52 protein-coding genes and 2 riboswitches (1 of these 54 running past the window's edge) are annotated in these 57671 nt (G+C 60.9%); of the genes, 32 read left to right on the forward strand and 20 right to left on the reverse strand.

From position 1 onward, the window contains the following. The first annotated feature begins 224 nt into the window (after positions 1 to 224). The 3 genes from ABVN20_RS25835 (at position 225) to ABVN20_RS25845 (ending at position 3040) form a co-directional block, all read left to right on the forward strand. Complete coding sequence (locus tag ABVN20_RS25835; protein WP_368558609.1) at positions 225 to 473, forward strand: hypothetical protein; 249 nt, start codon at positions 225 to 227, stop codon at positions 471 to 473. Positions 474 to 831: 358 nt separating this feature from the next. Beyond that, a complete protein-coding gene (locus ABVN20_RS25840) occupies positions 832 to 1200 on the forward strand; it encodes a hypothetical protein (protein WP_368558610.1) in 369 nt (122 codons plus the stop codon). Between the two features lie 934 nt (positions 1201 to 2134). Next, positions 2135 to 3040 carry a DUF5677 domain-containing protein gene (locus ABVN20_RS25845; protein ID WP_368558611.1) on the forward strand — a complete coding sequence of 302 codons (906 nt, stop codon included), beginning with the start codon at positions 2135 to 2137 and terminating at the stop codon, positions 3038 to 3040. Positions 3041 to 3407: 367 nt separating this feature from the next. Here the strand turns inward: ABVN20_RS25845 and ABVN20_RS25850 are convergent, their stop codons facing one another. From ABVN20_RS25850 to ABVN20_RS25860, 3 genes are all read right to left on the reverse strand, one after another. Then, positions 3408 to 4472 (reverse strand): hypothetical protein, encoded by a 1065-nt coding sequence (locus ABVN20_RS25850; protein WP_368558612.1) that lies wholly within the window; start codon positions 4470 to 4472, stop codon positions 3408 to 3410. An 816-nt stretch (positions 4473 to 5288) separates the two neighbouring features. Continuing rightward, positions 5289 to 5741, reverse strand: coding sequence for a ribonuclease HI (gene rnhA / locus ABVN20_RS25855; protein WP_192302985.1), 453 nt, complete (start codon positions 5739 to 5741; stop codon positions 5289 to 5291). A gap of 90 nt (positions 5742 to 5831) precedes the next feature. Further along, the gene (locus ABVN20_RS25860) at positions 5832 to 6590 is read right to left on the reverse strand and encodes a class I SAM-dependent methyltransferase (RefSeq protein ID WP_368558613.1); all 759 of its coding nucleotides are present in this window, start codon (positions 6588 to 6590) and stop codon (positions 5832 to 5834) included. A 65-nt stretch (positions 6591 to 6655) separates the two neighbouring features. Between ABVN20_RS25860 and gloB the strand changes: the two genes are divergently transcribed. The 8 genes from gloB to fabI all read left to right on the forward strand — a co-directional run bounded on the left by gloB (position 6656) and on the right by fabI (position 17436). Next, complete coding sequence (gloB, locus tag ABVN20_RS25865) at positions 6656 to 7423, forward strand: hydroxyacylglutathione hydrolase (RefSeq protein WP_368558614.1); 768 nt, start codon at positions 6656 to 6658, stop codon at positions 7421 to 7423. Positions 7424 to 7522: 99 nt separating this feature from the next. Then, the gene (locus tag ABVN20_RS25870; RefSeq protein WP_368558615.1) at positions 7523 to 8977 is read left to right on the forward strand and encodes a transglycosylase SLT domain-containing protein; all 1455 of its coding nucleotides are present in this window, start codon (positions 7523 to 7525) and stop codon (positions 8975 to 8977) included. Between the two features lie 264 nt (positions 8978 to 9241). Further along, positions 9242 to 11074: an extracellular solute-binding protein gene (locus ABVN20_RS25875; protein WP_368558616.1), complete on the forward strand. Its 1833-nt coding sequence runs from the start codon at positions 9242 to 9244 to the stop codon at positions 11072 to 11074. Then, positions 11071 to 12912: an extracellular solute-binding protein gene (locus ABVN20_RS25880; RefSeq protein WP_368558617.1), complete on the forward strand. Its 1842-nt coding sequence runs from the start codon at positions 11071 to 11073 to the stop codon at positions 12910 to 12912. Before ABVN20_RS25875 ends, ABVN20_RS25880 begins: the two co-directional genes overlap by 4 nt. A gap of 3 nt (positions 12913 to 12915) precedes the next feature. After that, positions 12916 to 13989, forward strand: coding sequence for a microcin C ABC transporter permease YejB (locus ABVN20_RS25885; protein ID WP_368558618.1), 1074 nt, complete (start codon positions 12916 to 12918; stop codon positions 13987 to 13989). Position 13990: 1 nt separating this feature from the next. Then, positions 13991 to 15010, forward strand: coding sequence for an ABC transporter permease (locus ABVN20_RS25890; protein WP_368558619.1), 1020 nt, complete (start codon positions 13991 to 13993; stop codon positions 15008 to 15010). Position 15011: 1 nt separating this feature from the next. Next, positions 15012 to 16622 (forward strand): ABC transporter ATP-binding protein, encoded by a 1611-nt coding sequence (locus tag ABVN20_RS25895; RefSeq protein ID WP_368558620.1) that lies wholly within the window; start codon positions 15012 to 15014, stop codon positions 16620 to 16622. A gap of 19 nt (positions 16623 to 16641) precedes the next feature. Then, the gene (gene fabI, locus ABVN20_RS25900) at positions 16642 to 17436 is read left to right on the forward strand and encodes an enoyl-ACP reductase FabI (protein ID WP_368558621.1); all 795 of its coding nucleotides are present in this window, start codon (positions 16642 to 16644) and stop codon (positions 17434 to 17436) included. A 156-nt stretch (positions 17437 to 17592) separates the two neighbouring features. Here the strand turns inward: fabI and ABVN20_RS25905 are convergent, their stop codons facing one another. Then, positions 17593 to 18459, reverse strand: coding sequence for a LysR family transcriptional regulator (locus ABVN20_RS25905; protein ID WP_368558622.1), 867 nt, complete (start codon positions 18457 to 18459; stop codon positions 17593 to 17595). A gap of 114 nt (positions 18460 to 18573) precedes the next feature. Here ABVN20_RS25905 and ABVN20_RS25910 point away from each other — a divergent pair, with 114 nt between their 5' ends. Then, positions 18574 to 18999 (forward strand): VOC family protein, encoded by a 426-nt coding sequence (locus ABVN20_RS25910; protein WP_368558623.1) that lies wholly within the window; start codon positions 18574 to 18576, stop codon positions 18997 to 18999. A 108-nt stretch (positions 19000 to 19107) separates the two neighbouring features. Here the strand turns inward: ABVN20_RS25910 and ABVN20_RS25915 are convergent, their stop codons facing one another. Together ABVN20_RS25915 and ABVN20_RS25920 are read right to left on the reverse strand one after the other, a co-directional pair. After that, a complete protein-coding gene (locus ABVN20_RS25915; RefSeq protein WP_368558624.1) occupies positions 19108 to 19698 on the reverse strand; it encodes a GGDEF domain-containing protein in 591 nt (196 codons plus the stop codon). Between the two features lie 143 nt (positions 19699 to 19841). Next, complete coding sequence (locus tag ABVN20_RS25920; protein WP_368558625.1) at positions 19842 to 20687, reverse strand: oxidoreductase; 846 nt, start codon at positions 20685 to 20687, stop codon at positions 19842 to 19844. Between the two features lie 115 nt (positions 20688 to 20802). Between ABVN20_RS25920 and ABVN20_RS25925 the strand changes: the two genes are divergently transcribed. Next, positions 20803 to 21723 carry a LysR substrate-binding domain-containing protein gene (locus ABVN20_RS25925; RefSeq protein WP_368558626.1) on the forward strand — a complete coding sequence of 307 codons (921 nt, stop codon included), beginning with the start codon at positions 20803 to 20805 and terminating at the stop codon, positions 21721 to 21723. A 297-nt stretch (positions 21724 to 22020) separates the two neighbouring features. On the opposite strand, the gene ABVN20_RS25930 is transcribed toward ABVN20_RS25925, so the two are convergent. After that, the gene (locus ABVN20_RS25930; protein WP_368558627.1) at positions 22021 to 22272 is read right to left on the reverse strand and encodes a transmembrane sensor/regulator PpyR; all 252 of its coding nucleotides are present in this window, start codon (positions 22270 to 22272) and stop codon (positions 22021 to 22023) included. A gap of 281 nt (positions 22273 to 22553) precedes the next feature. Here ABVN20_RS25930 and ABVN20_RS25935 point away from each other — a divergent pair, with 281 nt between their 5' ends. The 4 genes from ABVN20_RS25935 to ABVN20_RS25950 all read left to right on the forward strand — a co-directional run bounded on the left by ABVN20_RS25935 (position 22554) and on the right by ABVN20_RS25950 (position 27521). Continuing rightward, positions 22554 to 23078, forward strand: coding sequence for a sigma-70 family RNA polymerase sigma factor (locus ABVN20_RS25935; RefSeq protein ID WP_368558628.1), 525 nt, complete (start codon positions 22554 to 22556; stop codon positions 23076 to 23078). 3 nt (positions 23079 to 23081) lie between these two features. Next, positions 23082 to 24065, forward strand: coding sequence for a FecR domain-containing protein (locus tag ABVN20_RS25940; RefSeq protein ID WP_368558629.1), 984 nt, complete (start codon positions 23082 to 23084; stop codon positions 24063 to 24065). A 115-nt stretch (positions 24066 to 24180) separates the two neighbouring features. Next, positions 24181 to 26640, forward strand: a complete 2460-nt coding sequence (locus ABVN20_RS25945) for a TonB-dependent siderophore receptor (RefSeq protein WP_368558630.1) — start codon at positions 24181 to 24183, stop codon at positions 26638 to 26640. A gap of 47 nt (positions 26641 to 26687) precedes the next feature. Continuing rightward, on the forward strand, positions 26688 to 27521 hold the full coding sequence (locus ABVN20_RS25950) for an AraC family transcriptional regulator (protein WP_368558631.1): 834 nt from the start codon (positions 26688 to 26690) through the stop codon (positions 27519 to 27521). Here ABVN20_RS25950 and ABVN20_RS25955 read toward each other — a convergent pair. Both ABVN20_RS25955 and ABVN20_RS25960 read right to left on the reverse strand, forming a co-directional pair. Beyond that, the gene (locus ABVN20_RS25955) at positions 27518 to 28105 is read right to left on the reverse strand and encodes a LysE family translocator (protein ID WP_368558632.1); all 588 of its coding nucleotides are present in this window, start codon (positions 28103 to 28105) and stop codon (positions 27518 to 27520) included. The two genes, ABVN20_RS25950 and ABVN20_RS25955, sit on opposite strands and share 4 nt — an antisense overlap. A gap of 631 nt (positions 28106 to 28736) precedes the next feature. Continuing rightward, positions 28737 to 30068, reverse strand: a complete 1332-nt coding sequence (locus ABVN20_RS25960) for a PLP-dependent aminotransferase family protein (RefSeq protein WP_368558633.1) — start codon at positions 30066 to 30068, stop codon at positions 28737 to 28739. 100 nt (positions 30069 to 30168) lie between these two features. On the opposite strand from ABVN20_RS25960, the gene ABVN20_RS25965 reads away from it, so the two are divergent. After that, the gene (locus ABVN20_RS25965) at positions 30169 to 31065 is read left to right on the forward strand and encodes a DMT family transporter (protein WP_368558634.1); all 897 of its coding nucleotides are present in this window, start codon (positions 30169 to 30171) and stop codon (positions 31063 to 31065) included. Between the two features lie 267 nt (positions 31066 to 31332). Next, positions 31333 to 31662 (forward strand): hypothetical protein, encoded by a 330-nt coding sequence (locus tag ABVN20_RS25970; protein ID WP_368558635.1) that lies wholly within the window; start codon positions 31333 to 31335, stop codon positions 31660 to 31662. Between the two features lie 37 nt (positions 31663 to 31699). Here ABVN20_RS25970 and ABVN20_RS25975 read toward each other — a convergent pair whose 3' ends face one another. Then, positions 31700 to 32194, reverse strand: coding sequence for a cupin domain-containing protein (locus tag ABVN20_RS25975; protein ID WP_368558636.1), 495 nt, complete (start codon positions 32192 to 32194; stop codon positions 31700 to 31702). 121 nt (positions 32195 to 32315) lie between these two features. After that, on the reverse strand, positions 32316 to 32765 hold the full coding sequence (locus ABVN20_RS25980) for a TspO/MBR family protein (RefSeq protein WP_368558637.1): 450 nt from the start codon (positions 32763 to 32765) through the stop codon (positions 32316 to 32318). Between the two features lie 106 nt (positions 32766 to 32871). Next, positions 32872 to 33067, forward strand: a riboswitch (cobalamin riboswitch). Between the two features lie 127 nt (positions 33068 to 33194). Between ABVN20_RS25980 and ABVN20_RS25985 the strand changes: the two genes are divergently transcribed. The 3 genes from ABVN20_RS25985 to ABVN20_RS25995 are packed head-to-tail and all read left to right on the forward strand — an operon-like array spanning position 33195 to position 35982. Beyond that, the gene (locus ABVN20_RS25985) at positions 33195 to 34208 is read left to right on the forward strand and encodes an ABC transporter substrate-binding protein (RefSeq protein WP_368558638.1); all 1014 of its coding nucleotides are present in this window, start codon (positions 33195 to 33197) and stop codon (positions 34206 to 34208) included. Positions 34209 to 34216: 8 nt separating this feature from the next. Beyond that, a complete protein-coding gene (locus ABVN20_RS25990; protein WP_368558720.1) occupies positions 34217 to 35221 on the forward strand; it encodes a FecCD family ABC transporter permease in 1005 nt (334 codons plus the stop codon). Continuing rightward, complete coding sequence (locus tag ABVN20_RS25995; protein ID WP_368558639.1) at positions 35218 to 35982, forward strand: ABC transporter ATP-binding protein; 765 nt, start codon at positions 35218 to 35220, stop codon at positions 35980 to 35982. The genes ABVN20_RS25990 and ABVN20_RS25995 overlap by 4 nt, the downstream gene beginning before the upstream one ends. Here the strand turns inward: ABVN20_RS25995 and ABVN20_RS26000 are convergent. From ABVN20_RS26000 to ABVN20_RS26015, 4 genes are all read right to left on the reverse strand, one after another. Continuing rightward, positions 35975 to 36478 (reverse strand): GNAT family N-acetyltransferase, encoded by a 504-nt coding sequence (locus ABVN20_RS26000; protein WP_368558640.1) that lies wholly within the window; start codon positions 36476 to 36478, stop codon positions 35975 to 35977. The two genes, ABVN20_RS25995 and ABVN20_RS26000, sit on opposite strands and share 8 nt — an antisense overlap. 401 nt (positions 36479 to 36879) lie before the next feature. Then, positions 36880 to 37548: a DUF3313 domain-containing protein gene (locus tag ABVN20_RS26005; protein WP_368558641.1), complete on the reverse strand. Its 669-nt coding sequence runs from the start codon at positions 37546 to 37548 to the stop codon at positions 36880 to 36882. Between the two features lie 73 nt (positions 37549 to 37621). Continuing rightward, the gene (locus tag ABVN20_RS26010) at positions 37622 to 38071 is read right to left on the reverse strand and encodes a hypothetical protein (RefSeq protein ID WP_368558642.1); all 450 of its coding nucleotides are present in this window, start codon (positions 38069 to 38071) and stop codon (positions 37622 to 37624) included. A 30-nt stretch (positions 38072 to 38101) separates the two neighbouring features. Further along, positions 38102 to 38671 (reverse strand): DUF1254 domain-containing protein, encoded by a 570-nt coding sequence (locus ABVN20_RS26015; RefSeq protein ID WP_368558643.1) that lies wholly within the window; start codon positions 38669 to 38671, stop codon positions 38102 to 38104. 328 nt (positions 38672 to 38999) lie between these two features. On the opposite strand from ABVN20_RS26015, the gene ABVN20_RS26020 reads away from it, so the two are divergent. The 3 genes from ABVN20_RS26020 to ABVN20_RS26030 all read left to right on the forward strand — a co-directional run bounded on the left by ABVN20_RS26020 (position 39000) and on the right by ABVN20_RS26030 (position 43442). Then, a complete protein-coding gene (locus ABVN20_RS26020; RefSeq protein WP_368558644.1) occupies positions 39000 to 40259 on the forward strand; it encodes a hypothetical protein in 1260 nt (419 codons plus the stop codon). Between the two features lie 123 nt (positions 40260 to 40382). Then, positions 40383 to 42074: an Hsp70 family protein gene (locus ABVN20_RS26025; RefSeq protein ID WP_368558721.1), complete on the forward strand. Its 1692-nt coding sequence runs from the start codon at positions 40383 to 40385 to the stop codon at positions 42072 to 42074. 6 nt (positions 42075 to 42080) lie between these two features. Then, positions 42081 to 43442, forward strand: a complete 1362-nt coding sequence (locus tag ABVN20_RS26030; protein WP_368558645.1) for a J domain-containing protein — start codon at positions 42081 to 42083, stop codon at positions 43440 to 43442. 12 nt (positions 43443 to 43454) lie between these two features. On the opposite strand, the gene yfcF is transcribed toward ABVN20_RS26030, so the two are convergent. Further along, positions 43455 to 44087 carry a glutathione transferase gene (yfcF, locus tag ABVN20_RS26035; RefSeq protein WP_368558646.1) on the reverse strand — a complete coding sequence of 211 codons (633 nt, stop codon included), beginning with the start codon at positions 44085 to 44087 and terminating at the stop codon, positions 43455 to 43457. A 180-nt stretch (positions 44088 to 44267) separates the two neighbouring features. Here yfcF and ABVN20_RS26040 point away from each other — a divergent pair, with 180 nt between their 5' ends. Both ABVN20_RS26040 and ABVN20_RS26045 read left to right on the forward strand, forming a co-directional pair. Continuing rightward, on the forward strand, positions 44268 to 45350 hold the full coding sequence (locus ABVN20_RS26040; RefSeq protein ID WP_368558647.1) for a bifunctional transcriptional activator/DNA repair enzyme AdaA: 1083 nt from the start codon (positions 44268 to 44270) through the stop codon (positions 45348 to 45350). A gap of 22 nt (positions 45351 to 45372) precedes the next feature. Further along, positions 45373 to 45999 carry a DNA-3-methyladenine glycosylase gene (locus ABVN20_RS26045; protein WP_368558722.1) on the forward strand — a complete coding sequence of 209 codons (627 nt, stop codon included), beginning with the start codon at positions 45373 to 45375 and terminating at the stop codon, positions 45997 to 45999. 164 nt (positions 46000 to 46163) lie between these two features. Here the strand turns inward: ABVN20_RS26045 and mntP are convergent, their stop codons facing one another. Next, positions 46164 to 46733, reverse strand: a complete 570-nt coding sequence (gene mntP / locus ABVN20_RS26050; RefSeq protein WP_368558648.1) for a manganese efflux pump MntP — start codon at positions 46731 to 46733, stop codon at positions 46164 to 46166. Beyond that, positions 46734 to 46907, reverse strand: a riboswitch (yybP-ykoY riboswitch). It lies immediately after the preceding gene. Between the two features lie 181 nt (positions 46908 to 47088). Between mntP and ABVN20_RS26055 the strand changes: the two genes are divergently transcribed. The 3 genes from ABVN20_RS26055 (at position 47089) to ABVN20_RS26065 (ending at position 51425) form a co-directional block, all read left to right on the forward strand. Next, positions 47089 to 47577, forward strand: a complete 489-nt coding sequence (locus ABVN20_RS26055) for a GFA family protein (RefSeq protein WP_368558649.1) — start codon at positions 47089 to 47091, stop codon at positions 47575 to 47577. 96 nt (positions 47578 to 47673) lie between these two features. After that, complete coding sequence (locus tag ABVN20_RS26060) at positions 47674 to 49923, forward strand: TonB-dependent siderophore receptor (protein WP_368558650.1); 2250 nt, start codon at positions 47674 to 47676, stop codon at positions 49921 to 49923. A 266-nt stretch (positions 49924 to 50189) separates the two neighbouring features. Beyond that, a complete protein-coding gene (locus ABVN20_RS26065) occupies positions 50190 to 51425 on the forward strand; it encodes a serine protease (RefSeq protein WP_368558651.1) in 1236 nt (411 codons plus the stop codon). Between the two features lie 26 nt (positions 51426 to 51451). Here ABVN20_RS26065 and ABVN20_RS26070 read toward each other — a convergent pair whose 3' ends face one another. Beyond that, the gene (locus tag ABVN20_RS26070) at positions 51452 to 52060 is read right to left on the reverse strand and encodes a tRNA-(ms[2]io[6]A)-hydroxylase (RefSeq protein WP_368558652.1); all 609 of its coding nucleotides are present in this window, start codon (positions 52058 to 52060) and stop codon (positions 51452 to 51454) included. Between the two features lie 160 nt (positions 52061 to 52220). On the opposite strand from ABVN20_RS26070, the gene ABVN20_RS26075 reads away from it, so the two are divergent. Continuing rightward, positions 52221 to 53084, forward strand: coding sequence for a universal stress protein (locus tag ABVN20_RS26075; RefSeq protein WP_368558653.1), 864 nt, complete (start codon positions 52221 to 52223; stop codon positions 53082 to 53084). Positions 53085 to 53222: 138 nt separating this feature from the next. Here the strand turns inward: ABVN20_RS26075 and ABVN20_RS26080 are convergent, their stop codons facing one another. Further along, on the reverse strand, positions 53223 to 53693 hold the full coding sequence (locus ABVN20_RS26080; RefSeq protein ID WP_368558654.1) for a DUF1289 domain-containing protein: 471 nt from the start codon (positions 53691 to 53693) through the stop codon (positions 53223 to 53225). Positions 53694 to 54100: 407 nt separating this feature from the next. Here ABVN20_RS26080 and acnB point away from each other — a divergent pair, with 407 nt between their 5' ends. After that, positions 54101 to 56710, forward strand: coding sequence for a bifunctional aconitate hydratase 2/2-methylisocitrate dehydratase (acnB, locus tag ABVN20_RS26085; protein WP_368558723.1), 2610 nt, complete (start codon positions 54101 to 54103; stop codon positions 56708 to 56710). A gap of 215 nt (positions 56711 to 56925) precedes the next feature. On the opposite strand, the gene ABVN20_RS26090 is transcribed toward acnB, so the two are convergent. Continuing rightward, a protein-coding gene (locus ABVN20_RS26090; protein ID WP_368558655.1) for a SulP family inorganic anion transporter crosses the window boundary here: on the reverse strand, positions 56926 to 57671 show its 3' end. Its footprint extends 889 nt past the window's final position; the window shows 746 of its 1635 coding nt (coding positions 890–1635); the start codon falls outside the window, past its right edge — the gene reads right to left on this strand; its stop codon occupies positions 56926 to 56928.

Genomic DNA, 57671 nt, shown 5'->3' on the forward strand with positions numbered 1-57671 from the left:
CACTTTCGCCACCGTATGATTAGACACCTTAACACTCAGCCTAAGGCCATAAAACTTCGTACCATCCGCCGCTGATCACACTCACTTGCTAGGAAGACCAGTGGCAACCTGCCCTAAGTACTCACGTTTTTTGAAAAAAAACCTCAAACCGCGACTCTACGCCGGCGCCTCAGTCATCCCCTAAAGCCACATGGTTAGCAAAAGCCATCACTTATTCAGGGCTGATGGCCAACGCCTCTCAGGTCTTGATGCTAGCTGTAGCCGTAGTTGGCTATTTCTACACAGTGCGGCCAGTCTTCCAGAAAGAGGTGGTCTCCGAGGATCTCGCTCGCCTGCAGCTTGAACAACAAAAGCTTCAGCATCAAATGGAGGGGCAAGCGGAATCCCTGCAAGCTGGGGAAGCGAAAAATAAGGATCTGGCTGATCAGCGAGCTTCAATCGAGAAGCAAATTGTGACCCTCACCAGAAAGTAGGGGAAGCTGAGAGAGAAATCTGCCCGCGATGCAATGCTTCGGGCACAACGGGCAACAGCTGAAGCCAAAACGGCTGAATCGACCCTTGCCGGCCTTCAAGCGCAACACTACGGGCTGAAAGTGCAAAGCTTCTTAGGCCAGACAGCGCTGCCAAGCAGCATGATTCATGTCCTGAACAGAACAGCAAGCACACTACCTTTTGTGGTCTTCAAGGATGTGAAAACAGGCTCCATCGCAAAAAAATTACAATCGTTGGAGCTTCAGCCCCCTCGATCTAGCGAAGTCGACACTCTCTCAACTGCAAGAGCAAGCCAGCAAGCAATCCCGAGCGCCCAGTGCGGCCATCGATGCATTGTTGGTGCGCAATTATGAAAAGGGCATGATTGAGCATACTCAAGACCTGACATGCCCCACGCCTGCATATGCGGACTGGCAGTCTGCATTTCAGTCGGCAGTGCAGGCAAGCGAAGGGAACATTCGGGACTGCGTGCGCGGATCTTGGGCCGATCAAGTAGCACGGGAAGGCTGGTCACCTTCCGATATTCGCAACCACCAAAAAACTGACTCTTGGAAACAGCTCGAAAGCAGCTTCAACGCCTCATGCAAATTGTCCTACAGCTATCTGATGCGCACAGCGTTCGAAGACGCCTGGAAGAAGGCTGATGAGGCCTGCGACGAGCGTCGGATGTACGTTAATCAGCTCGTGATGGGCACGCCCTTCAAGTGACGCCTGACAGAGTTTACGGTGGTCACATCGCCCTCAACCGAAGAAATCGCCAAGCTGTTCCGAAATCGCAATGCCAAGGATTAATGACTGGTTTGTATCGCTCGTATGCCAACGCATGAGCTTTCTGAACTGGACGATGCTGGATCAGTCGCGTACTGGGCGCTCAGCCAGCGGTATGGGAGCCGGCAAGATTGATGGTTGGGTAATGGATAGCAGGGGCAAACCGAATTTCCTATTCGAAAGCTTTAGACTTGGGAGTTCCATTGACACAAAAAAGTTGATGAACATCTAAACAAGATAGGCAGATATAACTCAATGGGCATGAGCCCGACATTCGTAGTAGTCTATGCTGCCACGCACAACCTCCCACAACTATGCGACTCCTACTTCAAGCACATCGAATAAATTGAATACACAGACTTTGACGACGACTACAAAAGCGTTTTAGAGCTGATAACAAGCCAGGGAAATAGCTTTAAAGCCAAGCATTACGAGGGAACACGTAGAACAAATAGACCCGACGCAACCATTTACCACCATTTATTAAACCTTAAGCATCCTACTGATAATACCGGGACATGATTTGAAAACCCCAGAAGCAAACTCGCATCACAACATAATTATTCGAGAAATTTTGGCTCTGTGCCCATATCATGGCGCAATAGTCGGAGAAAAATTTTGCCTAACTGAGCGCCAAACAACTTTGGAGCGATACCTATCCTTCTGCTCGCTCCCAGCGTCTCATGACAGTAAGCAGTGTGGCGACTGCTAGATCATTGCAACGGGCTTTGACTAACCCGGTGCATCATACCGCAAGATAAAACCCGCTTCAGAAATGGTCATAGTGACCGACAAATTGCTAGCCTTGCTAGCCACTGTGACTCACCGTAAAATCGGGAGGCCAGGGATTTGATATGTTGACCGGAGAGAAAACATGGACTTTGTTGAAAGCCCAGATCACTACACAAAAGATTTTCTAGCTCACCAACGGCATCTCCTAGAACTTGGAGAGCTCCAGCAGAAAATCTCTGAGACGCTTTATGAAGTCAGTCTCGATGACAAAGGCGATTTCAAGCTAAGCACAAAAGTCTGCTGCTACAAGGTGGCAAATGTAGTGACAGACTTAAATAACGGAATTCTACAGAGCTTGAAAATAAAAAGTTATAGCGCTGCCGAAGCGCTATCAAGGACATCCTTAGAAAACTCAATCAACTTAATGCTATTTAGTGATGACAAGTCATCGGCGCGACCTAAGAGCTTTTTGCTGGGATACCTCAACAAGACATTAGATAACGCACGAAAATGGCATAAATACGGAGTTAAAAACGATCACCCAGAGTCAGCTAAACGAGGATTAGAGCTGGAGAAATCATTCTTAGATTTAAAATCCATGTTCGGCGACCTAGAACAAGGCACCAAGGGCTGGCCCGACGCTTACAGCCGTTTCGAACAAGCCGGCCACGCCCTCTTTTATCATGTCTTATTCTCAAGTGCCTCCGACTCTACTCACGGCTTTGGCAGCGATGTATTCAATCAACTTCTAGGCGAACTCATACCTTACCAAGATAACGAAAAGCTAGCCTACTTCAAAAGAACAGAAGCTGAAAAAATCTCTTTCGCTTATTACTTGGCCACTAACGCGGTACTTTTTTATTGCGCAGCTGCATCGCGTATAGCTGCACGCGCAGAGGATCTCGCTGCCGTTGATAAATTTGTGATTATAGCAAGTGCATTGGAAAGCATGCTTTCAGAGCATGAGCATCTTGCTATCACTTGCTTGGACAGCCTTGCGCAAGCTAGGAAGCGGCTAGAAGAGATCAAGAGCAGCGAAGATGCATAAGCAATTTGGGGCCGGGCCAAGTAAGCCCTTCGAATGCAAACGAAGGACTCCCTCGGGGCATTTTATATAATTGAGACTGCGGGGAGTTGGAAGGCTGAAAATGACATAGAGAACGCATCAGATTCAGTAAGGCCGAGGAGCAACTGGCACAGTCGATCACCTACAACACAATCAATATCGAGAGGATGGAGAATTCTCAGCTTCAGCAGTTGACCCAAAAGTCAGGGCAGTATAAAAATAAAGGTTAGTCGCGCAAGGCACACTAATTACGCTATTGAGCTACAAGCAAATTAATAACCATGTATTTCTGGACTACTTCGTGCAGCCCTCTATTGCGACAAAAGCAGCAAGATACTGAAGCCTAACTTCACGAAGATATTTTCACACCATCGATTTCTGCAGACGCTGAAAAAACTTGACGAGCTGCAGCCTTAACACAAATCTTATTATACCCAGCAAGTATGTCAATATCATTAACGTGAAGTACACCATGAATTTTTCCACCGAGAGCAGCCATGCACTCACCTCTAGCAGACTCAGGAATATTGAGCTGCTTCATTGTCAAGTCCAAAAAACGCCCCCCAACAAAAGTATGCTGAATAGAAAGAACACAATTACTAGAAACATTCATGTAAGCAACCAGACCATCAGAACTCGAATCCTTGACCACACCCGTATCCGTAAGCAGCGCGCAGCGAACATCAAAAACATGTATGTGAACCATATTGACGAACTCTTTCGCGAAAAAGAATTCTTCAACATACCCCTCCAAACTTGATTTAATCTTGTCGTCCGAATAAAGAAACAACAATAACAACCTAATCCACTGCCTATACTCGCCCGGCAAAACACCATACACCTTGCATATATATTTTTCCTCCTCGCAACTCTTGCTCGCCAGCGCCAAATAAAGCTGAAGAGCCTCAGGACTATCAATACAATGATCAACATATGGAGCGAAGTTTCTAATGACCTCCCTGATTTTATATGGATTCCTTAACCAATTCATCACCTTATAAGTATAGATATATTTAACATACCCCAAGAGATCAAAAAACTGTAGCCCTTTAACCTCTTCCAGATTGATGCCGCCACTCGCTGCCTTCTCCGAGCCCCTTGCTAAAGCAACCCAATCAAGCAAGGACGAAACCTGAGCGGGATAGCCATCTTCGTACCTTTTGAACATAGCTTCAAAGTTAACTCTCTCTTTATCCCCAACGCGAGCAATGGTAAAAAGATCCTGAAATGAAAGATTTTTTTCGATAGATTTTTTCTTTCCTGGGCGAACTGCCGGCTCTTTCTTGTCAAGAATATCAAAACAGTATATCCCTGCACCCTTCGATGGGGCGGACGAATAAGAATTGACTCGCTGTTCCGCCTGAGAGACAAAATGTTGATTATGCGTAGTATTTGTATATTTTTCAAAACTCATAAAACCATCCATTGAATTATCAATATTAAAATATGACACCAGCAGAATAACTAATCAACCAAAACCAACATTCTGACCAACTTCAGGCACCCCAAAAACCAACCCAACACAAAATTTAAGAATACCAATTCTAGATACTTTCGTTTTTAGTTTGATGATTTCAGCCTTAGCGGCGCTGTAGGTAGCGATGCTGGCCTAGGCGAATCGACTCGAACATGACAGGGCGACCCAGCACGCCGACGCATTTCGGAGCACCTGCTCAGTGAAGATCTGGAGTGTTTAGGCGATGGAAAGCCTGCCAAACTATTGTTCGGTCGAGCGATGACTATTAGCCGCCCAAGCGTAGACGGCGTTGCAATTTGTGCAAAAGCAGGCAGCGCAAAATATCTACTAGGGGCGGCGCTTGAGGCTTCGAGGCTTCGGAGCCTTATCTGTTTAAGGGCTTTGGGGCGCAGGTGTAGGCAAGGGCAAGTGTAAACCATGACCCTTGCATTCAGGCCACGGCTTACAAATTCCCTCGTAGAGCGGTGCCCTAGCCAAAGACAATGGCCTTCAGCTCAGTATACGCGGGGCCGGACGGCAAAATGGCTTACGTTTACACACCTCCACCAAAAGTGGTGCCACACAACGGATCTGGTGGCCATCAGTGTTCAGCTCTCAATCGGTGATTCTTGTGAAAGGCGGGGATCTTAGCATGGCCGTTGACCGGGTTGCGCCTATCGCGAGCAGGCTCGCTCCCACAGAGGATCTGTGGCGTTCACAAAACCCAGTGTGGGAGCGAGCCTGCTCGCGATGGCCCCACCTCGGCCTCAGGACTCAACCCTGCTTGAACCCCCGAACCTCATCCACCCCGCGGTTGGCCAACTGGTCCGCCCGCTCGTTGCCATGATGGCCGATGTGCCCACGCACCCACTTCCAGGTCACGTTGTGGCGGTTGACCTGTTCGTCCAGCTGCTTCCACAGGTCGGCATTCTTCACCGGTTCCTTGGCCGCGGTTTTCCAGCCGCGCTTCTTCCAGTTGGCCATCCATTCATTGATGCCCTTCATCACATACTGCGAGTCGGTCACCAGCAGCACGTCGCAGGAGCGCTTGAGCTCTTCCAGGCCACGGATCGCGCCCATCAGCTCCATGCGGTTGTTGGTGGTATTGGCTTCGCCGCCCCACAGTTCCTTTTCAACGCCCTTGTACACCAGCAATGCGCCCCAGCCGCCGGGGCCGGGGTTGCCTTTGCAGGCGCCGTCGGTGAACAGTTCTACGCTATCGCTCATGCCAATCTATCCAAAAAATGCAGTGGCCCGCCGAGCCGCGCTCGACGACGCCCAGGGCCGGGGTACGCCCGGCCGGGAATGAAAAAGGGTTCAAGGTTCGATGTTGCGCCGGTTGACCTTGGCCATCGGCAACGGAATCAGCTTGCCCATCGGCTCGCGACGCTCCTGACGCAGCGGGCGCAGGCCGACCACGATCTTGCGCGCCACCAATAAATAGAAGCCGCCACCCGACAGTTGCCAGTTACCGGCCCTGCGTTCCCAACCGGCCAGCCGGGCTTGCCAGGCGGGCGACGCAAGCGGCGGACGATAGCACCCGAAGCGACGTTTCTCCAGCGCGAAGCCCAGCAGGTTCAGCCAGTCACCGACCCGTGACGGCGAAATGCAGCGAGCCTGGCGCAAGGCATCGTGGGCGAACGCATGGCGCAGCCCCCAGGAACTCCACGGATTGATGCCGATGATCAGCAAGTGCCCGCCCGGTCGCACCGCGCTTGCCGCCTCGCGCAACAGGCCATGGGGCGACAGACAGAAATCCAGGCCGTGCTGCAGCACCACCACATCGGCGGCGTGCTCGCTCAATGGCCAGGCCTGTTCCTCACAGACGATCTCGACACCCGGCAACGGCGCGCCGAGCCGCACATTGCGCTGCACCTGGGGTGCCGACGGCGGGGTTTCAGCCGACGGGCCGTAATGCACCAGGTAACCGCCGAAGAAGCGGCCCAACTCGTCTTCGAGCATGCGCCGCTCTTCGTCCAGCAGAAATTGCCCAAGCGGGCCGGACAGCCATTCACGGGCCGCACTGATCAATGCGAGCCAGTCAGGATCGGCCTGAGCGAACGCTTTATCGGTCATTGCATTCTCCAACGCGCCAGGAAGTTCTAAGATGCGCCATTGTTTACCGCTTGGCGAATCCATTGATGATACAGATCACAGCCCTGCCCGCCTTCACAGACAACTACATCTGGTTGTTACAAGATCCCGACACCCGTCACTGCGCCGTGGTCGATCCGGGCGACGCCGCGCCGGTGCAAGCCTGGCTGGCCGCGAATCCGGGCTGGGTGCTCACGGACATTCTGATCACTCATCATCATCACGACCACGTCGGCGGCGTGGAGCAACTGAAAAAAGCGACGGACGCGAAGGTCTACGGACCGGCCAGCGAAAAGATCCCGGCACGGGACGTCGGCCTCAAGGATAACGACCGCATCAACGTGCTGGGTTGGGACTTCGACGTCTACGCGGTTCCCGGCCACACCCTGGGCCATATCGCCTTCTATCATGAGGGCGTGCTGTTCTGTGGCGACACCCTGTTCGCCGCCGGCTGCGGACGCCTGTTCGAAGGCACGCCCGAGCAGATGCACACTTCCTTGAGTCGCCTCGCGGCGCTGCCGGAGCAGACGCGGGTGTATTGCACCCACGAATACACCCTGAGCAACCTGCGCTTTGCCGTTGCCGTGGAACCTGGCAACCGGCACACCGCCGAGCGCCTGGCCGAGGTCATGGAGAAACGCCAGGCCGGGGTCATCACCCTGCCCTCGACACTGGCCCTGGAAAAGCAGACCAACCCCTTCCTGAGGGTCGGTGAAACATCCGTTAAAGATAAAGTGGACGAACGGAACGGCCCTCAAGACCGGGCTCCCAGCGCGGTTTTTGCCGCTTTGAGGGCGTGGAAAGACACCTTCTGAGGGGGCCCTGCGGCAACGCGGCAGATCGTTTTGGTTGACCGAACAGGGTGCGCTTTCTAGAATCGCCCGACATTTTTGCCCGGAACTTACTTCCAGCCAATGTCGTCATCTATTCGTAAGTCCATCAATTCGAACGCACTGACCCGCCTGGCACAAGCCATCGCGGTGGCTGTGTCCGCCACCCTGGCGGGCTGTTCCAGCCATGTGCCACAGACTGAAGCGACTCACACGCCGAACATTGCCGCGCGGGCCAAACAGAAGCCTATCTGGCTCAGCGAAAAGCCGAGCCCGCAGATTCCCCAGGACGTCTGGGAGCGCATGCGCCAGGGTTTCCAGTTGCAGGAAGGCATTGGCGTCAACCCGCGTATCGAGCAACAGCGCCTGTGGTTCGCCAGTAACCCGTCCTTCCTGGAAAACGCCGGCGAACGCGGCAGCCTCTACATTCATTACATCGTCGAGCGCCTCGAAGAACGCAACATGCCGCTGGAACTGGCTCTGCTGCCAGTGATTGAAAGTGCCTACAACCCGATGGCCTATTCCCGGGCCGATGCGGTTGGCCTGTGGCAGTTCATCCCGTCCACCGGGCGTTACTTCAACCTGCGCCAGACCCGTTTCTATGATGGCCGTCGCGATATCACCGCCTCGACCACCGCGGCCATGGATTACCTGACCCGCCTGCACGACATGTTCAACGGCGACTGGCTGCTGGCCCTGGCGGCCTACAACGCCGGCGAAGGCACGGTCAGCCGCGCCATCGAGCGCAATGAAAAGCTCGGCCTGCCGACCGATTACTGGAACCTGCCGCTGCCCGCCGAAACCCAGGCCTATGTGCCCAAGCTGCTGGCACTGTCGCAGGTAGTACTGGCCCCCGAGGCCTACGGCGTGAACCTCAACCCGATCGCCAACGAACCGTACTTCCAGGTCGTCGAAATCAACCAGCGCATGGACCTGTCCAAGGTCGCCGCGGTGGCCAACATCGACGAAGACGAACTGTTCCAGCTCAACCCGGCCTTCAAGCAGCGCACCACCATCGACGGTCCCCAGCACCTGCTGGTGCCGACGTCCAAGGCGCAACTGCTGACCACCAGCCTGTCGACCATGCGCCCTGACGAGTTGATCAGCAAGCGTCCGCTCAAGCCAGTGTTCGAAGGGGCCAACAGCCCGGCAGTGGCCAGCGCCAAGCGCAGCTACAAGGTCAAGCGCGGCGACAACCTGGGCACCATCGCCAAGGCGAACAAGGTTGACGTCAAGGACCTGCAACGCTGGAACAAGCTGACCGGCCAGAACCTCAAGGTGGGCCAGACCCTGGTGATGCAGGACAACAGCAAGCGCAGCAGCGGACGCGTCGACACCGTGGTCGCGGCCAATGCCAAGACCAGCGCCAAGACCAAGGGCAAGAAGGAACAGACCCAGTACAAGGTCCAGCAAGGCGATTCGCTGTACATTGTCGCCAAGCGCTTCAACGTCGAGATGCAACACCTCAAGCGCTGGAATCCACGCGTGGGCAAGGCCCTCAAGCCTGGGCAGATGCTCACGGTCGCCTCGCCGCATTGACAAGAAGCCCCTGGAAACAGGGGCTTTTTTGTTTCTGGGGTTGCTCACCTGGCCCCTGTAGGAGCGAGCTTGCTCGCGATGGCGATGTGTCAGTCGCCTCATCTTTAGCTGATACACCGCGATCGCGAGCAAGCTCGCTCCTACAGGGGGGCGCGTACGCCAGTAACCAACAATTAACCCCGCATTAAAGCCCCGTCTTTTTCCTGTCCATACAAGCTGTTACTGTACGGGCCATAAAAGCCCAAGCCGCCTGGATCGGATCCCTTGACGCGTCCCCTCCTCCTGTTCCTGATCAGCCTGGCCTTGAGCTCCTCCGCAAGCGCGACGATCAGCGAAAGCCATGGTTATGCGCAGTTCGGCACGCTCAAGTACCCGGCCAGATTTACCCACTTCGACTGGGTCAACCCGCAAGCGCCCAAGGGCGGTACGTTGCGGGTGATGGCGTTTGGCACTTTCGACACGCTCAATCCCTACACCTTCAAGGGCACCAGCCCGGTCGCCACGCCGAATTTCCTGCAATACGGGATCAACGAGCTGAACGAACCGCTGATGGTCGGCACCGGCCAGTACGCACCGTCCGGTGACGAGCCCACCTCCAGCTACGGTCTGATCGCCCAGTCGGTGGAATACAGCGAAGATCGCAGCTGGGTGGTGTTCAACCTGCGGCCGGAGGCTCGCTTTCACGACGGCGTGCCGATTACCGCCTACGACGTGGCCTTTTCCTACCGCCTGCTGCTCAAGGAAGGCCACCCGCAATACCGTACCAATTTGCAGGAAGTGCTGCGCGTCGACGTGCTCAACCCGCATCGCATCCGTTTTGTGTTCAAGCGCGCCGGCAATCCGCTGTTGATCCTGCGCCTGGGTGAACTGCCGGTGCTGCCGCAACATTACTGGAAAGGTCGCGACTTCAAGGCCACCACCTTCGAGCCGCCGCTGGGCAGCGGGCCTTATCGCATCAGCTCGGTCACCCCCGGTCGGCAGATTGTCTTCGAACGGGTCAAGGATTACTGGGGCAAGGACCTGCCGGTCAACCGCGGCAAGTACAACGTCGACCGCATGGAAGTGGAGTTCTACCGCGACAGCGACGTGGCGTTCGAAGCCTTCAAGGCCGGCGAGTTCGACATCTATATCGAGCACCAGGCCAAGAACTGGGACACCGGCTACCGCTTCCCGGCGGTCAATCGCGGCGACGTGATCAAGGCGCAGATCGCCCACCAGATACCGACCCAGACCCAGGGCCTGTTCATGAACACCCGTCGCGCCACCTTCTCGGACGCCAGGGTCAGGGAAGCGCTGGGGCTGATGTTCGACTTCGAATGGACTAACCGCACGCTGTTCAGCGGCGCCTACAAGCGCGCCATGAGCTACTACCCCAACAGCGAGTTCACCGCCAGCGGCCTGCCGGTCGGCCATGAATGGCTGATGCTCAAGCCGTATCGCGAGCAATTGCCCGCGCGGATGTTCACCGAACCCTTCACCCTGGCGCAGACCCAGGGCCGCGGCATCCCCCGGGAAACCATGCGCAAGGCCCTGGGCCTGCTCGGCGAAGCAGGCTGGAAGCTCAACGGCCAGCGCCTGCAGAACGCCGCCGGGCAACCGCTGCGCCTGGAAATCCTGCTGGTCAACCCGAACCTGGAACGCATTCTCCAGCCCTATGTCGAGAACCTTGCCAGCATCGGCGTCGAAGCACGGCTGCGCACGGTGGACCGCGCGCAATACAAGCAGCGCCTGGACCAGTTCGATTTCGACATGATCCTCATGACCCTCAGCCAGACCCTGAGTCCGGGCCTGGAGCAATGGCAGTACTTCCATTCCAGCCAGGTCGGGGTCAAGGGCAGCAAGAACTACGCCGGCATCGCCAACCCGGTGGTCGACCATCTGCTCGAACAACTGCTCGCCGCCAAGACCCGTGACGAACAGGTGGCCGCCGGCAAGGCCCTGGACCGCGTGCTGCTGTGGCAGCACTACATGATTCCCAACTGGTATCTCAACTATCACCGCCTGGCGTACCGTAACCGGTTCGCCTTCGTCACCACGCCGCCCTACACCCTGGGCCTGAGCGCGTGGTGGTTGAAATCTTCGGAGAAAGATCAATGAAACCCGTACGTGCCCTGCTCCTGCAGGCTGGCGGCCTGTTGCTGTCCGGACTGGCCTGCGCCGCCCCGCAACACGCCGTAACGCTCTACAACGAACCGCCGAAATACCCGGCGGACTTCAAGCACTTCGATTACGTCAACCCGGACGCGCCCAAGGGCGGGATTTTCCGTCAGGCCGGGTTCGGTGGCTTCGACAGCCTCAACCCGTTCATCAGCAAAGGCGTGCCCGCCGATGACATCGGCCTGGTCTACGACACCCTGGCCAAGCAGGGCCTGGACGAGCCGTTCACCGAATACGGACTGATCGCCGGCAAGATCGAAAAAGCCCCGGACAACAGCTGGGTGCGCTTCTACCTGCGCCCCGAAGCACGTTTCCACGACGGTCATCCGGTGCGCGCCGAAGACGTGGTGTTCAGCTTCCAGACCCTGATCAAGGACGGCGCCCCGCTCTACCGCGGCTATTACAGCGACGTCGACGAAGCGGTCGCCGAAGACCCGCTGACCGTGCTGTTCAAATTCAAGCACACCAACAACCGCGAGTTGCCGTTGATCCTCGGCCAGTTGCCGGTGCTGCCCAAGCACTGGTGGGCGACCCGGGATTTCACCAAGGGCAACCTGGAAATGCCATTGGGCAGCGGGCCGTACAAGGTCAGCGAGGTCAAGGCCGGGCGTTCGGTGCGTTACGAGCGGGTCAAGGATTACTGGGGCAAGGACCTGCCGGTCAACCGGGGTTTCTACAACTTCGATGTGATGCTCACCGATTACTACCGCGACAACACCGTGGCGCTGGAAGCGCTCAAGGCCGGTCAGTTCGATTACTGGCTGGAGATGACCGCGAAAAACTGGGCCAATGGCTACAACGTCCCGGCGGTCACCGAAGGCCGGCTGATCAAGGAGCAGATCCCCAACGGCAACCCGACCGGCATGCAGGGTTTTGTCTTCAACATGCGCCGCCCGGTGTTCCAGGACGCACGCGTGCGCCAGGCGATGACGCTGTTGATGGACTTCGAGTGGACCAACAAGCAGTTGTTCAACAGCGCTTACGCGCGCACCCGCAGCTTCTTCGAAAACTCGGAAATGGCCGCCACCGGCCTGCCGGATGCCGACCAACTGGCGATCCTCGAACCGTTTCGCGGCAAGATTCCCGAACAGGTGTTCACCGAAGCGTTCGAGAACCCGATGACCGATGGCAGCGGCATGATCCGCAACCAGCAGCGCAAGGCCTACCAACTGTTGCAGGAAGCGGGCTGGCGCATCGTCGATGACAAGATGGTCGACGCCAGCGGCAAGCCGGTGACCATCGAGTTCCTGCTGGCCCAGACCGAATTCGAACGGGTGCTGCTGCCGTTCAAGCGCAACCTCGCCGACCTGGGTATCGACCTGGTGATCCGCCGTGTGGACGTCTCGCAATACGTCAACCGCGTGCGCTCCCGGGACTTCGACATGATCGTCGGCAGCTTCCCGCAATCCAACTCGCCGGGTAACGAGCAGCGCGAGTTCTGGAAGACCGAGGCCGCCGACCGGCCCGGCAGCCGTAATTCCATGGGCCTCAAGGATCCGGTGGTGGACCAGTTGGTGGAGCAGTTGATCAACGCCGATTCACGCAAAAGCCTGGTAGCCCATGCCCGCGCGCTGGACCGCGTGCTGCAATGGGGTTATTACGTGATCCCCAACTGGCACATCAAGACCTGGCGCGTAGCGTACTGGAACCACATCGGGCACCCGAAAACCTCGCCCAAGTACGACATCGGCATCGCCACCTGGTGGATCAAGCCGAACGTGGCGCCGGCCATAGAAGTCGAAACCAAACTGCAAGCCGACCCTGCGGGCACGGAGTAAGACATGCTGGCGTATATTTTCCGGCGACTTTTGCTGATCATTCCGACGTTGTTCGGCATCCTGCTGATCAACTTCGTGATCATCCAGGCCGCCCCCGGTGGGCCGGTGGAGCAGATGATCGCCAAGCTCGAAGGTTTCGAAGGCGCCACCAGCCGCATTGCCGGCGGTGGCGCCGAAGTGTCGGTGGCCGGCTCCTCCTATCGCGGCGCCCAGGGCCTGGACCCGGCGCTGGTCAAGGAAATCGAGCACATGTACGGCTTCGACAAGTCGGCGCCGGAACGTCTGTGGATCATGATCAAGAACTACGCGCGCCTGGACTTCGGCGACAGCTTCTTCCGCGACGCCAAGGTCATCGACCTGATCAAGGAAAAGATGCCGGTGTCCATTTCCCTCGGGCTGTGGAGCACCCTGATCATGTACCTGGTGTCGATCCCGCTGGGGATCGCCAAGGCGACGCGGCACGGCAGCCATTTCGACGTCTGGACCAGCTCGGCGATCATCGTTGGCTATGCCATTCCGTCCTTCCTGTTCGCCATCCTGCTGATCGTGGTGTTCGCCGGCGGCAGCTACCTGGACTGGTTCCCGTTGCGCGGCCTGACCTCGAACAACTTCGACGAGCTGAGCCTGGGCGGCAAGGTCCTCGACTACTTCTGGCACCTGGCGCTGCCGGTGACCGCACTGGTGATCGGCAACTTCGCGACCATGACCCTGCTGACCAAGAACAGCTTCCTCGACGAGATCAACAAACAGTACGTGATCACCGCCAAGGCCAAGGGCCTGACGAAGAACCGCGTGCTCTACGGCCACGTGTTCCGCAACGCCATGCTGCTGGTGATCGCCGGGTTCCCGTCGGCCTTCATCGGCATCTTCTTCACCGGCTCGTTGCTGGTGGAAGTGATTTTCTCCCTCGATGGCCTGGGCCTGATGAGTTTCGAGGCGGCGATCAACCGTGATTACCCGGTGGTGTTCGGTACGCTGTTCATCTTCACGTTGCTGGGGCTGCTGGTGAAGCTGATCGGCGACCTGACTTATTCCTTCGTTGATCCACGCATCGACTTCGAAAGCCGGGAGCATTGAGATGAACCTGTCCCCTCTCAATCGCCGACGTTTCGAACTGTTCAAGGCCAACAAGCGTGGCTGGTGGTCGCTGTGGCTGTTTCTGGTGCTGTTCGGCCTGAGCCTGGGTGCCGAGCTGATCGCCAACGACAAGCCGCTGGCGGTGCACTACGACAACAGCTGGTATTTCCCGGCGCTCAAGCGCTACCCGGAGACCACCTTCGGCGGTGAATTCCCGCTGGAGGCCAACTACAAGAGCCCGTACATCCGCGAACTGCTCAAGGCCAAGGACGCCTGGGTGTTGTGGGCACCGATTCCGTTCAGCTACCAGAGCATCAACTACGACCTGAAGGTGCCCGCCCCCGCGCCGCCTTCGGCGGACAACCTGCTGGGCACCGATGACCAGGGCCGCGATGTCCTGGCCCGGGTGATCTACGGCTTCCGCATCTCGGTGCTGTTCGCCCTGACCCTGACCGTGCTCAGTTCGATCATTGGCGTCATCGCCGGCGCCTTGCAGGGCTTCTATGGCGGCTGGGTGGATTTGGCCGGGCAGCGTTTCCTGGAGATCTGGTCCGGATTGCCGGTGCTGTACCTGCTGATCATCCTGGCCAGTTTCGTGCAGCCCAACTTCTGGTGGCTGCTGGGCATCATGCTGCTGTTTTCCTGGATGAGCCTGGTGGACGTGGTCCGCGCCGAGTTCCTGCGCGGGCGCAACCTGGAATACGTGCGTGCCGCCCGGGCGCTGGGCATGCAGAATGGCGCGATCATGTTCCGCCATATCCTGCCCAACGCCATGGTCTCGACCATGACCTTCATGCCGTTCATCCTCACCGGCGCCATCGGCACCCTGACCGCCCTGGACTTCCTCGGTTTTGGCCTGCCACCGGGCGCGCCGTCGTTGGGTGAGCTGGTGGCCCAGGGTAAATCCAACCTGCAGGCGCCGTGGCTGGGCATGAGTGCATTTGCCGTGCTGGCGCTGATGCTGAGCCTGCTGGTGTTCATCGGCGAGTCCGCTCGCGATGCCTTCGACCCGAGGAAGTGAAATGAATCAGGACAATCTGATCGAAGTACGCGACCTCGCCGTCGAATTTGTCGTGGGCGAGCACTCCCAGCGTGTGGTCGAAGGCGTCAGTTTCGATATCAAGCGCGGCGAAACCCTGGCCCTGGTCGGTGAAAGCGGCTCCGGCAAGTCGGTGACCGCCCACTCGATCCTGCGCCTTCTGCCCTACCCGCTGGCCCGGCACCCGTCCGGTACCATCGAATACGCCGGCCAGAACCTGCTGGACCTCAAGGAAAAGACCATCCGCCACATCCGTGGCAACCGCATCGCGATGATCTTCCAGGAGCCGATGACCTCGCTCAACCCGCTGCACTCGATCGAGAAGCAGATCAACGAGGTGCTGGGCATCCATAAAGGCCTGGTCGGCAAGGTCGCGACCAAGCGTACCCTCGAGTTGCTGGAGATGGTCGGCATTCCCGAGCCGGAAAAGCGCCTCAAGGCCCTGCCCCACGAGTTGTCCGGCGGCCAGCGTCAGCGGGTGATGATCGCCATGGCCCTGGCCAACGAGCCGGAGCTGTTGATCGCGGACGAACCGACCACCGCGCTGGACGTTACCGTACAGCTGAAAATCCTCGAATTGCTCAAGGAGTTGCAGGCTCGCCTGGGCATGGCGTTGTTACTGATCAGTCACGATTTGAACCTTGTGCGAAGAATTGCGCACCGCGTATGTGTCATGCAGCGCGGTTGCATCGTCGAACAGGCATCGTGCGAAGAGTTGTTCCGCGCGCCGCAGCATCCGTACACTCGGGAACTGCTGGCAGCGGAGCCCAGCGGCAAGCCTGCAAGCAACGTGATCGGGCCGCCGCTGTTGCAGGTCGAGGACCTGAAAGTCTGGTTCCCGATCAAAAAAGGCCTGCTGAAAAAGACCGTCGATCACATCAAGGCAGTGGACGGGATCAATTTCAGCTTGCCCCAGGGACAGACGCTGGGGATTGTCGGCGAGAGCGGTTCCGGCAAATCCACGCTGGGCCTGGCGATCCTTCGGCTGATTGGCAGCAAAGGGGCGATCCGTTTTGAAGGCAAGCAGCTAGACTGCCTGACGCAACAACAGGTTCGGCCGCTGCGTCGGGAGATGCAGGTGGTGTTCCAGGACCCGTTCGGCAGCCTGAGCCCGCGCATGTGCGTGAGCCAGATCGTCGGCGAAGGCCTGCGGATCCACAAGATCGGCACCGAAGCGGAACAGGAACAAGCGATAATCGCGGCATTGAAGGAGGTAGGCCTGGATCCGGACACCCGGCACCGCTACCCCCACGAATTTTCCGGAGGGCAACGGCAGCGTATCGCCATTGCCCGGGCACTGGTGTTGAAACCGGCGCTGATCCTGCTGGACGAGCCGACTTCGGCCCTCGACCGGACAGTGCAGCGCCAAGTGGTGGAGCTTTTGCGTTCACTGCAAAGCAAGTACAACCTGACGTATCTGTTCATCAGCCATGACCTGGCTGTCGTCAAGGCGCTGAGCCACCAGTTGATGGTGGTCAAGCATGGCCAAGTGGTCGAACAGGGAGACGCGCAAAGTATCTTTGCCGCCCCCCAACATCCGTATACACAGCAGTTGCTGGAAGCCGCTTTCCTGGCTCCAGCCACTGCGCAATAACCTGAAAGAGGAGCAACACATGGGTTTTCTCGCCGGTAAGCGCGTACTGATCGTCGGTGTCGCCAGCAAGCTGTCCATCGCATCCGGCATCGCCGCCGCCATGCATCGCGAGGGCGCTGAGCTTGCCTTCACTTATCAGAACGACAAACTCAAGGGTCGTGTCGAAGAATTCGCTCAAGGCTGGGGCTCGAGCCCTGAGCTGTGCTTCCCGTGCGACGTGGCCAGCGATGAAGAAATCGCCAGCGTCTTCGAAGCACTGAGCAAGAAGTGGGACGGCCTGGACTGCATCGTGCACTCCGTGGGCTTCGCCCCGGGCGACCAACTGGATGGCGACTTCACCGAAGCCACCACCCGTGAAGGTTTCCGCATCTCCCACGACATCAGCGCCTACAGCTTCGTCGCCCTGGCCAAGGCCGGTCGCGAAATGATGAAAGGCCGCAACGGCAGCCTGCTGACCCTGTCGTACCTGGGCGCCGAGCGCACCATGCCTAACTACAACGTCATGGGCATGGCCAAGGCTTCGCTGGAAGCTGGCGTACGTTACCTGGCCGGCTCCCTGGGCCCGGACGGCACCCGCGTCAACTGCGTATCGGCCGGCCCGATCCGCACCCTCGCCGCTTCCGGCATCAAGAACTTCCGCAAGATGCTGGCGGCCAACGAAGCGCAAACCCCGCTGCGTCGCAACGTCACCATCGAAGAAGTCGGCAACGCCGGCGCCTTCCTGTGCTCGGACCTGGCGTCCGGCATCAGCGGTGAAATCATGTACGTGGACGGTGGCTTCAACACCACGGCCATGGGCAGCATCGAAGAGTAATCTTCGGTTCGCCTGAGAAAAAACCCGCCTGATGGCGGGTTTTTTTGTGCCTCTACGCGCCCCGCCCCCCCTGTAGGAGCGAGCTTGCTCGCGATGGCGGTCTATCTGTCCGCAAACGTATCGCCTGACACGACGCCATCGCGAGCAAGCTCGCTCCTACAGGGGCAATGGCATCAAGCAGTCGGCAAACAACTGCTGAATCGGCTGCTGCCGCTGGCTGTAGCGCTGCAGCAGGACGATGTCGCGGTAGAAGGTCAATTCGCCCAGGCGGATGATCCGCACCTTCGCCCCGTATTCCAGCCACAACCCGGTCTCGGGCAGCAGGGAAACGCCCAGCCCGCACTCGACCATTTTCACGATCGCTTCCAACTCATCCAGCTCCAGCGCCACCTGCACATCCATCTGCTGCTCACGCAGGAAACGTGTCACCAGGCGGCCGCCGAAGGAATTGCGGTCGTAGCGCACGTGGGGATGATCGGCCAGTAGTTGCAGCGGATCGTCGCCCTCAAGGTTTGCCGGGACGATCAGCACGAATGGCTCGCGGCGGATCACCTGGGCCGACAATTCCTTGGGCAACTCGAACGGCGGCTTGATCAGGATCGCCAGGTCCACTTCGCCAGTGTCTACCTGGCTCAGCAGGTTCAGCGACACGCCGGGCACCAGCTTGGGCTCGAGCAGCGGTGCCTGTTGGCGCAGGCGCAACAGTGCCTGAGGCAGCAAACCGGTCTGGGCCGTGGCCACCGCGCCGATCTTCAGTTCGCCGCGGTATTCGCTGACATCGTCGCTGACCGCCATGCGGGCAAAGGTTTCCAGCATGTCCCGGGCCATCGGCAACGCGCGCTGGCCTGCCGCATTGAGCAGCGCCTGGCGGCCGGTGCGGTCGAACAGGCGAATGCCCAGCGCCTGCTCCAGGTTGCGCATCTGCGCGCTGACCGCCGACTGCGTCAGGCCGATGTGCATGCCCGCTGCCGCGAATGTGCCGTAGCGCGCCACCGCCATGAAGGTCTTCAATTCCCGCAGCATGAACACCTCGATTGATCGAAATAATTTGAGCTCAGCGCAAAAACTATCGTCTTTCAATCAAAAAGCACAGCGCTAAACTCAATGGCACTGACCCATCGCCTGCGAGATTCGAAGATGCAATTGTCCCCTTTTCACCTGGCCATTCCGGTATACGACCTGCAAGCCGCGCGCACCTTCTACGGTGAAGTGTTTGGTCTGGAGGAAGGCCGATCCAGCGACCATTGGGTCGATTTCAATTTCTTCGGCCACCAGTTGGTGATTCACCTGGCCCCGAAAAACGCCTCCCAGGAAGCGGCACACACCAACGCCGTGGACGGGCATGACGTACCGGTGCCGCATTTTGGCGTGGTGCTGGGAATGGCCGAGTGGGAAGCGCTGGCCGAGCGCCTGCAGGCGCGGGAAACCCGGTTTGTGATCGAACCCGGCATTCGTTTCAAGGGGCTGGTGGGGGAACAGGCGACCATGTTCCTGTTCGACCCTTGCGGCAATGCCTTGGAGTTCAAGGCTTTCAAGGATATTGGGCAGTTGTTTGCCAAGTAGGTGGGGGCTGTAAACAGCTATCGCGAGCAGGCTCGCTCCCACATTGGTTCTCCATGTTGATGAGATCCCTGTGGGAGCGAGCCTGCTCGCGATAAATCTGCAAAAACATCACATGTCTACCTGCCCGAACAGCTCTCCCCCCTCCACCAACATCTCCTCAACCAAGCCATGTCTCCCAGGCTCATACTCCACCTGGCCGATGCTGAACCGAATGGCATAACCACGTCGCATCGTCGCATTGCGCTCATCGAGGATTTCCTCGAGCCGCCGCTTGATCCCACCCAGCTCTACCGCGCTTGAACCGGTCAACAGGGCCACGAACTCATCATCACCCAACCGCCCGATCACATCACTTTCGCGAAAGGCGATACGCAGCACGTCGGCGAATGTCTTCAACGCGTCATCACCCTCGGCACGGCCGTAGAGGTAATTGATGTGCTTGAAGTTATCCAGATCGAAGAACAGCAGCGTGGCGGGGATTTCCAGGCGCTGGCAGGCGTCGAGGCCCAATTGGGCGAGCGCGGTGAAACCGTGGCGGTTGGACAGCAGCGTCAGCTCGTCCATGCTGGCCATGGTCACGCCCATCACTTCCTGCTCAGCCGTGCGGGCCATGTCGCGCAGGGCAGCGCGAATCTGTTGGGGCGACAGCGAATGGGTGGCGTTGGCGCCGTGTTTAAGCGGTTTGCCGGGGATCAGCATTACATACTCCAGTAGTGGGTATGTTCTTTAGAACCCCGTGTAGTCGGTTTGACTCCCCGGTAACGGACCGAAGGTCATTTTGGTGGGTACTCATGACCTGTAGGAGCGAGCTTGCTCGCTCCTACAGGGGTTCTAGGTTTGGCTTAGAAGTCGGTCGAAACCGACACCTCGCGCCAAGCCTGCAACTCACCGGCAACGAAGCTGTTTTTCGCCTCGATGGCGGCCACGCAGTCACTGCCCAGCGGCAGGCGCAGCGGCGCTTCTTTCGCTTCGACCAGGGTGATCATCACCTGGGCCAGCTTGTCCGGGTCGCCTGGCTGGTTCATGGTCACGACCTTGGCAATCCGGCGCACCTCGCCTGCGGTGCTGTCGTAGTCGGCAATGGTCGACGGCGACTCGACCAGCGAGTTGCCTTCCAGGAATTCCGTGCGGAAGTAGCCCGGTTCGACCACGGTCACCTTGATGCCCAGCGGTGCCAGTTCGGCGTGCAGCGCTTCGGTCAGGCCTTCGACGGCGAATTTGGTCGAGCAGTAGACGCCAAAACCCGGCCCGGATTTGTAGCCGCCCACCGACGACAGGTTGATCACATGCCCGCTGCGTGCGGCGCGCATGTGCGGCAGGACGGCACGGGTGATGTTGAGCAGGCCGAAGACGTTGGTTTCGAACACGCGGCGCACTTCGTCGGCCGTCGCCTCTTCCACGGCGCCCAGCACGCCGAACCCGGCATTGTTGACCAGCACGTCGATGCGCCCGAAGTGCTCGATGGCCTGCTGCGCGACGGCGATGCCCTGGGCTTCGTTGGTGACGTCGAGGCTCGCGGCGAGCAGCCCGGGCTGGACGCCGAAACGCTGGGTGACGCTGCTGGCATCACGGGCGGTGGCGACGACGGCGTCACCGTTGGCCAGGGCGGCGGCGGCGATCTTCGCGCCGATGCCACGGGAAGCGCCAGTGATGAGCCAGACACGGTTGAAGGTAGGAGAAGTGGTCATGAGCGTGTTTCCTTGTTTGCGTTGGGTGTAGGCAAAATGTACGCAGGAAGATTGCTCGGAAAAATGACCTCGTGTTACAAGCACTATGAAGCGCTCTTTCATAATGGCGACCGCAATGAACCACGATCCTTTCGATGGCCTGACCGAATTTCTCGCGGTGGCCGAGCACAAAAGCTTCACCGTGGCAGCCACGCGCCTGGCGGTGACGCCCACGGCGGTCAGCCATGCGATCAAGCTGCTGGAACGGCGTACCGGTGTGCTGTTGTTCCAGCGCACCACGCGCAGGGTCGCGCTCACCGAAGCCGGTGCCAGCCTGTTCGCGCGCCTGCGGCCGGCGGCCAGCGAGATTGATGATGCGCTGGCGGTCCTCAGCGGTTTTCGCGACCAACCGATGGGGACGCTGCGCCTGACCGCGCCACGGCTGTCGGGGGCCCTGCTGATCGAGCCGCTGATACCGTTGTTTCGCGAGGCTTATCCGCAGGTGACGCTCGACATCTCCCTGGATGACGCCACGGTGGATTTGATGGCGGCGGGTTTCGACGCCGGGATCAGGCTGGGTGAATCCATTGAAAAGGACATGATCGCGGTGCGCCTGACGCCGGACCTGCAATGGTCGGTGGTGGGTTCGCCCGCGTACTTTGCCAAGGCCGGCAAACCTGCCACACCGGAGGAACTGACCACTCACCAATGCATCGGTTTTCGCTTCTCGACCTCGGGCAACGCCCACCGCTGGGAGTTTCGCCGTGATGGCCGCGACTTCACCGTGGGCGTTGCAGGCGGTGTGATCGTCAATGATCGGCAACTGCTGGTGGCCACGGCACGCCAAGGTTGCGGACTGATCTACGCCTGCGACCTGGAAATCGCCGAAGAACTGGCCGATGGCCGCCTCGAACGCGTGCTGCAACCCTTCGTGCCGCTCAGCTCGGCACTGTACCTCTACTTCCCCAGCCGCACACAGACCCAGCCGAAACTGCGCGCGTTCATCGAGCTGGCCAAAGAATGGATCGCCAACAAAAATTCACCCCACCCCCTGTAGGAGCGAGCTTGCTCGCGATGGTGGCCCAGACACCGCGAGGTATCTGGCTTCCCGCGTCATCGTTAACGACCATCGCGAGCAAGCTCGCTCCTACAGAGGGCGGCGCTGTTGTGGGAGCGAGCCTGCTCGCGATGGTGGCCCAGGCACCGCAGGGCATCTGGTTTTCCGCGTCATCGTTGACGACCATCGCGAGCAAGCTCGCTCCTACAGAGGGCAGCGCTGTTGTGGGAGCGAGCCTGCTCGCGATGGACCCGAGGGCACCGCAGGGAATGAGGCTTCCCACGTAATCGTTAACGGTCAGGCGGTGACGGCGGCTACTGGGTGTTGGCCCAACCGGTGTTGCGACAGCAGGCGCATGACGTAGCCGATCTTGATCAGGGTCGGGCCGACGATGGTCATGGCGTGCAGGGCGACCTGGACGACGATCGACAGGTGGCCGCTGTAGAGATAGGCGCCGTAGATGCCCACCAGCAACATGGCAAGCCCCGCAATCAGGACTTCGCTCGACAGGTGCAGGACTTTGTGAGGATTGTTGAAATACGCAAACATTTTTCGTACTCCTGAATCAGACCAGTTGTACGTTGTTTATTTCACCATTCGTGCCAAGTTCAGCATCCATTAAAATCAATCACTTACAAACACATAGGTCAATTTGACCGCGCGGAAACCTAGTCAACATGACACACACTCAAGTCATACTGACTACAAAACCCATGCACGCGCTCAAAAGCAAACCAATATCATTTGCGCAGCTCCAATCCTTTTGTTTTAATCGCGACCAATTCTTATTTGCACCGATGGCGCCCGTCGCCCAGGGACACGTGCTTACGATGATGGTCGCCGATTCCTCCAGCGTTCAGAACCTCTACCTCACGCATCACCGCTGGCTGCACGCGCTGTTGCGGCGGCGCCTGAGCAATGCGTTCGATGCGGCGGACCTGGCCCATGACACCTTCATCCGCGTGCTCAAGCGCCCACAGATTTTCGACAGCGAGACCGGCGAACGCTCCTACCTCGCGACCATCGCCCGTGGCCTGTGCATCGACCACTGGCGCCGTCGCCAGCTCGAACAGGCGTGGCTGGAAACCTTGGCCGCGCGCCCGCAGGCGGTGCAGCCGTCGCCGGAACAACGGGCGATCATCGTCGAGACCCTGTACGAAGTGGACGCGATGTTGCAGCGCCTGCCCCAGCGCGTGCGCGATGCGTTCATCCTCGCCCAGCTGCACGGCCTGACCTACAAGGCCATCGCCGCGGAAATCGGCGTGTGCGAGCGCATGGTCAAGAAATACCTGGCCCAGGCGCTGATGCACTGCGCGATGCTCGAAGCCGAGCTCGACGGCCTGTTGATCGAGTAAGCCATGCCCGCCGCCCCGTCCACCCACAGCATCAGCCACGCCAGCCTGGAACAGGCGGCGCAGTGGTACGTGCAGCTCAACGACCAGCAGGTCGGCGAGCAGGAACGCCAGCGCTGGCAAGCGTGGCTGGCGCAAAGCGGTGATCATCAGGCCGCCTGGCGCTATGTCGAGCGCGTCGGCGAACGTTTTGCCGCATTGCAGGATGACCATCCGCAGGCCGCCGGGCTGGTGCTGCGCAACACCGCCCGTGCGCCGATCAGCCGTCGGCAAACGGTCAAGAGTCTGCTTATTCTGGCCTCTGGCGGCCTGCTGGGTTGGAATGCCTGGCGCGAAACCTCATTGCCGGACGCCCTGGGTCGCTGGACTGCCGACCTGTCGACCGGCACCGGCGAGACCCGTGAAAGCCTGCTCAGCGATGGCAGCCGCGTCTGGCTCAATGCCCTCAGCGCCCTGAACGTGCGTTTCGACGGCAGCCAACGCCTGTTGCTGCTCAGTGCCGGCGAGGTGTTGATCGACACCGCCAGGGACCCCAACCGACCGTTCCTGGTGCAATCGGCCCAGGGCCTGATGCGTGCGCTCGGTACCCGTTTCAGTGTGCGCCAGCAACAACAGCAGACCCTGCTCAACGTCTACGAAGGCGCGGTAGAAGTTCGCACGACCCAGGGCCAGGTGCACGTGGTCGAGGCCGGCCGGCAACTGGCGTTCACTGACAACCAGATAGCCCCAAGCACCGCTGCGGCGGCCGGCCGCGAGGCCTGGCGGCGCGGTGTGTTGCTGGCCGACAACCTGCCGCTGGGCGAGTTGATCGAGGAACTGAGCCGCTACCGCCACGGCCACCTGGCCTGTGATCCAGCAATTGCCGGGCTGCCGGTGATGGGCTCGTTCCCGCTCAAGGACACCGATCAGGCGTTACGCCTGCTGGAAGCGGCCTTGCCGATCCGGGTGGAGAAAACCCTGAGCTGGTGGGTCAGCGTCAGCCCCGCTTGAAGCCAGTCGAAAGTGACACCCGCTGGAAAAAAAACCCACCACAGTTCCCTTTTACGATTTTCGTTCGGTTAACCCTGTGACCCCTTTCAATTACCGATCACCAGGGAACCCTTTTTTGCGCGACACTTTCACCCGCTGGCGTCCACTGGCACTGGCCATCCCCCTGGCGCTGGGCCTCGCGCCCACACAAGGGCATGCCGACGCCACCCGCGAACAAGCCATCAGTCAGTCGCGCCACTACGCCATCGCGCCCGGCTCGCTGGTCAGCGTGTTGAACCGTTTCGCCGAACAGGCCGGCATCTTCCTCGCTGGCCACAACGACCTCGCCAGCGACAAGCGCAGCCCCGGACTCAACGGCGACTTCACGGTGCAACAAGGCTTGCAACGGCTGCTCCAGGGCAGCGGCCTGCAAGCCCAGCCGCTGGGCCCTCGCGGTTATGTACTCAAAGCCGCCAGCGAAGGCGCGCTACAACTGGACGCCACGCAGATCTCCGGCCAGGCGCTGGGCGCGATCACCGAAAACAGCCATTCCTACACCACGGGCGCTACGGCCTCGGCCACCGGCCTGGCCTTGTCCCTGCGCGAAACGCCGCAATCGGTGACGGTGATCACCCGCCAGCTACTCGACGACCAGAACGCCACCAGCATCGCCGACGCCCTGCGCCGTGTGCCCGGCATCAGCGTGCAGAACTACGACAGTGAGCGTTGGGAGTTTTCCAGCCGTGGCCTGCCGATCACCAATTTCCATTACGACGGCGTCAACACCGACTACGACGGCGTCTACGATTACGGCACCACCAGCACCGACATGGTCACCTTCGACCGCGTGGAAATCCTCAAGGGCGCCACGGGGCTGATGACCGGCTCAGGCGACCCGTCGGCCACGGTCAACCTGATCCGCAAGCGCCCTACCCGCGCGTTCCAGGCGTCGGTCACGGGTGCCGTCGGTTCATGGGACGACTACCGCAGCACCGCCGATGTCGCCGGCCCCCTGAGCGCCAACGGCAAGTTGCGCGGGCGCTTCGTCGGCGCCTATCAGGACCGCAGCGCCTACCTGGATCACTACCGCAACACCCGGGACATCGCCTACGGTATCCTCGAAGCGGACCTCACGCCCGAGACCCTGCTGACCCTCGGCATCGACCAGCAGAACACCCGCTCGCGCGGTGCCAGCTGGACCGGTTTTCCAATGTTCAACAGCGATGGTTCGCGCACGCACTTTTCCCGCTCGTTCAACCCTGCCACCGACTGGAGCCGTCGCGATTTCGACAACCAGACGCTGTTCGCCCAGCTCCAGCAGCAACTGGCCCGTGACTGGACGCTCAAGATCAGCTACGACCGCAAGCACCGCCAGCACGACACCCTGCTCGCCTCGGCCAGCGGCGGTAATCCGGACCCCGTCACGGGCGACGGCATGTTCATGTACATGGGCACGTTCAAGGGCGATCAGGTGCAGGACAACGTCGATCTCAACCTCAGCGGGCCCTTCACGATGCTGGGCCGCGAGCACGAATTGATCGCGGGCGTCATGTCGATGAACACCCGCCAGGACATCCCGGTGTATGGCTCGATTTATCCGGCGGTGGGCGGCAGCATCTACGCCTGGCGCGGCGAGTACGCCAAACCGGACATTCCCCGTATCGGCGAAAACGCTATCGACCAACGCCAGAGCGGCGTGTACCTGGCCACCCGGCTCAAGCCCAGTGACGATCTGGCGTTGATCCTCGGCAGTCGGGTCAGCCAGTTCAGCGCCGACGATGACCTCGACTACCACGACCCGGGCACCACGGACCTGCACGACAGCTACCGGCAAACCGGCGTGGTCACCCCCTATGCCGGGGTGGTCTATGACCTGGACGACACCTACTCGCTGTACACCAGCTACACGCGCATCTATCAGCCGCAGATGGCCAGGGACGCCGAACGCAAGCTGCTCGACCCTGTGCAGGGCAACAGCTATGAGGCGGGCCTCAAGGCCGAGTACCTGGACGGAAGGCTGAACGCCAGCTTCGCGGTATTTCGCATCGAACAGGACAATCTCGCCGAGCAGGTCAGCGGCGTCGATACACAAACCGTGTACCGCGCGGTGCCAGGCGCAGTCACCAAGGGCTTTGAAGTGGAACTGGCCGGCGAAGTGCTGGAGGGCTGGAACCTCTCGGCGGGCTACAGCTACAACCACACCCGCGATGCCCAGGGCGAGCGGATCTACGGCGCGATCCTGCAAACCACCGCGCCCGAGCAGATGGTGCGGCTGTTCAGCACCTATCGGCTGTCCGGAGCGCTGGCCCCCTTCACCGTCGGCGGCGGCATCAACTGGCAGAGCGAATTCTTCGGCCAGGTGTTCCAGCCCAACCCCAACGACCCGGTCAATGGCGGCCAGACCACCCGGATCAGCCAGTCGAGCTACGCCCTGGTGGATGTGATGGCGCGCTACCGCTTCAACGATCACCTGAGCACCACACTCAACGTCAAGAACCTGTTCGACAAGACCTATTACACCGGCCTTGGCAATTTCGGCACCGGCTTCTACGGCGAACCGCGCAGCTTGCAACTGACGACGCGCTGGGACTTCTGAGCCCGCAGCGCATACACTGCACTACGCATCTGCCCAGGACCGCGACGATGAAACCCACCGCCAGACACACCGACAAGGCCCCGCGTTTCTGGCGCGACGACGCCCTGCCCTTCATCGAGGCCCGATCCATCGCCGATGGCCGCGAGGTCTGTTACAGCCGCCATTCCCACGCGCATTTTTCCATCGGGGCGATCACTGCCGGGCGCAGCACTTACCTCCATGAGCAGGCGTCGTTCGAGGTCAGCGCCGGCACGGTGGTGTTGATGAATCCGGGCGATGTCCACGCCTGCAACCCGATTGATGACCAGCCGTGGTCGTACCTGATGTTGTATGTGGAAACCGCGTGGCTGACCGATCTGCAGCATCAGCTTGGGTTCGCCCAGGATCTGGCGTTCCGGCGTTTTACCGCCACGCATACCCAGGACGTCGGCCTGTTCAACGGGCTTGGGGCGTTGTACGAGACGCTGGTCGACAGCCAGCAGGACGTGCTGGGCAAACAGAGTGCGGCGGTGGAGTTTTTCACCGAGGTGCAGCAGCGGCTCAACCCCGGTGAATCCCCCGTGCGCGAGCCGAATTTCAAGCTGGAGCGGGCAGCGGATTTCATTCGCGAGCACTGCACGCAACTGCTCAAGCTGGAAGACATTTGCGAGGCGGCGCAGTTGTCGCCGTCCTACCTGATCCGCGCCTTCAAGCAGCATTACGGCATGACGCCCCATGCATTTCTGGTCAACCAGCGCATCCAGTTCGCCCGCGAGCGCCTGCGCAGTGGCCGGTTGATCGCCGATGTGGCACTGGAGGCGGGCTTTGCCGACCAGGCGCATTTTCAGCGGGCGTTCAAACAGCACCTGGCGGCGACGCCGGGGCAGTATCGCGGCGTCTAGGGCAGCAGCAGGTAGACGGCGCTCAAGGCCAGCAACAGGGCCATGGCGCGGTTGAACAGGCGCATGCCCGCCGGGTTTTCCAGGTAACCGCGCAGGAAAGTGCCGGCGTACGCCCAGCAGCCGACGGACAGGTAGCAGATCACCAGGTACACCGCCGCAAACTGCCAGATGAGCCGCGCCTCGCCATCGGCGACAAACGCCCCCATCCCCGCCACGCAGGCCAGCCAGGCCTTGGGGTTGAGCCATTGCATCACCGCGCCGTAGACCATCGACGGCGCCCGTGCCGAGTCCTTCGCATCGAGCTGGCCGTTGTCCGCGGCGAGCTTCCAGGCCATGAACAACAGGAACGCCACGCCGGCCAGTTGCACGACACGCGTCAATTGCGGCCACTGCTGCAACAGCTCGTGCAAGCCCAGGCCCATCAACACCAGCAACAACACAAACCCCAGCGTCGCCCCGGCCACATGCCGCTGGCTGGCGCGAAACCCGAACTGCGCCCCCGAACTCAACGCCACAATATTCACCGGCCCCGGCGTGATGGAAGCCACCAGTGCGAAAGCGGCCATCGACATGATCAGACTCATGGTTATTTTCTTCCCTTCAGTTGAACCAAGGGCTCCAAGGTAAATAACCGGGCGGGTCTGGTATTGAACAAAACTGCCCAATCCCCAAACCCTGCTCGCCGCGGGGTGTCAGGCATTCAGCATTATCGTTGACGACCATCGCGGGCAAGCCCGCTCCCACAGGGATTGCCGGTGTACACACAATCCATTTTCACCACCGCCGCCCCCCCTGTAGGAGCGAGCTTGCTCGCGATGGATTCAAGGCCGCCGCGGGGTGTCAGGCATTCAGCGTCATCGTTGGCGACCATCGCGAGCAGGCTCGCTCCCACAAGGATTGGGGGTGTACACACAATCTGTTTTCACCACCAACCCCTCTGTGGGAGCGAGCCTGCTCGCGATGGGGTTCAAGGCCGCCGCGGGGTGTCAGGCATTCAGCGTTATCGTTGACGACCATCGCGAGCAAGCCCGCTCCCACAGTGATTGTCGGTGTACACACAATCTATTTTCACCACCGCCGCCCCCTGTAGGAGCGAGCTTGCTCGCGATGGACTCAAGGCCTCCGCGGGGTGTCAGGCATTCAGCGTCATCGTTGGCGACCATCGCGAGCAGGCTCGCTCCCACAGGGAGGGATGGGTTGTTTGAACTTTGTCATTCAGGAATACGCGCCAACCACCCGTTTCACTTTGACCAACGCCTCACGCAACGCCTGCATATCCACCGAGCCCAGCGCCAGGCGGATGGCGTGGGGCACGTGCACCGAGGTGGCGAAGGGTTCGGCGGTGGAGACGGCAACCTGTTCGTGCATCAACTCCACGGCGATCTGGTCCGAGCGCGCATCCTCGCCCAGGGGCAACCACAGAAAATACGATGACGGATGCGTCATGCAGCGCAGCCCCTTGAGCAATTGAGCCGCCAACGCCTGGCGTGTCTGGGCGTCGGCGCGCTTCTGCGCCTCCAGTTGGGCGACTGTTCCGTCATCTATCCAGCCACAGGCAATCGCGGTCATCACCCCTGGCGTGTTCCAGGTCGTTGCCCTGATCACCCGTTCCAGCGCCGGCACCTTGTCTGGCGGCGCTGCGACAAAACCGACCCGCAACCCCGTGGCAACGTTCTTCGAGAACCCCGACACATACACCGTGCGCTCCGGCGCCATTTGCGCCACCGGCAGCGGCGCGTCCTCGACCAGAAATGCGTAGGCCGCATCTTCGATGATCAACAGCTCATGCTGGCGCGCAATCGTCACCAGGCGCTCGCGCCAAGCCACATCCATCACCCACCCACACGGGTTGTGCAGCGTCGGCATGCTGTACACCGCCCGCACCGAGCGCTTTCGACAAAGCCGTTCGAGCGCCTCCAGATCCGGCCCGCGGTCGGTGACCGGAATGGGCACAATCTCCAGGTGCAACGATTCGGCCAACACCTTGAAGCCGGTGTAGGTCAGCGCATCTGCCGCGATCACATCCCCTGGCTTGAGCAGCGCCATCATCGCCACGGCCAGACCATGCTGGGCGCCGCTGACGATCAACACCTGCTGCGCCTCCACGCTCAGGCCCCGCGACTGCAGATGCCGGGCAATCGACGCCCGCTCATGCAGGCGCCCGCCGTGGGGCTGGTAACGCAGATGGGCCTCCAGGTCGCCCGACAACGCCAGTTGCCGCAACGCGGTGCGCAACAGATCGGCCTGCCCCGGCAACGACGGATAATTGAAATTCAGGTCGGCCATGCCCACCGCCACCACATGCTGGCTGACACCCTGGCCCGCCGGCAGCGACATCTCCCGCACAAAGGCGCCGCGCCCGGTCTCGCCACTGACCAGCCCCATGGCTTCCAGCTCGGCGTACACCCGGCTGGCCGTCACGAAGGCCAGCCCATGCTCCGCCGCCAGCTGGCGATGGGTCGGCAACCGGGTACCCGGTGCCAGGCGCCCCGAACGGATATCGGCGGCATAGGTGTCGACCAGCGACTTGTAGCGTAAACGAGGCATGGGGCGATGTATCCATGACAATTTTTTGATTGTCTCAATACTCGGTCATACGATGCCCGCAACGCAACCCACCACCGCCAACGCCTGTCGAGTGACCGCCATGGAACGAACCACCCAGCTCAACACTCAGCCCCGGGCGAAATCCGCCAGCGGCTGGCTCAACGGCCTGATCGGCGTGATCATCTTCAGCGGCTCCCTGCCCGCTACCCGCGTCGCCGTGCTGGAGTTCGACCCGGTGTTCCTCACGGTCATCCGTGCCACCCTGGCCGGTCTGCTCGCCCTGTGCCTGCTGACCCTGTTCAAGGAGAAGCGCCCTACCCGCCAGCAAATCCTGCCGCTGCTGATCGTCGCCCTCGGCGTGGTCCTCGGCTTCCCCCTGCTGACCGCACTGGCCCTGCAATACGTCACCTCGGCCCACTCCATCGTGTTCATCGGCCTGCTGCCGCTGGCCACCGCCGCATTCGGCGTGATCCGCGGTGGCGAACGACCCCGTCCGGCGTTCTGGCTGTTTTCGATCCTGGGCAGTTTGCTGGTCTCGGGCTACGCCCTGTCCCAGGGCGTGACCGCCAACCCCACGGGCGACATTCTCATGCTGCTGGCCGTACTGGCCTGCGGCCTGGGATATGCCGAAGGCGCCAAACTGTCGCGGACCCTGGGCGGCTGGCAGGTGATTTGCTGGGCGCTGGTGCTGTCGCTGCCGGCCATGGCCCTGCTCAGCGCCTGGCGTGCCCCCGCAACCTTGACCGGCATCAGCCTGCCGGCGTGGTTCAGTCTGGGCTACGTGTCGTTGTTCAGCATGTTGATCGGGTTCGTGTTCTGGTATCGCGGCCTGGCCCAGGGCGGAATTGCCGCCGTGGGACAACTGCAATTGCTGCAGCCGTTTTTTGGCCTGGCACTGGCGGCCGGCCTGCTGCATGAGCAGGTCAGCATCGGCATGGTGGCGGTGACGTTGGCGGTGATTTTGTGTGTGGCGGGGGCGAAGCGGTTTTCCAGATAGCCGGGCCCAGATACGTTTCCTGCGGATCCGCACTTAAGCCCGACCTCCGTCGCCGATGCACGTGCTGTACACGCCTGATCAGCGGATGACCCCGAAGCTGCGCAGCTTCCTGGATTTTTGTGTGCAAGCCTTCGGCAGGACACCGCCCCTGTAGGAGCGAGCAGGTCATGTGACAGTAATTATTTTGTCATGATATCAATTTGGTACTGCAAGATTTTTCCCGTATGTTGCCGCTCATTGTTCGATACAGCGCTACGGAAAGCCCGCATGACCGCAAAGCCTTCAACCATGACCAAGCAAGTTACCTACCTGGGCCACGAGATTTTTGTCGAGACATTCGGCCCTGTCACTGCACGCCCTCGCGATACCGGCGGCCTGCAAACCCATCACACCACGAAAGTTTCCGTCTGGTTCGACGGTAAAGAACTGGAAGAGGCGCGCGAGACCCCTTCGCTGCTGTTCGTGTCGCGCGAAGACGCGGCTGAGCTGGGCTTCGAAATCGGGCAGATGATCGTCGATCAACGCCGCGAATCCGTTATGTCCAGCCCGATCATATTCAAGATGCCTCGATTGGCGCTCTCGTTACTGCGCGACTGAGAGACCGGACTTCGCTCGGCGACTGCGCTGAGCAGGGTCACTTCGCCTGGCGAGGATCGTCCGCCGCATCAATGTATTTGAGGCCCAACGGTCCGATCCCGTAGACCTGAGTGACATACTCCCCGGACTTCGCCCAATGGAAATGCGGCGTATTGCCCGGCAGCACGACCACACTCCCGGGCCCATACGCCACCAGTTTGTCAGCGTCGAAGGTCGTGCCCTGGCCAATGTAGAACACGCCTGAAATCACTGTGTAGATACGATCTTCAGGATGGGTATGCGGCATCAGCTTCAAGCCGTCCGGCACTTTCACCCGTACCACGTAGGGCCCCGGCTGGCTTGGGTTGCCGACGATCACCGCGAGTTTCGCCGCGCCGGGAAAGGCCGCGAAACCCTGCCATTGCACGTCTTCATTGCGTATCGACGAATATTGTTTGTTGTCCAGCGCGGCGGACCAGGCCGGGGCAGCGAGGGCGGCGCCGGCCGCGATGAGCAATGCGCCGATGGCGCGACGTGAGCCGGAGTTATTCATGTGTGCGTTCCCTGATGACGGTCGCAGGGCACGGCCTGCGAACTGGAACGCGATGATATTTTTCCGCGGGACGCGAATAAATCACGTCCCGGGCACTTCAGTTCTTACACGGCGTAACAGGCTAGCGCGGGTTGAGCCGCAGGATGGAAAAATTCAGCGCGGCCGCCACGCACAGCCACACCAGGTAGGGAAACAGAATCAACCCGGTGATGATGTCCAGGCGCAGCGCCATGACCACCATGGCCGCGACCACCAGCCACAACACCACCAGTATCACCATCCCCGCCAGCACGTGATGGGCGCCGAAGAACACCGGCGTCCACAGCGTATTGAGCGCAATCTGCGCTGCCCACAGCGCCAGCACCGTCTGGCTGCCCGGAATGAGGGTCAGGCGATAGCCCGCCCAGGCCAGCAGCAGGTAGATGAGTGTCCACGCCACGGGAAAGACCCAGTTGGGCGGTGTGAAGCCAGGCTTGACCAGTGAGCGATACCACTCGCCCGGCTTGAACAGCATACCGGTGCTGGCCGCGGCCGCGCAGGCCAGGAGGAAGATGAAGAAGTTCGTGGTCATGGTCGCTTCCTGTCTCGGTTCATTTTCAACTTGGACGTGCCTTGCCCCGTTAAAAGTTCACCCCGCCGAGGGTGAAAAAAACCACGTTCCCCCTTGGCGGCCCGATCGACTACCATACGCCGCCGGTTCCCGAAGGGGACTAACAGGGAATCCGTAGCGCCGCACCTGGCGCCAATCGGAACTGCCCCCGCAACTGTAGGTGCCGAGCCTGCTCCAAGTTGGCCACTGGATCTGATCCGGGAAGGCTGGAGCCTGGCGACGACGCATCAGTCAGGAGACCTGCCGGCCAAGCAAATCACTGACCGGCGGGGTGTCCGGGGAGGACATCTTTGCCGACCGGCCTTGCCCTGCCTTAGCGCAGCGTTCGATGGTGTGTTTCCAGACCCGTACCGCGCCCGTTCAACGTACGGTTCAAATGGAGATTGCCTCATGCTGTTGCCCCGCCTTACCGCGCTGTTCGCCGGCCTGGGTCTGTGTGCCCTGGCGCAAGCCGCCCCTACGCAATACCCGCTGACGATTGACAACTGCGGCACTCCCCTCACGTTCGCGCACGCCCCCACCCGCACCGTGACCATCGGCCAGGCCGGCACCGAGATGCTTTATGGCCTGGGCCTGGGTGACAAAGTGGCGGCCACCTCGCTGTGGTTCAACGACGTGCTGCGGGCGTACAAGGCACAGAACGACAAGGTCGAACGCCTGGCCAATAACGAGCCGAGTTTTGAAGCGGTGATCGGCAAGCGTCCGGAACTGGTGACCGTGGAATTCGAGTGGATGGTCGGCCCGCAAGGCGCCGTGGGCACCCGCGAACAGTTTCATGAACTGAAGATCCCGACCTACCTGCTGCCGTCCGATTGCGAAGGCAAGGACAACCTGGTCGGCGCCGACGGCACCCGCCTGGAGCCATTCCGCATCGACACCCTCTACAAGAGCATCGAGCAACTGGCGCAGATTTTCGACGTGCAGGCACGGGGCGAACAATGGGTTGGCGAGCTCAAGGCCAAGCTGGCCGCTTCGGTGGCCAAGGTGCAGAACAAAGGCGTGAAAAAGGCCAGCGCGCTGGTGTGGTTCTCCAGCACCGACATGAACGTCGACCCGTTCGTGGCCGGGCACAAGGGCATTCCGGACTTCATGCTCAGCACCCTGGGCATTCGCAACGTGGTCGAATCCGACGAAGAATGGCCGACCGTGGGCTGGGAAACCATCGCCAAGGCCAACCCGACGTTCCTGGTGATCGCGCGTATGGACCGCCGCCGTTTCCCCGCCGATGACCATGAGAAGAAACTGGCATTCCTGCGCAGCGACCCGGTCACCCGCAACATGGACGCGGTGAAAAACAACCGCATCATCATCCTCGACGCCATGGCCCTGCAGGCCAGCGCACGGATGTTCGAGGGACTTGAACAAATGGCCAGCGCCATCGACGGCTTCGACCTGCCGAAATGACTGCGCTCCTGATTCGAACCCTGCTGGCATTGGCCCTGCTGTTACTGGCGGTACTCGCCGGGGTGGCCATTGGCGAAACGGCCATCGAGCCGAGCGTGGTGTTCCAGGTGCTGGCCAACAAACTGTGGGATGCCGGTTATGTCCTGAACCCCATCGACGAAGGCATCGTCTGGAACTATCGCCTGACCCGCGCCCTGGTGGCGGCTGCGTGCGGTGCGGGGCTGGCGACTTGCGGGGTGATTCTGCAGTCGTTGCTGCGCAATCCGTTGGCCGACCCGTACTTGCTGGGCATCAGCGCCGGGGCATCGACCGGCGCGGTGCTGGTGGCGCTGCTGGGTGTCGGGGCCGGGTTGCTGACGTTGTCGACGGGGGCATTTGTCGGGGCGATGGCGGCGTTTGCGCTGGTGGTGGCGTTGGCGCGGGTCAGCGGCTCTTCCAGTGGCACCGGGCAGATTATCCTGGCGGGCATCGCCGGGTCGCAGTTGTTCAATGCGCTGACGGCGTTTCTGATTACCAAATCGGCCAGTTCCGAACAGGCCCGCGGCATTCTGTTCTGGCTGCTGGGCAATCTCAGTGGCGTGCGCTGGCCGTCGGTGTGGCTGGCCGTACCGGTGGCGATCGCCGGGCTGGTCGTGTGCCTGTGGCATCGCCGGGCGCTGGATGCGTTCACCTTTGGCGTGGATTCGGCGGCATCGCTGGGTATTGCGGTGCAGCGTGTACAACTGGTGTTGATCGGCTGCGCGGCGCTGGTCACGGCGGTGATGGTGTCTATCGTCGGCTCGATTGGTTTTGTCGGGCTGGTGATTCCACACGCCGCGCGGTTGATGCTGGGTACCGGGCATTCGCGCCTGTTACCGGTCAGTGCCCTGGGTGGCGCGTTGTTTTTGATCGCGGCGGATGTGTTGTCGCGCACCCTGATCAAGGGTCAGGTGATTCCGGTAGGGGTGATTACTGCGCTGGTGGGCGCGCCGGTGTTCGCCCTGATTCTGATCGGCCGGAGGAATGCTCGATGAGTGTGTTGAGTTGTTCCAACCTGGGTTTTCGCGTGCGCGATGCGGTGCTGCTCCAGAGTATCGACCTTGAAGTGCAGCGCGGCGAAACCCTGGGCATCGTCGGGCCCAATGGGTCGGGAAAATCCACCTTGCTCAAGCTGCTCGCCGGTTTGCGCGCGCCGGCCAGCGGTGAAGTGCGGCTGGGTGGTCGGCGACTGGGCGAGTTGTCGCGCCGCAGCATCGCCCAGCAACTGGCAGTGGTGGAACAACAGGCGGACACCGACGAGGCCATTCGCGTGTTCGATGCCGTCGCGCTGGGGCGCACGCCCTGGTTGTCGGCCTTGAACCCGTGGTCCGGCGAGGACGATGCCATCGTCCATCAGGCTTTGCAGGATGTCGATGCGACGCACCTGGGCAAGCGCACCTGGCGCAGCCTGTCCGGCGGTGAGCGCCAGCGCGTGCACATCGCCCGCGCCCTCGCCCAGCGTCCGCAGATCCTGTTGCTGGATGAGCCGACCAATCATCTGGATATCCAGCATCAACTGGCAATTCTCAAGGGCGTGCAGTCATTGCCGGTGACGACCCTGATCGCCCTGCATGACCTCAATCAGGCGCTGACCTGTGATCGCCTGGCAGTGCTCGACCGGGGACGGCTGGTGGCACTCGGCAAGCCGCTTGAGGTGCTGACGCCGCAACGCTTGCAGGACACCTTTGGCGTGCAGGCGCATTACCTGACAGACCCCTTCGACGGTACGCAGATCCTGCGCTTGCGGTCTAACTGATGCAGCGCCGATGCATGTGGGTGGTTTGCCAGACCGGATCGGTTTCGACATCGACGATCTCGAAGCCCTGACGAGTCCAGAAATCAATCGCGCCGGGGAGAAACGGATGCGTGTGCAGGTACATCACCTGCACACCTTGCGCCGGGGCCAATGCCGCCAGGGCGGCGTACAACTCGGCGGCCAGCCCCACGCGACGGAACTCGGGCAGGACGAACAGGCGCACCACCTCGACCACGTTCAGGCCCTGGTAATCCAGTTGGGGGAAACGGGCGTCGTAAGGCAGGTAGCCGATTGCGCCCACGATCCGGCCAGCCTGGCGCGCCAGCAGGAACCGACCGTCGCCGTGCAGGTAGGTGGCTTCGAAATGCCCCAGGTCAGCGGGCATGCCGGCGGCGCTGAGCTTGGGGTACAGCTCGGCACGGGCCTGCAGGACAAAGGCCAGGACCTCGGGGATTTCAGCGACGGTAACGCCGTGGATGGAGGGGCGATGGTTCATGCGCAAATGATGTTGACCGATACAGCCACCCACAATACCAGACCCCACCACCCCTGTAGGAGCGAGCTTGCTCGCGATGCAAGCCCAGACACCACGGGTGTGTCAGGTTTCCCGCGTCATCGTTGACGACCATCGCGAGCAGGCTCGCTCCCACGGGGTTTTGTGTACGCCGTGGTATTTGTGCAGGGTGCAGATCTCTGTGGGAGCGAGCCTGCTCGCGATGCAAGTCCAGACACCACGGGGTGTCAGGTTTTCCGCGTCATCGTTGACGATCATCGCGAGCAAGCTCGCTCCTACAGAAGGCAAGCCCAGGCACCATGGGGCATCAGGTTTCCCGCGTCATCGTTGAAGACCTTCGCGAGCAGGCTCGCTCCCACAGAAGGGGGCGTAAGCGACACGGGTCAACGAATGAACGCCGCCAGATCCGCATTCAACTTGTCGATCGCCACCTTGAAATCCTGGGTGCTGATTTTTTCGCTTTCGTTGGACAGTTGCGTACCGAAGACCTTGCGCACGACCTTGGCCACGGTCTGGTTGGTTTTTGCGTCGATGAATTCGGCCTCGATGAACAGGTTGGTGTCCTGGTCGCGGTAGCCGGTGGCGGCCTGGGTGGCGCCGACCACGGCGGCGATGGGCACCACTTCATACCATTTCATGCCTTCGTTGGAGGCACTCACGCCGGTGATCGCGGCGCGCAGGATCAGCGCTTTGGAGCCCGCCGGCGGGGTGCTGCCGACCACGCGATATTTCTGCCCGAGCGTGCCCTTGGCCTTGCTGGTCATGTAGCTCTGCAATTCATCGAGGGTCTGACGGTTCACCCGCTCATTGGGTTTGGGCGCCGGATACAGCTCCAGCCGGTTGAACACCACCGTGTCATAGGCATTGGGATTCCACGATGGAATCACCCAGCGCATGGCCTTCTCGCCACTGTTGGTGGTCACTTCACTGAGGTTGTTGTAATTGGGAAGGAACCCGGAATACTCATTTCGTTCGGTGACTTTCGAGGTGCAACCGCTGAGCAACAGCACGGCGAGCGAGGCGCCGACGAGCAGGTTTCGCGATAGGTTCATAGTGGTCATGCTCCTGGAAAAACACGGTTTTCTTGGGAAAACGGGGTGCGGCTGCAGGCCTGCGCTCAAACACTCAACCCGAAGCGTGCGCGACGTCGCCGCAGTAAAGATCGGCATTGCCGTCCGAAGGCGCGCTGCGCACGACAATCGAATACGCCCCGCTCATCAACTCAGCCAGCGGGACCGGCGCACTTCGATAGAAGCTCCAGCCCTTGGTGCCGGCATCGCTTTTGCTGTTGACCTGATCGTTCATTGCAAACGCCACCGCCCCCGGCTGCTGGCAACTGCCCTTGTTGATGAAGCTATAGAGCTTGGGCGGCAGGATGGTCCCGGTGGGCACGCCGGTGATGTAGAAACTCAAGTTGGTGGTGGCCCCCATGTCGGTCAGGGTCACCCTGCCGATCTGGCCGGCATTCCTCGGTGTGCCCTTCAATGCCACGCTCACCGAATCGCTGGAGGAATGGGTGCACCCCAACACACTCGCAGCGACCAGCATAACGGCCAGTGCTGTACCTGGATTCATGACAACCTCCTGCGACATCACCAATGGGTTTCATTGACCGCTGAGTGCCTCGGCCATCTGGCCGTACAAAGGCATCGTCAGCACGTTCTGATCGACTTTGACGCTCAGCGGCTTCGGCGATTTGCCCAACTGAGACAATGGCGTCACGCTGTAGCCAGCCTGGATATTGGCCGCGCCATCGGTCCTGGCATGGCCGATGATCCACACGTAGGGCGTCGGTGCTGGCAGAAGACCCATGCCGGCGGGCACCGCTCCGGTCCACCCCGGCGGCGTCACCAGGAACCGCCCGGAAGGGCTGTCGGTGGTGCGCCAGCCCGGCGAAGCGAAGAGGTCGCTCCACATATCGAGCATCGGCAGCAGGTAGACACGCCCGTCGGAACTGGGTGCCGCGACCACCAGCGGCTCCTTGGTCAAGTCCAGCCAGGCGATCGAATACAACGTGTCGAGGTGCGAACGCGCCCCACCCTTGAAATCGGTCGATGGATAATCCGGCATGCGGACAAAGGTGTTCATCGGCCCATTGGCCGCATCAGTACTGGCAAATTCTTCCCGGGTGACATCCCCGCTCAGCAACGGGTAGGCATGTCTGTGAGCATCCACGTTTGTTTCACGGACGTATTCGGAGCTGGGACTGGATTGCGCATGACTGTTCAGCGGAAAAGCGAGGGAAGCAGCGACGGTTACAACAACGGCTGTCAATGTCTGAAATATCAGCATGTTGGCGATCGTCCGTGCGTAGGGGACCTCGGCCGGTGTCGGCAGAGATAAGGCAACTCTAGACGAACATTTGCGCGGAACTGGCCGGTCGGACAATCGGTTGTTCGAAGTGTTAACTTGGTAAAACAACACTGGAGCTTGCTACCGAAGCGCTGGATAATGGCCATCTGCCGCTATCCAGTGCCATTTCCTGATAAGGACATCCCGTTTCATGAATTTGCCGTCCCCTGCTCTGCTCCTTGCTGCTGCCCTGTTCATGCCCTCCACCGCCCACGCCAACGACGCCGCCCTGACCGACTCGCTCAAGGCCTTCACCCGTTGCGACGCCAGTTTCTTCACCAGCCTCAATGCCCATCGCGAGGCCTGGCAGGCGCTCGCGCCGCTCAAGCAGGAAAAGGACGCCGCGTGGATGACCGTGAAGAACCGCGGCGCCAGCCCGGATAACTCGGTGGCCCTGCGTGGCACACCAACGGTGGCCGGCATGAAGCTGCTGTCTTATGTCGATGAAAGCAGCGACCTGGGCCAGCTCGGCCAGTATTACTACTGGGGTTTCATCGTTGAAGGCGGCGTGGACGACGTGGCGAAAAAACTCGCACCGTTGCTGGAGCAACCCGGCCAGTTGAACGACCTGGGTGGCAACTATGTGCGCAGCGAACTGAAAGTCGGTGATCAATGGCAGCTGATCAAGCCGCAGCCAGGCACCGCCCCCGGCAAACGCGTGGAACGCGTGCTGCTGGTCGAACCGGAAGGCAAGACCGGCACCCGGTCGCGGGTCAACTGCTCGCTGCAAGGCGCCGTTGACGGGCCGATGCTCGCCCGATTGCGCCCGGACATCGCACCGAGCGATTACCCGGCCACTCATCCGGACACTGGCATTGACACCGTGGCCGTGCCGCAAGCAGTGCTCCAGCGTCTCGACTCGCCGCTGCTGAAACCGAAGTTCAAGACCCTGAAAGTGACCTTCGCCACCCGCACTGGCAACCCGATCAAGGACCGCCCGGTGACCGTCGAGTACACCGCGGACGGCGACCTGCTGAAGAAGAACGAGATCTACAGCGATACCTTCCACGTCGAGCGCCTGACCCAGGCCGGCTGGATCCAGTTGAAGTCGAAAATGAACGGCATCGGCGACGGTCGCGTGCTGCTGACTCGCGAACTGGAGGTGAAAGTCCCCGGCAGCTGGACGCCGGGCCAGGTCCTGAGCACCCGATCGGTCATGGAAGAGGTGCCGGCCAAGTCCACCGACAAACCGATGAAACTGGAGGCTACCTGCACCGTCGGCAAGCGCTTCCCGGCAAGCCAGGTGTTCGCCTCGCTTGCGGGCGACGCCATCGCGCTGGACTGCGACCAGGGCACCAGCAAAAACGCCAGCGCATTTATCGAGGATCTGGGTGTCGTACTGACGCTGGAGTCGACGTCGCAATCGTCGAAAAGCGTTTACACGTTTACAGACGTGGCGGTCGTACGTTAGTTAAAGCCGCTACCCAGATGGCCGATAACTCAGGCCTTGGGTCTGCGTACCACCGGTACACATGATTGAACAGCGAGCCGGGCACCCTTGCCGCCCGGCCGCGACATGGAAGGAACAGTGACTGTGATCATCGGTATCGACCTGGGCACCACCAACAGCCTCGTGGCGGCCTGGGATGGCGAGCAAGCCCGTATCATCCCGAACGCCCTGGGCAACCTCCTCACGCCGAGCGCCGTGGGCCTGGACGACCAGGGCCAACTGGTGGTCGGTGACATCGCCCGCGAACGGCTGCACACCCACCCGCAGCTCACCGCCGCGCTGTTCAAGCGCTACATGGGCAGTGCCCGTGAAACCCGGCTCGGCGGGCGCGCCTACCGCGCCGAAGAACTCTCGGCCATGCTCTTGCGCAGCCTCAAGGAAGACGCCGAGCGGGCCCTGGGCGTGCCGGTCAACGAAGCGGTGATCAGCGTGCCGGCGTACTTCAGCGATGCCCAGCGCAAGGCCACACGCGTCGCTGGCGAGCTGGCCGGGCTGAAGATCGAAAAGCTGATCAACGAACCCACCGCCGCCGCCCTCGCCTATGGCCTGGAGCAGCGTGACGAAGCGACCTTCCTGGTGTTCGACCTCGGCGGTGGCACCTTCGACGTGTCGATCCTGGAGCTGTTCGAAGGCGTGATGGAAGTGCGCGCCAGCGCCGGCGACAACTTCCTCGGTGGTGAAGACTTCGACGACCTGCTGGTGCAGCACTTCATCGCGAAAATCGGCGCGGCCGACCTGCCCGACACGACCCTGCCTGCCATTGCACAGCGCCTGCGGCGTGAAGCGCAGCAGGTTCGCCATGCGCTGGGCCAGGCGCAGGCAACGCGCTTTACCCTGCGCGAGCAGTCCCGTGAATGGAGCATCGAACTGACCCAGGCAGAGCTGGCCGACATCGTCCGCCCACTGCTGGACCGCTTGCGCGCGCCCATCGAACGGGCATTGCGCGACGCCCGGATCAAGGTCGCCGACCTCGACGAAATCCTCCTGGTGGGCGGTACCACGCGCATGCCGCTGGTGCGCAAACTGGTGGCCACGCTGTTCGGGCGCATCCCGGCGATGCAGCTCAACCCGGACGAAGTGGTCGCCCAGGGTGCCGCCATTCAGGCCGCGCTCCAGGCCCGCCATGAATCGCTGGAAGAAGTGGTACTGACCGATGTCTGTCCTTATACCCTGGGGATCGAGACCTCGATGAAACAGGGCAGCGGCTTTCAGAACGGACATTACCTGCCGATCATCGAGCGCAACACCGTGGTGCCGGTGAGCCGCTCGCGCACCGTGTACACCTTGAGCGACAACCAGAAAGTGGTCAGCCTGGCCATCTACCAGGGCGAAAGCCGCATGGTCAGCCACAACATTTTCCTCGGCGAGCTGGAAATCCCGGTGCCGCCGCGCAAGGCCGGTGAAGTCGCCCTGGACGTGCGCTTCACCTACGACAACAACGGCTTGCTCGAAGCCCAGGTGCACCTGCCCATCAACGGCGAAACCCGCCGGCTGGTGATCGAGAACAATCCTGGGGTACTGGCGCCGGAAGAAATCGCCCAGCGCCTGTCCGCCCTTGAAGCGCTGAAAGTGCACCCGCGCGATCAACAGGTGAACACCCTGCTGCTGGCCCGCCTCGACCGCCTGTACCAGGAAAGCCTGGGCGATGGTCGCGAACACATCGCGCACCTGGCGAACTACTTCCAGCAGATGCTCGACACCCAGGACGAACGCCAGATCCGCGAAGCCCGCAGCGACATCAGCCAGCGCCTGGCGCATTTCGAGCGGGAGGTCTGAGCCGTCATGAACCATTGGCAACTGCTCGACCTCACCCCGGATGCGGACGAACGCAGCATCAAGCGCGCCTATGCGCGGCTGCTCAAGAGCTGTCGGCCGGGCGATGACCCCGAGGCGTTCCAGCGCCTGCGTGAAGCCTATGAAGGGGCGCTGGCCGAGGCGCGCTGGCGTGACGAGGCCGACGACGATATCGTGCTGGCAGCGCCGGCGGCGCCCGTTGCCGAGCACGCGACACAGCCGATTGCCCTTGAGCCGGTCGACCAGGCGATTACCGTCAACCCGCCCGAACCCTCCCCGGAGCAGATGCAGCAATGGCTCGCCGAAGGCAAGGAGCGTCAGGTGGTGGAGGCGCTGCGCCATTGGCTGACCAGTGAGTGGCTGCTGCCCTTCGAGCGCCGCCAGCAGTTCGATCAATGGGTGCTGGATTGGCTCGAAGACGCACCCGACTGGTCGCCCGGCTTTTTCGAAGGTGCGTGCCAGGCCATGGGCTGGGATGAAACCCAAGGCGATCTGCCCTGCGAGTACTGGCGCTGGGACCGCCTGATCCGGCGCTGCGAAATGCAAGCGATGGCCGAAACCCTGCGCGCTGACCTTGCCCGATTCGATGCCGACAAACTCCATGGGCAGGCAGCAGCGCTGCTGCTCAAGCCCATGAGCGACGAGCAGCGTCGGGGCATCGCCGATTACTTCACCGCGACCGACTGGCAGCGCTTTTCCCAACTGGCCGAAAGCATCGAATACCAGTTCCCCGAGTTGCCCGAACGCCTGGGCCTGCAACCGCTGGACAACTGGCGCGACTGGTTGCCCGCCACCAGCTATAGCGGTTCAACGCTTTTCCTGTGGTTGAGCCTGTCGGTGCTGCTCATCGTGTCGATATTTGCCGGTGGGAAAAAATCCAGCGTCATGGGTACCCTGCTGTTGATGCCATTGCTGGTTCCGATGTTCATGTGGCTGGGTACCAAGGTCTATCAGGTCTGGCACACCGGCGCTGTGTTCGCCGGGCATCTGGATGTACGGCTCAGCCGATGGCTGTTGCCACCCAGCCTGTACCGACAAGGCGCCGGCCTGCTGGTCTTGCGCTACGTGGTCCCCTGCACCGCGCCCGCCGCACTGGCCTACGTCTGGTCCGAGCCGGTGCCATGGCTGCAGTGCGTCAGCCCGGTGCTGGTGTTCCTCGGCACGCTGTACTTCACCAACGCCGCGCTGAGCGGCGGCAAACTGTCGATGTGGGCCCGTGGGGTGCGGGCGATCAAGCTGAAGGTCGGGCGCCTGCCTTGGCATTTCCTCAAACGCGAGGGCATCCTGATCCTGATCGCCGTGGCAGTGATGGCGGCGTGGGTGTATTCGAAGATGAAGGTGGTGGTCTAGCTCTACGCTGCATCACAGCGCGGGGCGTTGCAGCCTCACCCACTCCTGGACGGAGGGCCGTTGCCATTGCCGCTCGGCATAGGCCACCAGCGCCGGCGGCACCGGGTCACCGTTGAGGATCAGGCGGTTCAGCATGACCGCCAGATCGACATCGGCAATCGACCATTGGCCGAACAGGTACTCGCGACCGTCCGCCAGCAGCGCCTGGGCGGCGGCGAGCAATTTGCCCACGGCCACCTCGGCGTCGGGCGACAACGGGCCGTACTTCTGCCCGTAGAACACCACCAGGGTCGAGCGTTCCTGGCGAATCGGCAGCAGGTCGCTACGCAGCCAGGCCTGCACTTGCCGGGCCTTGGCGCGCTGTTTGATGTCGCGGGGGTAAACCGGCACCTGCGGGTAAAGCTCTTCCAGGTATTCGGTGATGGCCGAGGACTCCGACAAGGCGAAATCGCCCTGCACAAGGGTGGGCACACGCTGGGTCAGCGACAGGCTGGCGTAGTCCGCCGCCAGGTTCTGCGAGGCATCGAGGTCCAGTGTGCTGATCTGGAAGTCGATACCCTTCTCGCGCAACACCACGAACGCCGACATGGCATAGGGGCTGGTGAATTGGGCGTCGACGTACAGGCGCAGGGGGGAATGGGTCACGGCGATCATCTCCATATGCATGAAGGCTTTACGCTACGAGATCCGCGGCGATAAATGAAATGGATGATTTTCATGGGCGTATTCCCCGGCGGAATACTGTGTACATGAGATGTCTCGCCGGGAAAATTCCCTGTCGATTTTCCGGTGGAGCCCGACACCGGCACGCCTTATGCTCAGCCCATGAACCTACAAAACGCACTGCTTCCACCCCACGCCGAGATGGTTCGCGCCATGCTCGAGCGCGACACCACCTACGAGGGGGTGTTCTTCACGGCGGTCAAGACCACCGGGATCTTCTGTCGCCCCAGTTGCACGGCGCGCAAACCCAAGCCGGAAAACGTCGAGTTCTTCGCCCATGCCGACGATTGCCTGTCCGCCGGTTACCGCGCCTGCCTGCGCTGCAAACCGCTGGACGCCGCGGCTATCGCCCCGGACTGGGTGCAGAAGCTGCTCAAGGCCGTGGACGCCGATCCCGAACTGCGCTGGACCGATGCCCATCTGCTGGCCGAGGGCATCGAGCCGTTGAAGCTGCGGCGCTGGTTCAAGCAGCATTTCGGCATGACCTTCCACGCATGGCTGCGCACCCGGCGCCTGGGCATGGCACTGGGCGGGATCAAGCAAGGTGACTCAATTGACGGCGTCGCGTTCGATTCCGGCTACGAGTCGTTGAGCGGCTTTCGCGAGGCCTTCCAGAAATCCTTCCACATCACCCCTGGCCGCGCCGCCAACAGCGAACCCCTGCTGTTCACCCGCCTGACCACGCCACTGGGGCCGATGATCGCCATGGCCGAACGACGCGGGCTGGTGTTGCTGGAGTTTCTCGACCGGCCGGCGCTGACCGGCGAAGTCGAAGCGTTGCAAAACCGTTTTGGTTATGCGGTGGCCCCCGGGCACAACGCACACCTGCAACAGATCGAGGATGAACTGGCGCGCTATTTTGCCGGCCAACTGAGCGAATTCACCGTGGCGCTGCACATGCCCGGCAGCGAGTTCTCCCGGCAGGTGTGGGCCGAGCTCGGCAAGATCCCCTACGGCCAGACCAGCACCTACGGCACCATCGCAGCGAAGCTGGGCAAACCGGGGGCCAGCCGCGCCGTGGGCCTGGCCAATGGGCACAACCGCATTTCCATTGTCGTGCCCTGCCATCGGGTGATTGGCGCCGATGGTTCGCTGACCGGCTATGGTGGCGGGCAGCCGCGCAAGGCATTTCTGTTGCGCCTGGAAAACGCCGCCGTGCAAGTCACCCGGCAACTGGCGTTTTAATCGAACCGAAAGGAAATCACCCCTGAGCGCCCTAAACGATTCCTACCAGCCCGCCAGTGAATTGCTGGCCAGCCTCGACGCCGACTGGGCGCGCCATGTTGCCGCCATCGGCCCCTGCCTGCATCAGCCGCACCCGGCGCGTGACCCGTATGAATCGCTGGTGCGGGCGATTGCCTACCAGCAACTGCACGCCAAGGCCGGGGATGCGATCATCGGGCGGCTGCGGGGGTTGTTTCCCGAGGAGACCTTTCCCAGGCCCGAGCAGATCCTGGCCAGCAGTTTCGATTCACTGCGCGGTTGCGGGTTTTCCGCGAGCAAGATCGCGACCATTCAGGGCATTGCCCAGGCGACGCTGGACGGGGTGGTGCCGGACTATGCGACGGCGTTGGCCATGGACGATGAAGCACTGATCGAACAGCTGGTCAGCCTGAAGGGTGTCGGGCGCTGGACCGTGGAAATGCTGCTGATCTACAGCCTGGAGCGCATGGATATTCTGCCGGCCGATGATTTTGGCGTGCGCGAGGGGTATCGGCGGCTGAAGGGGTTGCAGGTACAGCCGACGCGCCGGCAGATGATCGAGATCGGGTTGGCGTGGCGACCGTATCGGACGGTGGCGGCGTGGTATTTGTGGCGGGTGCCGGGCAAATAGACCGCGTTATTGTTCATCGCGGGCAAGCCCGCTCCTACAGGTACGCGGCGATCCCTGTAGGAGCGAGCTTGCTCGCGATGGTGGTTCAGGCACCGCGGGCATCCAGACAGCCCACGTTATCGTTGACGACCATCGCGAGTAAACTCGCTCCTACAAGGGGGCCATCAAGCCGAAAGATGTTCGTACAGAATGGTCGCCCCGACAACGATCAACACCACCCCACCAACAATCTCCGCCCGCTTGCCAATCACATGGCCAATGACCCGGCCCAGCATCACGCCAATGGTCACCATGGTCATGGTCGCCAGACCAATCAGGCCCGCCGCCAGCCAGATGTTGACGTTGACGAAGGCCAGGCCCACGCCCACTGCCAGGGCGTCGATGCTGGTGGCGAAACCGGTCACCGCCAGCAGCCAGAAACCGTGCTGTTTGGGTTTCTCCTCTTCCCCCTCCTCATCATCGGCCTTCATGCCGTTGTAGATCATGTGCAGACCCAGGAGCAGCAGCAAGGTGAAGGCGATCCAGTGGTCCCAACTGGAGACGAACTGCGAGGCGGCCTGGCCGATCAACCAACCGACAATCGGCGTAATGGCTTCGATCACGCCAAAGATCACCCCAACGCGCAGGGCCTGGAGGAATTTCGGTTTGTGCAGACTGGAGCCCTTGCCGATGGAAGCCGCGAAGGCATCGGTGGACATGGCGAAGGCGAGGAAAACGAGAGAGGCTAGATTCACACCGATCGATCCGGTCGGGCTTGAGTCCACGACACACCCGCGCGCCCGACTTCGGCACAGGTATGTCGATGGTCTCACCAACCAGAAGGTGCCCGTACCACGGCAGGTTGCCGAGAATGTTGATACGGGCGCTTGCGCAGACGCGCAAACAGGTTACTCCCCAAAGAGGTTCGGAAGCATAACCGAAGGTTTGTGAAAAATGCATGAAAGGCATCGCGAGCAGGCTCGCTCCCACATTGGATGTTCAGCGCTCACAAATCCCCTGTAGGAGCGAGCTTGCTCGCGATGAGGCCAGCAGCCCACCACAAACCTTCTAGGCTAAACCCACCACCCACTTACCCCATGGAGCACCCCCATGCACCTGGAAGGTTCCTGCCACTGCGGCGCCGTCACATTCAGCCTCACCAGCGCCCACCCCTACCCTTACCAACGCTGCTACTGCTCGATCTGCCGCAAGACCCAGGGCAGCGGCGGTCACGCGATCAACCTCGGCGGCGATGCCGCGACCCTCAAGGTGCGCGGACGCAAACACATCACCATCTATCACGCCCGCCTCAAGGAAGCAGGCGCCAAGCGCGCCCACAGCAGCAGCGCCGAGCGGCACTTTTGCAGCGTCTGCGGCAGCGGCCTGTGGCTGTTCAGCCCCGAATGGCCGGAGCTGATCCACCCTTTCGCCTCGGCCATCGACACCCCGCTGCCGGTGCCGCCGGAACACACCCACCTGATGCTCGGCTCGAAAGCGTCCTGGGTCGAAGTCCAGGCGCAGCCCGGGGACAAGCAGTTCGACGTCTACCCCGAAGAGTCCATCGCCCAGTGGCATGAACGCTTGGGTTTGAGCCGCTGAAAGAATTTTTCACCCGGCAGTTCCCCTTTGCCTTTTTCGTTCGGTTAACCCCTCAGAAACATTCATTTCCGAACGATCAGATACAAAGGGACTTCCATGTCGCACCATCTCGCTGCGCGCTTGCGCTTTGCCCTGCGCCCGCTGGCGCTGGCCCTTCCGGCTGCCCTGCTGAGCCTTGCCACCACCGCCCATGCGGCGCAAACCACCGACGGCAAAACCACCGCCAAGGAAGACGGCGCCCTGCAATTGGGTGCCACCAACATTTCCGCCCAGGCCCTGGGCGCGACCACCGAGGGTACGCATTCCTACACCACCGGTTCGACGTCCTCGGCCACCGGCCTGGCCTTGTCGCCACGCGAGACGCCGCAATCGGTCACCGTGGTCACCCGCCAGCAGATGGACGACCAGGGCGTGCAAAGTGTCAGCGACGCCCTGCGCAACACCCCCGGCGTCTCGACGCAGAAGTACGACAGCGACCGCACCGAATTTTCCGCCCGTGGTTTTGCCATCACCAACTTCCAGTACGACGGCGTCAACCAGCCATACGACGGCGTCTACGGCGAAAACCCGAACAATGGCGACGACGCCGCCAGCCTCGACCGCATCGAAGTGATCAAGGGCGCCACCGGCCTGCTGACCGGTTCGGGCGACCCGTCCGCCACGGTCAACCTGATCCGCAAGAAGCCGACCAAGGAATTCAAGGCTTCGCTGAGCGGTACCGTGGGTTCCTGGGACAACTACCGCACCACCGGTGACGTTTCCGGTTCGCTCAATGACACCGGCAGCGTACGTGGCCGTTTCGTCGGTTCGTACCAGGACAAGAATTCCTACATTGATCACTACAGCCAGAAAAAGGACATGTACTACGGCATCCTCGAAGCCGACCTGACCGACGACACCCTGCTGACCTTCGGCATCGACAAGTCCAGCGCCACCCCGCGCGGCAGCTCCTGGACCGGCAACACCGTGTACTTTGCCGACGGCGGTCGCACCGATTTCCCGCGTAGCTTCAACCCTGGCGCCGACTGGAGTCGGCGTGATTTCGACACCGTGACCTACTTCTCGTCGCTGGAGCAGGCGCTGGCCAACGACTGGAAACTCAAGGTCAGCCTGAACCAGAAGACCACCGACCACGACACGCGCCTGGCTTCGGCCAGCGGTGGCGCCCCTGACCGCGCTACCGGTGAAGGCATGTTTCTGTACTGGGGTCGCTGGGAAGGTCATAGGGTGCAGAACACCGCGGACGTGAACGTCTCCGGCCCGTTTACCCTGGGCGGTCGCGAGCACGAACTGACGGCCGGCTTCATGACCTCGCATTCGCGCCAGACCGGTGCGACGTTCGACAGCGTGATCCCGGGCGCCGGGAGCGTGCCGGGCAGTATCTATGACTGGAAAGGCAACCTGCCGGAACAGGACTTCCCGAAAAACGGCAAGTACGAGCGCACCACCAGCCAGAACGGCGCCTACCTGGCCACGCGCCTGCGCCCGACCGATGATCTGTCGCTGATCCTCGGCACCCGCGTCAGTACCTTCAAGTACAACGAGGACTACAACTACTACCCCGGCGCCGGCCAGACCGACACCCACGCCAGCTACAAGGAACACGGCGTGGTCACGCCTTACGCCGGGGTGGTGTATGACCTGAACGACACTTACTCGGTCTACGCCAGCTACACCAACATCTACCAGCCGCAGACCTACAAGGACGCGGCGGGCTCGACGCTCAAGCCGGTTGAAGGCGACAGCTACGAAACCGGCCTGAAAGCGGCTTATCTGGACGGCAAACTCAACGCCAGCCTGGCCTACTTCCAGATCGAGCAGGAAAACATCGCCCAGTACGTCACCACCGACGGCACCGGGCAGGACGTGTACGAAGCCATCCCGGGCGCCAGGACCAAAGGCATCGAACTGGAACTGGCCGGCGAGCTGGCCGATGGCTGGAACCTGTCCGCCGGCTACACCTATGCCCGCACCCGCGACAAGCAGGAGCAACGCATCTATGGCTACCCGCTGGCCACCACCAAGCCGGAACACCTGGTGCGCACCTTCACCACTTACCGTTTGCCCGGCGCGCTGGACAAGGTCACCGTCGGTGGCGGCATCAGTTGGCAAAGCGCCTTCTATGGCCAGAGCAGCAGCCCGGTCGAAGGCGCCACCTCCCTCAAACAGGGCGGCTACACCCTCGTGGACCTGATGACCCGCTACCAGTACAACGAGCACCTGAGCTTCACGGCCAACGCCAACAACGTGTTCGACAAGAAGTACCTGACCGGGTTGGGCAACTTCGGGACGACCTTCTATGGCGAGCCGCGTAACCTGATGCTGACGACGCGCTGGGATTTCTGATCTGGAGGGAGGCGATGCCTCCCTATCGCGAGCAGGCTCGCTCCCACAATGGATCTTCAGCGTTGATGCGATCCCTGTGGGAGCGAGCCTGCTCGCGATAACGCCCGCAAAAACAACGAAGATCTACCAGCCATAAATCCCTCGCAAAACATTGACACCATTCCAACTTTCATAAACTTGCAGCGGCCAATTCAGGACCCTATTGTCCGACTTGCAACCACACTTACGACTGCAACTTAACAACTTGCAAACACCATGGAATGGTCATGAAAAAAGAATATCTATTAATACCCCTCATCACACTGACCCTGTCAGCTACCGTGCACGCCAAAGACCTCGGCGAAGGCCTGGCCAACGAGTCCGACGCCGTGCTGCTGAAGAACGCCGACAACCGCTACAAACACTGGAACGGCGTGGGCAAAATGTTCCTCGATGACGTGCCCGGCTGCACCGCAAGCCTGCTGGACACCCGCGACTACGCCAACCGCGCAACAGGGCCGGCCTATTTATTGACAGCGGCCCATTGCATTCCCGGCGTCAGTGGTCCGAAGCCTTCAGGCCAATATAAAGAGTCGGTCAAATTCAACTACTTCAACGACACTTACAGCACGTCGAAAAGTTATGCGATAAAGTCCGCCGTCTGGCAGGACTACGACAATAGCGACATCGCACTCTATGAACTTGAAGTGCCATTGGCCACTTTGATTGCCGACGGAATTACGCCCTTGCGCCTCGCCTCGCAATGGGCAGAAGTGTCCACGGACGTGTTGATCGTCAACGCACCGGAACACCTGCCCGACTCAGGGCTGCGCCTGGCGGCCTGCGCCCAGCAATACACCTCGGCCGACCTGGTGGAAGGCGATCGCGTCTATGTCGGCGCGCTGAAAAACCGCTGCAGGCAAGTGCTGCCAGGATCGTCCGGAAGCCCCGTCCTCGACCGCCTGAGCGGCCAGATTCTTGCCGTCGTCGCGACGAGCACTGGCGGCGCTTCCGTTGAAAACCGCTGCGACAACAATGCACCGTGCGAAGCTCGCAACGGCAAGATCAAATGGTTCGCCGATACCCATTACAGCCACCCTGCGGACTATCTGGCGGGCTGCTTCAGGAAGGGTGCTTTTACCAAAGTCGCCAATGCCTGCACGGCTGGATATGGATTTCCAATTGCGCACCTGGAGTATTTCCCCACCCAATACCTGGTCATGCCGGCGTCAGCCACCGATCCCGCTCCAACGATCAGCACGGAGTTTCTGGTGAGAACACCGTACTATCGTTACAAAACCGCCCGGGAAGCCAGGGACTGCTGGTCATCCCGTCAATACAGTGGTGTGATCAGCGCCAACAAGACGGTACTCGATGCGCCTGTCGCCCGTGATCCCGGCATGCATTACCTGTGCGTGGTCGGCGTGAAATCCGTCAACCAGAAGCCGGACGCCGCCTTGATGAAAAGCGCCTGGATCACCCCGGCGCAACTGGTAGAAAGAACGCCAGTCACCCTGCCCTGATCATTGTGGCACTGGGGACGTGCCGGTCAGTTGATGGCCGGCACACCGCTGTGGAAGCGAAACTCCACGTCCGGGGATTCGATCAGCTCCTGTTCGGCCGTCCGCACCCGCTCGATCACCTGGGCAATATCCTTGGCGTCACCGTACTGATAAGCCAGTTTCAGGTAACCCTGGAAATGCCGGGCCTCGCTCTTGAGCAGGCCGAAGTAGAACTTGCCCAGTTCTTCATCCAGGTACGGCACCAGCGCCTCGAAACGCTCGCAACTGCGGGCCTCGATGAACGCGCCGACCACCAGGGTATCCACCAGTTTGACCGGTTCATGGCTGCGCACCACTTTGCGCAGCCCCGAGGCATAGCGCCCGGCGGACAGCTGGCGCAGTTCGATCTTGCGCTTTTTCATCAGGCGCATGACCTGTTCGTGGTGCACCAATTCTTCCCTCGCCAGGCGCGACATCATGTTGATAAGGTCAACGTGGGAGTGATACTTGGCAATCAGGCTCAATGCGGTGCTGGCAGCCTTGAATTCGCAGTTCTTGTGGTCGATCAGCAGCGTTTCCTGATCGGCCAGCGCGGCCTGGACCCAGCCGTCGGGGGTGCGGCAGCCAAGGAACTCGTGAATTTCGGGAAGGATCATGGGGCTCACGGACATAAGTGGTTCAATCGAAGGGCGCCGATTATACCGGCCCGCCCGCAGACCACCAGCCGTGACCGTTGATATGCATCAAGTCCCGGGTGCGCGGCCAGCAACTATAGTTGTGCAACGTTGTGCTTTTTACTTTCTGGAGAGGCCGATCATGCAAGCCATACGCAGCATTCTGGTGGTCATCGAACCTGAACACGCGGAAAGCCTGGCGCTCAAACGGGCCAAATTGATTGCCGGCGTGACCCAGGCCCATTTGCATCTGCTGGTCTGTGATCGCAAGCATGATCACAGCGCCATGCTCAGTGTGCTCAAGACCGCGCTGCTGGCGGACGGCTACAGCGTCACCACCGAACAGGCCTGGAACGAGAGCCTGCACGAAACCATCGTCGATGTGCAGCAAGCCGAAGGCTGCGGGCTGGTGATCAAGCAGCATTTCCCCGACAGTTCGCTGAAAAAGGCCCTGCTGACCCCGGCGGACTGGAAACTGCTGCGCTACTGCCCGACCCCGGTACTGCTGGTGAAAACCGCGAAACCCTGGACCGGCGGCGTCATCCTCGCGGCGATCGACGTCGGCAACCTGGACGGCGAACACCGTAACCTGCACGCCACCATCGTCGATCACGGCTTCGACATCGCCAGCCTGGCCAAGGCCAGTCTGCATGTGATCAGTGCCCACCCTTCGCCGATGCTGTCAGCGGCCGACCCGTCGATGCAATTGAGCCAGACCATCGAAGCGCGCTATCGCGAACAGTGCAAGGCGTTCCAGGCCGAGTTCGACATCGACGACGCGCACCTGCACATCGAGGAAGGCCCGGCGGATGTGCTGATCCCCTACACCGCGCACAAACTGAACGCCGCCGTGACGGTGATCGGCACCGTGGCGCGCTCGGGGTTGTCCGGAGCGTTGATCGGTAATACGGCGGAAGTGGTGCTCGATGCGCTGGAAAGCGATGTGCTGGTGCTAAAGCCGCTGGATGTCATGGACCATCTGGAGGAGATGGTGGCGCAGCATTGATATCAGGCCTGTCGCCCTACCCCTGTAGGAGCGAGCTTGTCGAGGCGTCGAACCGTCGCGATGGCGCCCTGTCAGCCAGCCGAGATGCCAGCTGTGCCGGCCTCATCGCGAGCAAGCTCGCTCCTACAGGAGGTCTTTTCAGCTGCCTAGGGCATCCTTGAGAAACCCCGGCGCTATGTAGCGCTGGTAATGCGCCTCGGAGAGCAAAAAGAACTCCCGATCAATCGCATCCCGCAGTTCCGGCAGGTTCCAGTCACGGAATTCCGGCAGCAACACCATCCCGTAGGCCTCAAGGTTGGTGATCACCCGCGCCCCGCGGGCGATCAACTGGTAGGCCCAGCAATATTCCGACTGGTGCGGTACGAAGCGGATCTTGCGCTGTTCCAGTTGCCGGCGCAGTTGATCCTTGTCAAAAACCTCGACCTTGGCGGCCATCACCAGCGACAGCAGCTGCTCCAGGCGCAACCACACCGCGCGTTTTTCCTCCTCGTTGTAACCGTTCCAGTTGATCACTTCATGGTGGAAACGCTTGCAGCCACGACAGACCAGATCACCGTAAACAGTGGAGCAAAGGCCGACGCAGGGGGTCTTGATGGTCTGATTGGGCATAGGTCAACAAAGCATGAGGCAGCAGGACAGGCGGGCATGTTAGCCCTTTGTCTAACATTCATCACCCCTCAAAGTTCAGGGTCGAACTTACCTTTAATTTTTTTTTGCCGTAGAATCAGCCTGCCTTTTTAGGCGCCAATGTCCGTAAGAAGCTGTTTTCAAAGCGTCACGAGCACAGTCGTTCCTTCAGAGCGGTGTTGGCGAAGGGTTTTTCCAGCGGGGAAAAGCCCAACGCCAACCCTCATCAGCTCCCGTTCTGCAGGCGTAAAACTTTGAAAGCAGCTTCTGTAAGGAATTGTCGGTAATTCTGGCTAAGTGGCTCACAACGCCATGCAGCGCATGAGTACGGCAATTTCGGGATGAGCGTCCCGGACACCCATTTGGGACCACTGATGAGGGTAATAACTGTGCTTGAAGCCTACCGCAAACATATCGAAGAGCGCGCAGCACTGGGTATCGTTCCCCAGCCGCTTAACGCCGAACAAACTGCAGGCCTGGTCGAGCTGCTGAAAAATCCCCCGGCTGGCGAAGAAGCTTTCCTCGTTGACCTGATCACCAATCGCGTTCCGCCAGGAGTGGACGAAGCAGCCTACGTCAAGGCCGGCTTCCTGTCCGCCGTTGCCAAGGGCGAAGCGAAGTCCCCCCTGATCGACAAGAAGCGCGCTGTTGAACTGCTCGGCACCATGCAGGGCGGCTACAACATCGCCACCCTGGTGACCTTGCTGGACGACGCCGAACTGGCGCCAGTGGCCGCAGAAGAGCTCAAGCACACCCTGCTGATGTTCGATGCCTTCCACGATGTCGCTGAACGCGCCAAGAATGGCAACGTTCACGCCCAAGGCGTACTGAAATCCTGGGCTGACGGCGAGTGGTTCATCAAACGCCCTACCCTGGCCGACAAAATCAGCCTGCGCGTGTTCAAGGTCACCGGCGAAACCAACACCGACGACCTGTCCCCGGCGCCAGACGCCTGGTCGCGCCCGGACATCCCGCTGCACGCCCTGGCCATGCTGAAAATGGCCCGCGAAGGTATCGTTCCTGATCAGCAGGGCGCTATTGGCCCGATGAAGCAGATCGAAGAAATGCGCAACGGCGGCTTCCCTGTTGCCTACGTGGGTGACGTGGTCGGTACCGGTTCGTCGCGTAAATCGGCGACCAACTCGGTGCTGTGGTTCTTCGGCGACGACGTTCCTTACGTGCCGAACAAACGTGCCGGCGGCTTCTGCTTCGGCAGCAAGATCGCTCCGATCTTCTACAACACCATGGAAGATGCTGGCGCACTGCCGATCGAGTTCGACGTTTCCAACATGAACATGGGCGACGTCATCGACCTGTACCCGCATGCTGGCAAAGTCTGCAAACATGGCACCGACGAAGTCCTGACCACCTTCGAAATGAAGACTCCGGTGCTGTTGGACGAAGTTCGTGCTGGCGGTCGTATTCCGCTGATCATCGGCCGTGGCCTGACCGAGAAGGCTCGCGCCGAACTGGGTCTGCCTGCGTTCGACCTGTTCAAGAAGCCGGAAGCACCCGCTGAAAGCACCAAGGGCTTCACCCTGGCGCAGAAAATGGTCGGCAAGGCTTGCGGTCTGGCAGAAGGCCAGGGCGTGCGTCCTGGCACCTACTGCGAACCGAAGATGACCACCGTCGGCTCCCAGGACACCACCGGTCCAATGACCCGTGACGAGCTGAAAGACCTGGCGTGCCTGGGCTTCTCCGCTGACCTGGTAATGCAGTCCTTCTGCCACACCGCGGCTTATCCAAAGCCGATCGACGTGACCACCCACCACACCCTGCCTGACTTCATCATGACCCGTGGCGGCGTGTCCCTGCGTCCGGGCGACGGCATCATCCACTCGTGGCTGAACCGCATGCTGCTGCCAGACACCGTGGGTACCGGTGGTGACTCGCACACCCGCTTCCCGATGGGCATCTCGTTCCCGGCCGGTTCCGGCCTGGTCGCCTTCGCCGCTGCCACCGGCGTCATGCCGCTGGACATGCCTGAGTCGATCCTGGTGCGCTTCAAGGGCAAGATGAAACCTGGCATCACCCTGCGTGACCTGGTTCATGCCATCCCTTACTTCGCCATCCAGAACGGTCTGCTGACCGTCGAGAAGAAAGGCAAGAAAAACGCTTTCTCCGGCCGCATCCTGGAAATCGAAGGTCTGGAAGGTCTGACCCTGGAGCAGGCTTTCGAACTGTCCGACGCCTCGGCCGAACGTTCGGCTGCCGGTTGCACCATCAAGCTGTCGAAAGAGTCGATCACCGAGTACCTGCAGTCCAACGTCACCCTGCTGCGCTGGATGATCGGCGAAGGCTACGGCGATGCGCGTACCCTGGAACGTCGTGCCAAGGCGATGGAAGCCTGGATCGCCAATCCTGAACTGATGCAAGCCGATGCCGACGCCGAATACGCCGAAGTGATCGAAATCGATCTGGCCAACATCAACGAGCCTGTTCTGTGTGCGCCGAACGATCCGGACGACGCTCGTCTGCTCTCCAGCGTTGCTGGCGAGAAGATCGACGAAGTGTTCATCGGTTCGTGCATGACCAACATCGGTCACTTCCGCGCTGCCGGTAAACTGCTGGATCAGGTCAAGGGTCAGCTGCCAACCCGTCTGTGGCTGTCGCCGCCGACCAAGATGGACGCTCACCAACTGACCGAAGAAGGCTACTACGGCATCTACGGCAAGGCTGGCGCGCGCATGGAAATGCCGGGCTGCTCGCTGTGCATGGGTAACCAGGCACGTGTAGAGCCGAACTCGACCGTGGTGTCGACTTCGACCCGTAACTTCCCGAACCGTCTGGGTGACGGCGCGAACGTCTACCTGGCTTCGGCTGAACTGGCGTCCGTGGCTTCCATCCTGGGTCGCCTGCCGACCGTCGAGGAATACATGGAATACGCTGGCAAGATCGACAGCATGGCGGCCGATGTCTACCGCTACCTGTCCTTCGACCAGATTGCCGAGTTCCGTGAAGCTGCTGCGAACGCCAAGATCCCGGTCGTTCAAGCCTAACGCTGCAACGCAATGAAAAACGCCGCCCATTGAGAGATGGGCGGCGTTTTTTTATGCCTGGATTCTCTGGAAGAACCTTTGTTGAAGATCCACTGTGGGATACACACTGTGGGAGCGAGCCTGCTCGCGATAGCGGTGAATCAGCCGCTATAAATGGAGCTGACACACCGCTATCGCGAGCAGGCTCGCTCCCACAGTAGTTTCCCCACAGTAGGTCAGTGTTTCAGCGCCTCCTTCACCGCACCATCCACACTCAACCCACTCAAGGTCACCCCATTAGCCACCAATTCCGGCAACTGCTCCAGCGCACTCGCCGCCGGATGCTTGAGCCGCGCCAGGATCAACCGCTTGCCCTCCTGATGCACCCGCGCGAAGAAGTCCTGCATGGCCTCGATGCTGGTGCCATCCAGGTCCGGCGTCTCCTCCAAACTCAGGATCACCGTGTGCACCGGCGCCTGCGAATGACGGATCAGGTGCAACGCTGCACCCAGAATCCGTTCGACATTGGCAAAGAACAGCGCCTCGCTGGGCCGCACGATCAATATGCCAGGCTCGGTGACGGCCTGCGGGTGGCGTTGCAACTCGACGAAGTCATGCCCGCCGTCGATTCGCCCGAGCACCTGGATGTCCGCTGCCGACATCTCCTTGAGCATCAGCAGCACGCTGATCGCCACCGACACCAGCAAACCGTCGAGCACGCCCAGCACCAGCACGGCGCCCACCGCGCACAGCACCAGCACACGGTCACGCCGCCAGATGAAATAGCGTCCCAGAGGCTGCAGGCTCAAGCCCCGCGCCAGGGCATGGATGACAATGGCCGCGAGCACTGGCTCCGGCGTCAGGGCAATGTAGGGCAGCACCGTCAGCACGATGAGCAGCACCACCAGCGCCGCTACGCCACCGGCCAGCTTTGATGTGGCGCCCGCCGCTTCGTTGGCCGACGTCGCGGAGTAACCAGCCC

Source organism: Pseudomonas sp. MYb118 (genome assembly GCF_040947875.1).
Taxonomy (GTDB): Bacteria; Pseudomonadota; Gammaproteobacteria; order Pseudomonadales; family Pseudomonadaceae; genus Aquipseudomonas.

Coding starts and splice junctions, on each gene's coding strand:
- ABVN20_RS26020 (WP_368558644.1), top strand. CDS start 39,000: ATGAATTTGCCGTCCCCTGCTCTGCTCCTTGCTGCTGCCCTGTTCATG.
- ABVN20_RS26030 (WP_368558645.1), top strand. CDS start 42,081: ATGAACCATTGGCAACTGCTCGACCTCACCCCGGATGCGGACGAACGC.
- ABVN20_RS26070 (WP_368558652.1), bottom strand. CDS start 52,060: ATGATCCTTCCCGAAATTCACGAGTTCCTTGGCTGCCGCACCCCCGAC.
- ABVN20_RS25835 (WP_368558609.1), top strand. CDS start 225: ATGGCCAACGCCTCTCAGGTCTTGATGCTAGCTGTAGCCGTAGTTGGC.
- ABVN20_RS25960 (WP_368558633.1), bottom strand. CDS start 30,068: ATGCCTCGTTTACGCTACAAGTCGCTGGTCGACACCTATGCCGCCGAT.
- ABVN20_RS26075 (WP_368558653.1), top strand. CDS start 52,221: ATGCAAGCCATACGCAGCATTCTGGTGGTCATCGAACCTGAACACGCG.
- ABVN20_RS25995 (WP_368558639.1), top strand. CDS start 35,218: ATGAGTGTGTTGAGTTGTTCCAACCTGGGTTTTCGCGTGCGCGATGCG.
- ABVN20_RS25935 (WP_368558628.1), top strand. CDS start 22,554: ATGATGGTCGCCGATTCCTCCAGCGTTCAGAACCTCTACCTCACGCAT.
- ABVN20_RS25930 (WP_368558627.1), bottom strand. CDS start 22,272: ATGTTTGCGTATTTCAACAATCCTCACAAAGTCCTGCACCTGTCGAGC.
- ABVN20_RS25885 (WP_368558618.1), top strand. CDS start 12,916: ATGCTGGCGTATATTTTCCGGCGACTTTTGCTGATCATTCCGACGTTG.
- ABVN20_RS25980 (WP_368558637.1), bottom strand. CDS start 32,765: ATGACCACGAACTTCTTCATCTTCCTCCTGGCCTGCGCGGCCGCGGCC.
- ABVN20_RS25870 (WP_368558615.1), top strand. CDS start 7,523: ATGTCGTCATCTATTCGTAAGTCCATCAATTCGAACGCACTGACCCGC.
- ABVN20_RS25985 (WP_368558638.1), top strand. CDS start 33,195: ATGCTGTTGCCCCGCCTTACCGCGCTGTTCGCCGGCCTGGGTCTGTGT.
- ABVN20_RS25920 (WP_368558625.1), bottom strand. CDS start 20,687: ATGACCACTTCTCCTACCTTCAACCGTGTCTGGCTCATCACTGGCGCT.
- ABVN20_RS25965 (WP_368558634.1), top strand. CDS start 30,169: ATGGAACGAACCACCCAGCTCAACACTCAGCCCCGGGCGAAATCCGCC.
- ABVN20_RS25905 (WP_368558622.1), bottom strand. CDS start 18,459: ATGCTGCGGGAATTGAAGACCTTCATGGCGGTGGCGCGCTACGGCACA.
- ABVN20_RS26000 (WP_368558640.1), bottom strand. CDS start 36,478: ATGAACCATCGCCCCTCCATCCACGGCGTTACCGTCGCTGAAATCCCC.
- ABVN20_RS25975 (WP_368558636.1), bottom strand. CDS start 32,194: ATGAATAACTCCGGCTCACGTCGCGCCATCGGCGCATTGCTCATCGCG.
- ABVN20_RS26055 (WP_368558649.1), top strand. CDS start 47,089: ATGCACCTGGAAGGTTCCTGCCACTGCGGCGCCGTCACATTCAGCCTC.
- ABVN20_RS25955 (WP_368558632.1), bottom strand. CDS start 28,105: ATGAGTCTGATCATGTCGATGGCCGCTTTCGCACTGGTGGCTTCCATC.
- ABVN20_RS25895 (WP_368558620.1), top strand. CDS start 15,012: ATGAATCAGGACAATCTGATCGAAGTACGCGACCTCGCCGTCGAATTT.
- ABVN20_RS26010 (WP_368558642.1), bottom strand. CDS start 38,071: ATGAATCCAGGTACAGCACTGGCCGTTATGCTGGTCGCTGCGAGTGTG.
- ABVN20_RS25845 (WP_368558611.1), top strand. CDS start 2,135: ATGGACTTTGTTGAAAGCCCAGATCACTACACAAAAGATTTTCTAGCT.
- ABVN20_RS26080 (WP_368558654.1), bottom strand. CDS start 53,693: ATGCCCAATCAGACCATCAAGACCCCCTGCGTCGGCCTTTGCTCCACT.
- ABVN20_RS25940 (WP_368558629.1), top strand. CDS start 23,082: ATGCCCGCCGCCCCGTCCACCCACAGCATCAGCCACGCCAGCCTGGAA.
- ABVN20_RS25970 (WP_368558635.1), top strand. CDS start 31,333: ATGACCGCAAAGCCTTCAACCATGACCAAGCAAGTTACCTACCTGGGC.
- ABVN20_RS25860 (WP_368558613.1), bottom strand. CDS start 6,590: ATGACCGATAAAGCGTTCGCTCAGGCCGATCCTGACTGGCTCGCATTG.
- ABVN20_RS25950 (WP_368558631.1), top strand. CDS start 26,688: ATGAAACCCACCGCCAGACACACCGACAAGGCCCCGCGTTTCTGGCGC.
- ABVN20_RS25850 (WP_368558612.1), bottom strand. CDS start 4,472: ATGAGTTTTGAAAAATATACAAATACTACGCATAATCAACATTTTGTC.
- gloB (WP_368558614.1), top strand. CDS start 6,656: ATGATACAGATCACAGCCCTGCCCGCCTTCACAGACAACTACATCTGG.
- ABVN20_RS25910 (WP_368558623.1), top strand. CDS start 18,574: ATGCAATTGTCCCCTTTTCACCTGGCCATTCCGGTATACGACCTGCAA.
- ABVN20_RS25890 (WP_368558619.1), top strand. CDS start 13,991: ATGAACCTGTCCCCTCTCAATCGCCGACGTTTCGAACTGTTCAAGGCC.
- rnhA (WP_192302985.1), bottom strand. CDS start 5,741: ATGAGCGATAGCGTAGAACTGTTCACCGACGGCGCCTGCAAAGGCAAC.
- ABVN20_RS25915 (WP_368558624.1), bottom strand. CDS start 19,698: ATGCTGATCCCCGGCAAACCGCTTAAACACGGCGCCAACGCCACCCAT.
- ABVN20_RS25925 (WP_368558626.1), top strand. CDS start 20,803: ATGAACCACGATCCTTTCGATGGCCTGACCGAATTTCTCGCGGTGGCC.
- ABVN20_RS25880 (WP_368558617.1), top strand. CDS start 11,071: ATGAAACCCGTACGTGCCCTGCTCCTGCAGGCTGGCGGCCTGTTGCTG.
- ABVN20_RS26065 (WP_368558651.1), top strand. CDS start 50,190: ATGAAAAAAGAATATCTATTAATACCCCTCATCACACTGACCCTGTCA.
- fabI (WP_368558621.1), top strand. CDS start 16,642: ATGGGTTTTCTCGCCGGTAAGCGCGTACTGATCGTCGGTGTCGCCAGC.
- ABVN20_RS26040 (WP_368558647.1), top strand. CDS start 44,268: ATGAACCTACAAAACGCACTGCTTCCACCCCACGCCGAGATGGTTCGC.
- ABVN20_RS26060 (WP_368558650.1), top strand. CDS start 47,674: ATGTCGCACCATCTCGCTGCGCGCTTGCGCTTTGCCCTGCGCCCGCTG.
- ABVN20_RS26005 (WP_368558641.1), bottom strand. CDS start 37,548: ATGAACCTATCGCGAAACCTGCTCGTCGGCGCCTCGCTCGCCGTGCTG.